This window comes from Pyrinomonas sp. (assembly GCF_040289685.1).
In the GTDB taxonomy this organism is placed as follows: Bacteria; Acidobacteriota; Blastocatellia; order Pyrinomonadales; family Pyrinomonadaceae; genus Pyrinomonas.
Window position 1 is genome coordinate 1 of the sequence record NZ_PSLQ01000019.1, and the last position, 47527, is coordinate 47527.

Annotated in this window: 47 protein-coding genes, 1 tRNA gene and 1 pseudogene; 20 read left to right on the top strand and 29 right to left on the bottom strand. The window is 60.1% G+C overall.

Annotation, left to right across the window (positions count from 1 at the left end; genetic code table 11):
- Positions 1–100: 100 nt before the first annotated feature.
- A pseudogene (locus C4334_RS06135) lies at positions 101–730 on the top strand (DUF5694 domain-containing protein); the annotation flags it as partial.
- Between the two features lie 165 nt (positions 731–895).
- Here C4334_RS06135 and C4334_RS06140 read toward each other — a convergent pair.
- Positions 896–1714 (bottom strand): MOSC domain-containing protein, encoded by an 819-nt coding sequence (locus C4334_RS06140; protein ID WP_352431203.1) that lies wholly within the window; start codon positions 1712–1714, stop codon positions 896–898.
- Positions 1715–1824: 110 nt separating this feature from the next.
- Between C4334_RS06140 and C4334_RS06145 the strand changes: the two genes are divergently transcribed.
- From C4334_RS06145 to leuD, 6 genes are all read left to right on the top strand, one after another.
- A complete protein-coding gene (locus tag C4334_RS06145; RefSeq protein WP_352431204.1) occupies positions 1825–2817 on the top strand; it encodes a methyltransferase in 993 nt (330 codons plus the stop codon).
- A gap of 106 nt (positions 2818–2923) precedes the next feature.
- A complete protein-coding gene (locus tag C4334_RS06150; RefSeq protein ID WP_352431205.1) occupies positions 2924–3811 on the top strand; it encodes a LysR family transcriptional regulator in 888 nt (295 codons plus the stop codon).
- A gap of 100 nt (positions 3812–3911) precedes the next feature.
- Positions 3912–5120: a 2-isopropylmalate synthase gene (locus C4334_RS06155; RefSeq protein ID WP_352431206.1), complete on the top strand. Its 1209-nt coding sequence runs from the start codon at positions 3912–3914 to the stop codon at positions 5118–5120.
- Positions 5121–5128: 8 nt separating this feature from the next.
- Positions 5129–6241 (top strand): 3-isopropylmalate dehydrogenase, encoded by a 1113-nt coding sequence (gene leuB / locus C4334_RS06160; protein ID WP_352431207.1) that lies wholly within the window; start codon positions 5129–5131, stop codon positions 6239–6241.
- Positions 6242–6245: 4 nt separating this feature from the next.
- On the top strand, positions 6246–7652 hold the full coding sequence (leuC, locus tag C4334_RS06165; RefSeq protein ID WP_352431208.1) for a 3-isopropylmalate dehydratase large subunit: 1407 nt from the start codon (positions 6246–6248) through the stop codon (positions 7650–7652).
- A gap of 154 nt (positions 7653–7806) precedes the next feature.
- Entirely contained in the window at positions 7807–8400 is a 594-nt protein-coding gene (gene leuD, locus C4334_RS06170) for a 3-isopropylmalate dehydratase small subunit (protein WP_352431209.1), read from the top strand.
- A 189-nt stretch (positions 8401–8589) separates the two neighbouring features.
- Here leuD and C4334_RS06175 read toward each other — a convergent pair whose 3' ends face one another.
- The 5 genes from C4334_RS06175 to ytxJ all read right to left on the bottom strand — a co-directional run bounded on the left by C4334_RS06175 (position 8590) and on the right by ytxJ (position 10989).
- Positions 8590–9177, bottom strand: a complete 588-nt coding sequence (locus C4334_RS06175; RefSeq protein ID WP_352431210.1) for a bactofilin family protein — start codon at positions 9175–9177, stop codon at positions 8590–8592.
- A 331-nt stretch (positions 9178–9508) separates the two neighbouring features.
- Complete coding sequence (locus C4334_RS06180; protein WP_352431211.1) at positions 9509–9775, bottom strand: hypothetical protein; 267 nt, start codon at positions 9773–9775, stop codon at positions 9509–9511.
- A 159-nt stretch (positions 9776–9934) separates the two neighbouring features.
- The gene (locus C4334_RS06185; RefSeq protein ID WP_352431212.1) at positions 9935–10330 is read right to left on the bottom strand and encodes a response regulator; all 396 of its coding nucleotides are present in this window, start codon (positions 10328–10330) and stop codon (positions 9935–9937) included.
- Positions 10311–10655 (bottom strand): DUF971 domain-containing protein, encoded by a 345-nt coding sequence (locus tag C4334_RS06190; protein WP_352431213.1) that lies wholly within the window; start codon positions 10653–10655, stop codon positions 10311–10313. The genes C4334_RS06185 and C4334_RS06190 overlap by 20 nt, the downstream gene beginning before the upstream one ends.
- Positions 10633–10989 (bottom strand): bacillithiol system redox-active protein YtxJ, encoded by a 357-nt coding sequence (ytxJ, locus tag C4334_RS06195; RefSeq protein WP_352431214.1) that lies wholly within the window; start codon positions 10987–10989, stop codon positions 10633–10635. Before ytxJ ends, C4334_RS06190 begins: the two co-directional genes overlap by 23 nt.
- 366 nt (positions 10990–11355) lie before the next feature.
- Here ytxJ and C4334_RS06200 point away from each other — a divergent pair, with 366 nt between their 5' ends.
- Positions 11356–11730 (top strand): PilZ domain-containing protein, encoded by a 375-nt coding sequence (locus tag C4334_RS06200; RefSeq protein ID WP_352431215.1) that lies wholly within the window; start codon positions 11356–11358, stop codon positions 11728–11730.
- An 18-nt stretch (positions 11731–11748) separates the two neighbouring features.
- Positions 11749–13047 (top strand): AI-2E family transporter, encoded by a 1299-nt coding sequence (locus tag C4334_RS06205; protein WP_352431216.1) that lies wholly within the window; start codon positions 11749–11751, stop codon positions 13045–13047.
- Here the strand turns inward: C4334_RS06205 and carA are convergent.
- From carA to lepB, 3 genes are read right to left on the bottom strand one after another with little or no spacing between them, the layout of a single operon-like run.
- Positions 13007–14113 carry a glutamine-hydrolyzing carbamoyl-phosphate synthase small subunit gene (gene carA, locus C4334_RS06210; protein WP_352431217.1) on the bottom strand — a complete coding sequence of 369 codons (1107 nt, stop codon included), beginning with the start codon at positions 14111–14113 and terminating at the stop codon, positions 13007–13009. The two genes, C4334_RS06205 and carA, sit on opposite strands and share 41 nt — an antisense overlap.
- 28 nt (positions 14114–14141) lie before the next feature.
- Entirely contained in the window at positions 14142–15428 is a 1287-nt protein-coding gene (locus C4334_RS06215) for a tetratricopeptide repeat protein (protein WP_352431218.1), read from the bottom strand.
- Between the two features lie 16 nt (positions 15429–15444).
- Positions 15445–16140: a signal peptidase I gene (gene lepB / locus C4334_RS06220; protein ID WP_352431219.1), complete on the bottom strand. Its 696-nt coding sequence runs from the start codon at positions 16138–16140 to the stop codon at positions 15445–15447.
- A gap of 309 nt (positions 16141–16449) precedes the next feature.
- Between lepB and C4334_RS06225 the strand changes: the two genes are divergently transcribed.
- Together C4334_RS06225 and C4334_RS06230 are read left to right on the top strand one after the other, a co-directional pair.
- Positions 16450–16752: an HU family DNA-binding protein gene (locus C4334_RS06225; RefSeq protein WP_352431220.1), complete on the top strand. Its 303-nt coding sequence runs from the start codon at positions 16450–16452 to the stop codon at positions 16750–16752.
- 36 nt (positions 16753–16788) lie between these two features.
- Positions 16789–17814 (top strand): site-2 protease family protein, encoded by a 1026-nt coding sequence (locus C4334_RS06230; protein WP_352431221.1) that lies wholly within the window; start codon positions 16789–16791, stop codon positions 17812–17814.
- A 126-nt stretch (positions 17815–17940) separates the two neighbouring features.
- Here the strand turns inward: C4334_RS06230 and C4334_RS06235 are convergent, their stop codons facing one another.
- Both C4334_RS06235 and C4334_RS06240 read right to left on the bottom strand, forming a co-directional pair.
- On the bottom strand, positions 17941–18891 hold the full coding sequence (locus C4334_RS06235; RefSeq protein ID WP_352431222.1) for a hypothetical protein: 951 nt from the start codon (positions 18889–18891) through the stop codon (positions 17941–17943).
- A gap of 21 nt (positions 18892–18912) precedes the next feature.
- Complete coding sequence (locus C4334_RS06240; RefSeq protein ID WP_352431223.1) at positions 18913–19833, bottom strand: GGDEF domain-containing response regulator; 921 nt, start codon at positions 19831–19833, stop codon at positions 18913–18915.
- 171 nt (positions 19834–20004) lie between these two features.
- On the opposite strand from C4334_RS06240, the gene C4334_RS06245 reads away from it, so the two are divergent.
- From C4334_RS06245 to C4334_RS06275, 7 genes are all read left to right on the top strand, one after another.
- Positions 20005–20724 (top strand): Crp/Fnr family transcriptional regulator, encoded by a 720-nt coding sequence (locus tag C4334_RS06245; RefSeq protein WP_352431224.1) that lies wholly within the window; start codon positions 20005–20007, stop codon positions 20722–20724.
- A 131-nt stretch (positions 20725–20855) separates the two neighbouring features.
- Complete coding sequence (locus tag C4334_RS06250; RefSeq protein ID WP_352431225.1) at positions 20856–21074, top strand: DNA gyrase inhibitor YacG; 219 nt, start codon at positions 20856–20858, stop codon at positions 21072–21074.
- 341 nt (positions 21075–21415) lie between these two features.
- A complete protein-coding gene (locus C4334_RS06255) occupies positions 21416–21973 on the top strand; it encodes a TlpA family protein disulfide reductase (RefSeq protein ID WP_352431226.1) in 558 nt (185 codons plus the stop codon).
- A gap of 46 nt (positions 21974–22019) precedes the next feature.
- Positions 22020–22619 (top strand): TlpA family protein disulfide reductase, encoded by a 600-nt coding sequence (locus C4334_RS06260; protein ID WP_352431227.1) that lies wholly within the window; start codon positions 22020–22022, stop codon positions 22617–22619.
- A gap of 36 nt (positions 22620–22655) precedes the next feature.
- Positions 22656–24704, top strand: a complete 2049-nt coding sequence (locus C4334_RS06265; RefSeq protein WP_352431228.1) for a glycoside hydrolase family 15 protein — start codon at positions 22656–22658, stop codon at positions 24702–24704.
- Positions 24701–26131 carry a pyruvate kinase gene (gene pyk / locus C4334_RS06270; protein WP_352431229.1) on the top strand — a complete coding sequence of 477 codons (1431 nt, stop codon included), beginning with the start codon at positions 24701–24703 and terminating at the stop codon, positions 26129–26131. The genes C4334_RS06265 and pyk overlap by 4 nt, the downstream gene beginning before the upstream one ends.
- A 118-nt stretch (positions 26132–26249) precedes the next feature.
- Positions 26250–26930: a hypothetical protein gene (locus C4334_RS06275; protein WP_352431230.1), complete on the top strand. Its 681-nt coding sequence runs from the start codon at positions 26250–26252 to the stop codon at positions 26928–26930.
- Positions 26931–27153: 223 nt separating this feature from the next.
- On the opposite strand, the gene C4334_RS06280 is transcribed toward C4334_RS06275, so the two are convergent.
- From C4334_RS06280 to C4334_RS06290, 3 genes are all read right to left on the bottom strand, one after another.
- Entirely contained in the window at positions 27154–28173 is a 1020-nt protein-coding gene (locus C4334_RS06280; RefSeq protein ID WP_352431231.1) for a VWA domain-containing protein, read from the bottom strand.
- A complete protein-coding gene (gene trmFO, locus C4334_RS06285; RefSeq protein WP_352431232.1) occupies positions 28173–29522 on the bottom strand; it encodes a methylenetetrahydrofolate--tRNA-(uracil(54)-C(5))-methyltransferase (FADH(2)-oxidizing) TrmFO in 1350 nt (449 codons plus the stop codon). The genes C4334_RS06280 and trmFO overlap by 1 nt, the downstream gene beginning before the upstream one ends.
- A gap of 71 nt (positions 29523–29593) precedes the next feature.
- Positions 29594–31057, bottom strand: a complete 1464-nt coding sequence (locus tag C4334_RS06290) for a LolA-like protein (RefSeq protein WP_352431233.1) — start codon at positions 31055–31057, stop codon at positions 29594–29596.
- A gap of 269 nt (positions 31058–31326) precedes the next feature.
- On the opposite strand from C4334_RS06290, the gene C4334_RS06295 reads away from it, so the two are divergent.
- Positions 31327–31402, top strand: a tRNA-Thr gene (locus tag C4334_RS06295).
- A 173-nt stretch (positions 31403–31575) separates the two neighbouring features.
- Here C4334_RS06295 and C4334_RS06300 read toward each other — a convergent pair.
- From C4334_RS06300 to C4334_RS06370, 15 genes are all read right to left on the bottom strand, one after another.
- Entirely contained in the window at positions 31576–32430 is an 855-nt protein-coding gene (locus C4334_RS06300) for a flagellar biosynthetic protein FliR (RefSeq protein ID WP_352431234.1), read from the bottom strand.
- 55 nt (positions 32431–32485) lie between these two features.
- Positions 32486–32755: a flagellar biosynthesis protein FliQ gene (fliQ, locus tag C4334_RS06305; RefSeq protein ID WP_352431235.1), complete on the bottom strand. Its 270-nt coding sequence runs from the start codon at positions 32753–32755 to the stop codon at positions 32486–32488.
- 27 nt (positions 32756–32782) lie between these two features.
- Entirely contained in the window at positions 32783–33559 is a 777-nt protein-coding gene (gene sctR, locus C4334_RS06310) for a type III secretion system export apparatus subunit SctR (protein ID WP_352431236.1), read from the bottom strand.
- A gap of 1 nt (position 33560) precedes the next feature.
- A complete protein-coding gene (fliO, locus tag C4334_RS06315; protein WP_352431237.1) occupies positions 33561–33920 on the bottom strand; it encodes a flagellar biosynthetic protein FliO in 360 nt (119 codons plus the stop codon).
- 11 nt (positions 33921–33931) lie between these two features.
- Positions 33932–35251, bottom strand: a complete 1320-nt coding sequence (locus C4334_RS06320; protein ID WP_352431238.1) for a FliM/FliN family flagellar motor switch protein — start codon at positions 35249–35251, stop codon at positions 33932–33934.
- Between the two features lie 68 nt (positions 35252–35319).
- Entirely contained in the window at positions 35320–36129 is an 810-nt protein-coding gene (locus C4334_RS06325) for a hypothetical protein (protein WP_352431239.1), read from the bottom strand.
- A gap of 13 nt (positions 36130–36142) precedes the next feature.
- The gene (locus C4334_RS06330; protein ID WP_352431240.1) at positions 36143–37573 is read right to left on the bottom strand and encodes a tetratricopeptide repeat protein; all 1431 of its coding nucleotides are present in this window, start codon (positions 37571–37573) and stop codon (positions 36143–36145) included.
- Between the two features lie 62 nt (positions 37574–37635).
- Entirely contained in the window at positions 37636–38943 is a 1308-nt protein-coding gene (locus C4334_RS06335; RefSeq protein ID WP_352431241.1) for a tetratricopeptide repeat protein, read from the bottom strand.
- A gap of 64 nt (positions 38944–39007) precedes the next feature.
- Positions 39008–39844 carry a formylglycine-generating enzyme family protein gene (locus C4334_RS06340; RefSeq protein WP_352431242.1) on the bottom strand — a complete coding sequence of 279 codons (837 nt, stop codon included), beginning with the start codon at positions 39842–39844 and terminating at the stop codon, positions 39008–39010.
- 533 nt (positions 39845–40377) lie between these two features.
- Positions 40378–40872: a flagellar export protein FliJ gene (locus C4334_RS06345; protein ID WP_352431243.1), complete on the bottom strand. Its 495-nt coding sequence runs from the start codon at positions 40870–40872 to the stop codon at positions 40378–40380.
- Between the two features lie 166 nt (positions 40873–41038).
- Positions 41039–42343 carry a type III secretion system ATPase SctN gene (sctN, locus tag C4334_RS06350; protein WP_352431244.1) on the bottom strand — a complete coding sequence of 435 codons (1305 nt, stop codon included), beginning with the start codon at positions 42341–42343 and terminating at the stop codon, positions 41039–41041.
- A 189-nt stretch (positions 42344–42532) separates the two neighbouring features.
- Positions 42533–43165, bottom strand: a complete 633-nt coding sequence (gene sctL / locus C4334_RS06355) for a type III secretion system stator protein SctL (RefSeq protein WP_352431245.1) — start codon at positions 43163–43165, stop codon at positions 42533–42535.
- Positions 43166–43260: 95 nt separating this feature from the next.
- A complete protein-coding gene (locus C4334_RS06360; RefSeq protein WP_352431246.1) occupies positions 43261–44259 on the bottom strand; it encodes a hypothetical protein in 999 nt (332 codons plus the stop codon).
- Between the two features lie 164 nt (positions 44260–44423).
- A complete protein-coding gene (locus C4334_RS06365; protein ID WP_352431247.1) occupies positions 44424–45257 on the bottom strand; it encodes a hypothetical protein in 834 nt (277 codons plus the stop codon).
- Positions 45258–45364: 107 nt separating this feature from the next.
- Entirely contained in the window at positions 45365–45496 is a 132-nt protein-coding gene (locus C4334_RS06370) for a hypothetical protein (RefSeq protein ID WP_352431248.1), read from the bottom strand.
- Between C4334_RS06370 and C4334_RS06375 the strand changes: the two genes are divergently transcribed.
- Positions 45491–46231 carry a sigma-70 family RNA polymerase sigma factor gene (locus C4334_RS06375; RefSeq protein WP_352431249.1) on the top strand — a complete coding sequence of 247 codons (741 nt, stop codon included), beginning with the start codon at positions 45491–45493 and terminating at the stop codon, positions 46229–46231. The two genes, C4334_RS06370 and C4334_RS06375, sit on opposite strands and share 6 nt — an antisense overlap.
- Positions 46232–47527 lie beyond the last annotated feature (1296 nt).

The window sequence follows — 47527 nt, forward strand, 5'->3', positions numbered from 1 at the left end:
CATGCGGGTTCCCGGCGCGGCGTGGCACCGGGAACGGCCGTCAACTGTCAAACCCAAGTCTGAGTCGAGACCGACCATAATGGTCTTGGGCGCATCGCACATGGCCAATCCCGGGCGCGACGTGTTCAACGCGCAGTGGGACGACGTGCTAAAACCAAAGCGGCAACGGGAGATACGCGAACTCGTCGATCTTTTGAAAAGGTTCCGACCGACTAAGATCGCCGCCGAAGAGCCGTTCGCAAGCCCGAAGCTTGCTGAAAGATACGCTTCGTATCTTCGCGGCGAGTATCAGTTGACGCGCAACGAAACGGATCAGATAGGCTTTCGCTTGGCGAAAGAGCTGCATCACGAGCGGATCTATGGCGTCGATGTCGCAGGAGATTTCGACATCGGGCGCGTGATTGAGTTCGCCGAGGCCAAAGATCAGCGGAAGATCATCGATGAAGCTTTTCGGATGGCGCAACGTCAGATCGAACGCCTTAACGAGTTGATAAGAACCAAAAGCGTTGCGGAGATCTTTTGTTTTCTCAACAGCCAACGTCAAATCGACGAGAGCCATCGTGCCTATTTGTTGCTCGTGCGCGTCGGAAAGGACCGAGCTTATCCCGGAGCCGAAGTGGTTGCTGGGTGGTACGCGCGCAACCTCAAAATCTTCTCGAACATCGTCCGCATCACGGAATCGAGCGCCGATCGCATTCTCATCATCATCGGTGCCGGTCACGTCAAGCTGCTTCAGCAATTCATCGCGGATGCGGGCAGATACAAGCTTGTGAAAGCGAGCGATTACCTCTGTGCTCGAGCTTTTCCTACTGGAGTCGGCTCTCGTCGGCGCACAGGCGCGCGTTTTTCGCTGAGAACTTCCGTCGAGAATCGCCGTGGATGTTCCGCTCTTCCCTTAGCGCGCAAACACGCGCACGATGTCGCCCACCTTGATCATCCCGCGCCCTTCGTGCAAGAGGTTCTGCCCAAAGAGCAGATCCTTTCCCCTACGTCGGTAGGTGGCCAGCGTGCGCAAAGGCTCCGCATCGGGGGCGCGCACGCCGGTCTTTTGATCCGTCGTAGTGATGACGCACCGCGCGCAGGGTTTAGCGACGCGAAATGTTATGCCCGCGATCTCGATGCGCGCCCATCCATCTTCGGCGAAAGGGCCGACGCCGCGCACCACGATGTTCGGACGAAAACGGTTCATCGGCACCGGTCGGGCCAACCGACCATTCAGATCCTCAAGCGACGCCTCGCTGACCAACAAAAACGGAAAAGCATCGGCAAAGCCAACCTTGGCGTGGGCTGATAGCTTGCGCCCTTGCTCCGGCGCAATGTAAACCAAACGACATCGCCGACCGAGAAAGTCGCTGGCCCATCGGTCCGCTGCGTCCCCTACTGGCGTCGCAATGAGATCGTCATCCCAGACGACGACGCGCACGCTTGGCGGCTGACCGCGCACGTCAAGCGCAAGGCGCAGAGGCTCCATTTGCGGAGCGGTCAAGACCAACGCTTCCTCGCGCAACATCGGAACGATCTGTGCCAAACGCGGCTCTTCCCGCTGTGAGATGAAGCGTCCGTTGCCGTCGGCGATCATCCAACGCCGATCATAACGCAAACCGAATTCATCGACCTCGGCTTGCGTAAGCGCAATGCCAGCCGCCGACTTAAGCGGATAAATGTAAAGCGCCGCAACCTCGACGACGCTTCCCTCTTCTCCGAAAGCGCCCATAGCCCAACGATCATACCATTCATCTTCCGTGTGTAACGAAAATTTGATTCATCGGTTAAACTTCTGTCTGGCCTTTGGCCTAGATCAACGTACAGAACAAGGGGTTCACCATGGGAATCACACGGCGTCCGCCGCTCGAACTGCTCGATCTGGCCACCGGATACCAGCGCGCCAAAACGCTCTTCGCTTTGATTGAATTGGAGATCCCGACCATGCTCGCCGCTGGTCCGTTGCTTTGCGAAGAGATCGCGCGCCGAACCAAACTCCATCCAATGGCTGCTGACCGCTTGCTCAATGCCAGCGTCGCGCTTGGACTGCTCGCGCGCCAAGGCGATCTGTTCGCTAACGCGCCTGCGTCGGCACGCTACTTAGTCAAAGGCACAGAGAACTACCTCGGCGACTACCTGCTCAAGCATGACCGGGACTCTTATCCGCGATGGATGACGTTGGTCGAACGTCTACGTCGCTGGACGCCAGGCGAAACCGTCGCAACAACGTCGGCAGACGATGCGCCCACAGCGCACCACAACCTCACACTGATTGTCGGCGCAGCGCTGGCCGAAAGCTACGACTTCTCCGCCCACGCGCTGCTGCTCGACATCGGCGGCGGCACGGGCGCGATGTCGATCAGCATCTGTCGCGCTCACCCGCGCTTGCGCGCCGTGGTGGTCGATCTTCCGCATGTGACGAAACACGCGCAACGATTCATCGCCGAAGCCGGTCTCGCTGATCGGATCGAAACCTACTCAGCCGATTTCAAATCAGATCCGCTGCCCACTGGATTCGACGTCGCGCTCCTCGCCAATCTCCTTTCCGTCGCCAGCGAAGAGGGCAACCGCCGTTTGTTCGACGCGCTCTACGAACGACTTCCAGATCACGGCGCGGTGATCATCAGCGGATGGATCCTAGATGATGCGCGCACGCATCCTTTGCTTCCCGTGCTCTTTTGTTTGGAGGATATCTGCTGGGATGCCCCCGATGTCGAACGCACGGCTTCGACCTACCGCCGCTGGCTGCAAGCCGCAGGCTTTCAGCAGATCGAGTGCGTCGAATACTTCCCGCCGACGAGCATGCTCGTCGGCTACCGCCTGCCTCGCGCGTGATCCCGTAGAGCGTCGTCTGGGCGCGCTCCTCGAACAAATACTCTTCACAAAAGCATTACTATAGTTTATTCTTGATGCGCAAAACAGAAGGGCCGATTATACGACTATGGAATTGACGCAACTCGAATTCTTTCTGAAGGTCGTCGAGGAGAAGAGCTTTTCCAAAGCGGCCGATCGCGTCTTTCGCACGCAACCGGCCGTCAGCATCGCCATCCGCCGCCTCGAAGAAGAGGTCGGCGCGCCGCTCTTCGACCGCTCACAGAAGACGCCGATGCTCACCGAAGCTGGGCGCGTCTTTTACGACTACGCGCGCCGCATCATCGCCATGCGCGACCAAGCGCGCGAAGCGGTCGCCGAGCTGCGCACATTGCAAAAAGGGCGCGTCCGCATCGGCGCCAACGAGAGCACCTCGCTCTACCTGCTGCCACAAGTCATCCTCGCTTACCGCAAACGCTACCCGAACGTCAAGGTCGAAGTCTACCGCGATGTCTCCGAACGGCTCCCGCGCGAAGTGCTCGAACGAAACTTTGACCTCGCGCTGATGGCCTTCGAGCCGACCGATCCTGAACTGGAGAGGTTCCCCGTGCTCAAGGACGAACTCGTCCTCATACTCTACCCAGATCACCCGCTCGCCCAACGCGAATACGTCACCGTCAGAGAGCTGGGCAACGAATCCTTCATCGCGCACAACGTGCGTTCGACTTCGCGCGCCAAAGTGATCGAAGCTTTCGCACGACATAATACGCCGCTCAACATCGCGCTCGAACTGGCGACGGTCGAGACCATCAAACGGTTCGTGCAGCTCAAGATCGGCATCGCTTTCGTCCCGCGCATGTGCGTCCGCGAGGAACTCGAACGCGGCGCGCTGCGCACCGTGCCCGTGCGCGGCCTCTCTTACCAACGCACGCTCTGGGCGGCCCACCGACGCAATGCCGCCTTGTCACATGCGGCGGCAGCCTTTATCGACCTTTTGCGCCACCACGCGCGTTCTTGAGCGAAGCCAAACGAGAGTTATTTTACTATAAAAATTATAATTTTGACTTAGTCTCTCCAAACGGCTAGCATTCAGCCTAGCCGCGAGGAGTTTTCAAGCTGTGAAGACGCGAATCGCCATTTTCGATACGACTTTGCGCGACGGCGAACAGGCTCCCGGTTGTTCCATGACCGTTGAGGAGAAGGTCCGCCTTGCCATGCAACTGGAGGAACTCGGCGTCGATGTCATCGAAGCTGGATTTCCGATCGCCTCCGAAGGCGACTGCGTCGCAGTGCGCGCCGTTGCCGAGCGCTGTCGGCGCGCCACTGTGGCCGCGCTCTGTCGCACTACGGAGCAAGACATCATCTGCGCTGCCGAGGCGCTCAGCCGCGCCGCGCGCCCACGCCTGCACATCTTTCTGGCAACCTCGGACATTCATCTCGAGTACAAGTTGCGCAAGAGCCGGGCGGAAGTCATCGAAATGGCCCAACGCGGCGTGCGCTTGGCGCGCGCCTTGGTCGAAGAAGTCGAATTCTCTGCCGAAGATGCCACGCGCAGCGAAGTCGATTTTTTGTGCGAAGTATTGGAAGCGGCCATTGCCGAAGGGGCATCCATCATCAATGTGCCCGACACGGTCGGGTACGCCCTGCCGACCGAATACGGCGCGCTGATCCGCACCGTGCGCGAGCGCATTGGGCGTCGCCACCCGCAGATCATCATCAGCGCTCACTGCCACAACGACCTCGGCTTGGCCGTGGCCAACAGCCTCGCCGCCATCGAGGCGGGCGCGCATCAAGTGGAGTGTACCGTCAACGGCATCGGCGAACGGGCCGGTAACGCTGCGCTCGAAGAGATCGTCATGGCCTGCGTTGTGCGCTCCGATCGGCTTCCCATCGAGACGGGGATTCGCACGCCTCTGCTCTACCCAACGAGTCAAATGCTCAGCGAAATCGTCGGCTTCCCGGTGCAGCCGAACAAGGCGATCGTCGGACGCAACGCTTTCGCGCACGAGGCGGGGATCCACCAGCACGGCGTCCTCAGCAACCCGCTCTGCTACGAGATCATGACGCCGGAATCGGTTGGCGCGCCCGCCGACCGCATCGTGCTAGGCAAACACTCGGGACGCCACGCCTTGGCCCAAAGGTACGCTGAACTGGGCCACCCGCTCGCGCCCGCGGAATTGGAAACGATCTACAAAAAGTTTATAAAACTAGCAGACCGCAAAAAGAGAATTTATGATCAGGATCTGCTGGCGCTCCTCCATGCGCGCGCCAGCGTCCCGCAAACCGAACGGACTGGACCAACTGTGCCGCGTTGGAGCGGCGCATGAAAGCTGAGATGAAGTTGCGAATCGCGCTTTTGCCGGGCGACGGCATCGGTCCCGAAGTGACGCACGAAGCGGTGCGCGTCCTACAAGCGGTGGCCGAGCTTTGCAACCACGAGTTCGAATTCCAAGAGCTGCCCATCGGTGGAGCGGCCATCAAGGAGCATGGCTCCCCGCTCCCGATCAGCGCGCTGGATGCTTGCTTGGCGAGCCGCGCGGTGTTGCTCGGTGCCGTCGGAGCGCCCGAGTACGATGATCTCCCGCCCGACCGGCGCCCCGAGGCCGGGTTGCTCACCTTGCGACAGGCGCTCGGCGGCTTCGCTAATCTGCGCCCCATCGTCTTTTACGAAGCGCTCGCGCCCGCTAGTCCGCTGCGTCCCGAAAGGATCGCGGGTGCCGATCTGTTGATCGTGCGCGAACTGCTCGGCGGGCTTTACTTCTCCGAACCGCGCGGGTTCACGACGGAAGGGAACACTCCCGTAGCTGCCTATAACACGCTGCGCTACGAGGCGCGTGAGATCGAGCGCGTCGCCCACATCGCTTTTCAGGCAGCGCGCCGTCGGCGCCGTAAAGTGACCTCGGTTGACAAGGCTAACGTCCTCGAAACCTCGCAACTGTGGCGACACACGGTTGCGCGCGTCGCGCGTTCTTACCCGGACGTCGCGCTGGAACACATCTATGTGGATGCTTGCGCGATGCGGTTGGTGAGCGAGCCGGCGCGCTTCGACGTCGTTTTGACCGAGAACCTCTTCGGCGACATCCTATCGGACGAGGCCGCCGTGATCAACGGTTCGCTCGGCACGCTCGCTTCAGCGACTATCGGCGGCGCAATCGACCTTTACGAACCGGTGCACGGCTCAGCGCCTGACATCGCTGGGCGCGGCATCGCCAATCCCATCGGTGCCATCGCTTCGGCGGCGCTCATGCTCCGCTACACGGCGCGACTCGAGCAAGAAGCATGCGACATCGAGATGGCCATCGAGCAAGTGCTCGATGCTGGCTACGCCACGCCCGACCTACACAGCGCAAGCACGCGCTGTGTGGTCGGCACCGCGGAGATGGGACAACTCATCACCGAAGCGTTGGCCGAGATCGTCGATCTGCGCCGCGCTTATCATGCTGTTTGACCGTATGGGACGCACACTGCTAGACAAAATCTGGGATGAGCACGTCGTCTATCAACCGGTCGATGCTCCGGCGCTGCTCTACATCGATCTTCACCTCGTGCACGAAGTCACCTCGCCGCAAGCTTTCGACGGTTTGCGGGCAACCGGGCGTCGCGTTCGCCGTCCGGATTTGACGGTTGCCACGGTGGACCACAACGTGCCGACCTCCGATCGCCATCTGCCCATCGCCGATCAGATCGCGGCGCAACAGATCGCCACCCTCCGACGCAATTGTCGCGAGTTCGGCATCAGGTTTTTCGACCTCGACTCTGAATACCAAGGCATCGTCCACGTCATCGGGCCGGAGCTCGGTTTGACACAGCCCGGCATGACCATCGTCTGTGGCGATAGCCACACTAGCACACATGGCGCCTTCGGCGCGCTCGCCTTCGGCATCGGCACGAGCGAGGTCGAGCATGTGCTCGCCACGCAGTGCCTGCCGCAGCGCAAACCGCGCGCCATGGCCATTCGCGTCCACGGTCAACTCCCACCGGGCGTTGCAGCCAAAGACCTCGCGCTCGGCATCATCCGCACCATCGGCACGGATGGCGCTACTGGTCACGTCATCGAGTACATGGGCCAGACCGTGCGCGCTCTCTCCATGGAAGGGCGCATGACGCTTTGCAACATGAGCATCGAAGCGGGCGCACGCGCTGGTATGGTCTCGCCCGACGAGAAGACTTTTGATTACTTGCGTGGACGGCCCCTTGCGCCGCAAGGAGCCGCGTGGGATGCAGCCGTGCGACGGTGGAGCGAGTTGGCCAGCGACGACGATGCGAGCTTCGATCGCGTTATCGACATCGAAGCTCGCACGCTCGCCCCGTTCGTCACGTGGGGAACGAGTCCGGGTCAAGTCGTTCCCGTCACCGAACGGGTGCCCGATCCGGCGCAAGCGCCCACTGAAGCGGAAAGACGCGCTGCCGAGCGCGCGCTTGCCTACATGGGCCTCAAACCGGGCGTGCCCATCGAAGAGATCTCAATCGATCGCGTCTTCATCGGTTCGTGCACCAATGCGCGGCTCGAAGACCTGCGCGCGGCCGCTGCCGTCGTGCGCGGTTACCGCATCCACCCGCGCGTGCGAGCCATGGTCGTCCCGGGTTCCCAACAGGTCAAGCGCGCCGCTGAAGCGGAACAACTGGACCAAGTCTTTCGTCGCGCGGGGTTCGAGTGGCGCGATCCTGGGTGTTCGATGTGCTTGGGGATGAACGCCGATACCTTGCAACCGGGAGAACGCTGCGCTTCGACGAGCAACCGCAATTTCGAAGGGCGACAAGGGCGCGGCGGCCGCACTCACTTGGTCAGCCCCATGATGGCTGCGGCAGCCGCCATCGCCGGCCACTTCATCGACGTGCGCCAGTGGAAATTCAAGTGACCGAAGGGCGAAAGCGCCTGCGGCTGGGACTGTGAGGTGTGAACTGCAGAAGGGGAGCAGAAAAAGTTAACCGCTTGACTGAAGAGTCGTTAAAGCGCCGCGTGAGTTGGAAGCCGAAGAGGAAAGGGTCAGAAAAGGGGGCGAGAAGCATAGGATGCAACCGTTTCGCGTACACACAGGTTTGGTCGCGCCGCTCTACCGACCGAATATCGATACGGATCAGATCGTCCCGAAACAGTTCCTCAAACGCATCGAGCGCACCGGATTCGGGCAGTTCCTCTTCTATGATTGGCGCTACACGCCCGATGGGCAGCCCGATCCCTCTTTCGTGCTCAACATGCCGCTTTACCGCGGAGCGAGCATCATGGTCGCCGGACGAAATTTCGGTTGCGGTTCATCGCGCGAGCACGCGCCTTGGGCGTTGGTCGATTACGGCTTTCGCGCTATCATCGCCCCTTCTTTCGCTGACATCTTCGCCAACAACGCCATCAAGAACGGATTGCTCCCGGTCGCGCTCGATGAGGAGCTCGTCCAGCTCATCGCCGCGCGCGCCGAAGAGAAGGCCTACATGCTGACGATTGATCTCGAACGGCGCGAAGTTCGCGATCAAGAGGCGTCGCTGGCTCGCTTTCAAATCGATGACTTCGCACGCCATTGCCTGCTCAACGGTCTAGATGAGATCGCGTTGACGCTGCAACACGAGGCGCTCATCACCGCTTACGAAGAGCGACGGCGGAAGAATGTTTAACCGCTCCTCCTTGAAGTCTCTGCTGCTGTGCCATTGAAAATGCCGCTCGAAGGACCGAGCGGCATCTTTTTGCTGTGGGAGTCGGCTTGCCGAACCGCAAAGGTCGCATGCACCATAAGCGATTCGACGAACTGACCTCGAACCGCAAACGAACACAACGGCGCGCGCCGCGACGGCGTCGTAGACGCGTCAGACGGCGTAGTCGGATAGTTCCGTCGCCGCTTCTTCTTCCTCGGCTCGCACCTCCTCTTCGGAAGCAGCAAGGCGTGCTTCCTCTTCGCGCCGTTTATCCTGCGCCTCCTTCAACTGCAACATGCGACAACTGCCTTCAAAGACGGCCCCATTCTCCACTACCAGCGCCGGAGTTTGAATATTGCCGGTGACTTTGGCGGCGCGCCCCATCTCAATCCGTTTCGAAGCGATGATGTCGCCGTTGACCGTGCCGTTGATGATCGCCACCGCTACCTCGATGTCCGCATCGACTTGTCCGCCGACGCTGACGATGAGCGTTCCGTCTGCTGATGTGATCCGTCCAGACAGGTGCCCATCGACGCGCAGCAACGCTTTGAACGTTGCTTCGCCCTTGAGTACCGTGCCCGCGCCGACGAAACCGCTCAGTTTGCCGTCCTTGATGTCGCGCGCCAACACTTCGCTCTCCGTGACGGCGCGCGGCGGTGGACTAGGAACCGATGCCGACGGGATGGTCGGGACAGTTGCGTTCGCCGAATTATCGTTCACCGCTTGCTCTTCTCTGGGATTTTTGCTCACTCTAAACATCGTCCATCCTCCACTGAAGAATGACCAATAAGGGTAGTCTCAGGCTAGAGAGCGGTGGCGAGCTCCACCGGGCTTTAAGTTCACAACGAGGTCGCAGTCCCTCGCGCTGAAGCGCTCCTGAGCGCGCCCCTTTTCATAGCGCGCCGAAGATCATAGGATGAGTCTTGTCGGGTTGTCTAGACTGTCGCGAGAAAAGAAGAAAAATTTAACGTCTTCATATCGCTGCTTCGACCAAGTTAACCCCAGCGGGCGAGCCGACCAAACGCTGCGCCAGAAGTTTATCAGAATGCGCCGGGCAGAGAAGCTTGCGCTGAGCGCGCCTTGCAACGAGCTAGACGAAGACCACTGATTGAAAGTTCGGGATGTCAAAGCGTTTGCGACATCGCCGACAGACGAGCACATCATCGACGCGCACCATGTAGTCGCGAGCGCGCGCAAAACGCTGGCGGTCCTGTTCGTTCGCGCTTGGCGGCAGCGTGCTCTTCTTGGTCCGCCGCAACCAGCGCACCTCGTATTCGGCGCGCGCACGACAGTGCGGACAGACGTATGTTACCCTCTTCGTCTCTTGCCGCTCGTTGAAGAAATCCCGTTCGTTCACTGCGCCCTCCCGAACAAATGGCGGACGAGCGATGTCCGCAAGGATCGTCTTGCTTGAGAACACGCTCAACTCGGCTACCTGCCGAGCAAACGGCAAGCGAGCGCCACACCACGAAACTTCGCGCTTTCGTCGGCGTTCGCTTGCCCAAGCCGCACGCCGTCATGCGCTTCGCTTTTCGAGCAGACGGCGCACAGTCGCAAGAAAACTCTGCGGGTCGATCGGCTTGGGTTCATAGGCGTCGGCACCTTGCGCCAGAGTAAACGTCGCGCTTCCTGTTCCATAGCCGGTGATAACGAGCACGGGCGTCTGCGCGATCTCCGCCGTGTCACGCACGCGCCGAATCAAATGGACGCCGTCGGCAGCCGGCATGCTCACGTCGGTCACGATCAGATCGGGACGCTGTTGCAAGGCCAGTTCGTAACCGCGCAGACCATCTTCGGCAACCAGCACATCATAACCGTGACGCTCCAGCGCGAGCCGGACGAGTTCGCGCGCCACGTCGTCATCTTCGACGACGAGGATTCTCCTCGCCTCTTCAGCCGTGCCCCCGATCATCGTCTCTCTTCCTCTCCGCTCGCTCGCACAGCTCGCGTAGATATTTGAAGCTATAGATCCCGGTTTGATGTCCATCGCTCCAGCGAAAACAGAGCGCATAGCGACCGATGAGTTCTAAATCTTGTATGGTCAGATCGTCACTGATGGTATCGGCGCACAGGATGCGTTCGCCGGTCCATTCGTTGACGCACTGCGCGCACGGGCAGAGCCGGCGCAAATCTGCAGCTCGGTAGCGGCAAATACGTCCATCGGACCAGGTGATGCGCAATGCAGCCGCGCCTTCTTGCGCGATCTCGCGTGGCTCAATCCGTCGATCGGCGGCCATTCGCTGCTCCTTTCAACTCTCGCAACGCAGTGCGCACGCGCTCGACCGTTACGTTCCAGTGCGAAGCCGACCAGACGGCGCGTCCGTCGCGCAAGATGATCACCTGCGGCGATTCGTGTCGGACGCCGGTGCGCTCTTCGATCGCGCGCGCCACGGATCGGGCGCGCTGCACGACAACCATCGCCACGTCTTCTTCTAACCGTTCCATCTCGCGGTAGGCGCCGGCGCTAATCGGGCAGGTCACGCTGTGTTTGAAGATGATGACGGGCGCGCGCTGCGAAGCGGCGACTAAGTCATCAAGTTGCCCTACATCTTCCAAGGCGATGAACCCCACAGGTCGTGCTCCCTCCTCTGACTTACTTTCAACGATATTAACGCAGCCGCAGGCGTCAGTGCTAGCCAACGGCTCGACCAAAATGAGCGCGGCAGCCCCTGCGGCGAAAGAGATGATCGACATGCTGATGCGGGAGAGACGTTGCGCGCTAATCGGAATTCGCTCCGCTTTCACAGCGGGTGTGCGTTCGGACGCAAAAGAGGCGTCGGACGCCAAGGCGGAACCGCTCGCGTGCAACCGATTTCGAGCGCTAAACGAAGCTCGGGAAAGGCACCCGATGCCAGCGAGAAGGAGCCGAATCTTTACCGCATGTTGTCGCGCGGCGCGCTTTATGGTACACACTCACTTCGAGCAAGGAGGTTGAAGATGGGCGGCTTGAAGAGCGAAGAACGAAGGATCGGGACAAGATACGCCGTGCATCTGCCGGTGCGCGTCGAGTGGGACGATGAATCGGTCGGCGGTCAAGTGCGCGTCGAAGGCGAAACGCAAAACGTTGGACCCAAAGGGGCGCTCGTTTATCTGCGTCGGTTGCCGCAGGTTGGCAGCCGCGTTCGTTTAGCTGTGCTGGAAGATGATGCGACGCGGTTTGAGGCGGTGGCCGAAGTCCTTCGCCTCGAGCGCGACCCAGCGCAGCCGTTGGCAGCCCTGCGCCTGCTCGATGCCGAACGCGAGTGGGGCGAGATGGTTTGGGAGTGGGCCGCGCAGTTGGAGCGGCAAGCCGAAGACGAGGAGACAGAATAACGGAACGAACGAGAAGGGTTGGCAAACAGGTCCATGATGAACGAAGAACGCGCCGACAAAGCGCTGCACAAGCAGATCAAAGAGGCCGAAGTGGGCGATGTCGCGCAAGCGGCGGCAGGCGCAATCGCGGCGGCCACGTGGCCGCAAACGCGCGCCGTGCTCCGCATCATCCTCATCGTCCTTGCCGTCGCCGCTGGGTTGTGGTTGTTGTACGAACTCGAAGGGATACTGCTGCTCATCATCCTCTCGGTCTTCTTCGCTTACCTGATCGCGCCGCTCGTCGAACTGGTCCGCCGTCCGTTCAAGCTCGCGGGGCGTGAAAGAATCATACCGCGCGCTGTCGCTATTGCCATCGTTTACGTGCTCATCTTCGGGTCGCTCGGCTTTGCGTTCTACCTCTTGCTGCCGCGCATCGGCGACCAAGCGACGCAATTTGCCCAACAGGCGCCAACCTACTTGATAACGGCGCGTGGCCGTGCCCAAAAGCTGAACGAGATGTACCGCCAGTATCAGTTGCCGCCGGCGGTGCGTGAAGCGGTCAACAACGCCGTCACGCAAGCCATCGAGCGCACGGGCGAGTACGTGCGCGAAGGCGTCGTCTCGCTGCTCGGGTGGATGGCTTATCTACCGTGGCTCATCCTGATTCCGATTCTGGCCTTCTTCTTGCTCAAGGATGCCGAATCTTTTCGCCGTTCGGCGCTGCAGATGATTCCGCAAGGGAGGCTGCGCTGGCGCGGCGACGAGTTCTTTCAAGACGTCAACCGCACGCTCGCCGCCTACATTCGCGCCCAACTGATCGCTTGCCTGCTGATCGGCACGATCTGTACCATCGGTTTTGCACTCATCGGCCTCCCTTATGCGCTCATGCTCGGCATCATTGCAGGCGTGTTGGAGTTCATCCCGTTGGTCGGACCGTTCACAGTGGCAGTGATCGTCGCCGTGATCGCGAGCTTCGTCTCATCGAATCAAGTGCTCGCCGTGCTGCTCTTTCTCGGCATACTGCGCATCGTTCACGACTACGTCACCTACCCGCGCTTGATTCGCCATGGCATTCACTTGCATCCGGTCGCAGTGATCCTAGCGGTGCTCGCCGGCCATGAATTAGCTGGCGTGGCCGGGATATTTCTCGCGATTCCGGTGGTCGCCGTCGTCACGGTCGCCTATCGCCACTGGAACGAGTATCGTGGAAGCGCCGGATTGATCGCTGGGGAGCTTCGCCCCGTTGAGCGAGCGGTGATCGAGTCGCCGCACGAAGGGGAGCGAGTAGCCAACCAGCTCACCGAACCTCCGCCCGCGCCCTCTCCATCAACTCGATGAAGCGGCGAAAATGATGCTCGGCGTCGTGCGGACCTGGAGCTGCCTCCGGATGGTACTGGACCGAGATCACTGGCAAAGCACGATGCCGCATCCCTTCAACGCACCCATCGTTCAGGTTGATGTGCGTCACCTCGACTTCGGGCGGAAGGCTCTCGGCGTCGACGGCGAATCCGTGATTGTGCGAGGTGATCTCGATGCTCCCCGTTTGCAGGTCCTTCACCGGTTGGTTGCCGCCGCGATGCCCGAACAGCAGTTTGTAGGTGCGGCCGCCGAAGGCGCGACCGAGCAATTGGTGACCGAAACAGATGCCGAAGGTCGGCACGCCCGTTTGAATCAACCGTCTGATCTCCTCGATGACGGCGGTCATGGAAGCCGGATCGCCTGGTCCGTTGGATAGGAAGATGCCGTCCGGAGCGAGCTGCAAGACTTCGCTCGCTGGCGTCGAGGCCGGCACCACCGTGAGCCGACAGCCGAGACGCGCCAAGGTTCGTAAGCTATTGCGCTTCACGCCGAAGTCGTAGCAGACGACGTGAAAACGCTCTTCGCTGTGGGCCGGTATTTCGTAACGCTCTTTGGTCGAAACGACGCTCGCTAGCTCTCTGTTCTCCATAGGCGGAGACTGACGCGCTCTTTCGAGCAAACGCTGCGCATCCGTGTCAATGGTGGAAAGGCAAGCGCGCATTGCTCCTTTGTCGCGTATGTGGCGCACCAGCGCGCGCGTGTCAACGTGTTCGATGGCTGGGATGCCCCACCGTTTGAGATAGGCATCGAGCGATCCTTCGGCCCGCCAGTTCGAGGCGATGCGACTCGCTTCGCGCACGACGAACCCCTCAACCCATGGGCGCGCCGACTCTTCATCGTCGCGGTTGACGCCGTAGTTGCCGATGAGCGGGTAGGTCATGCAAACGATCTGCCCGGCATAAGAGGGATCGGTCAACACCTCCTGATAACCGGACATAGAAGTGTTGAAGACTACCTCGCCGCACACCTCCGCCGCGGCCCCCCAAGCGTAGCCGCGAAAGGTGCGCCCATCTTCCAACACGAGCAAAGCTGGTTTGCGTGTCATCGTGAAGACCTCTGCGAAGCTCCCGCGTTCAAGATTGCGAACGCAAAAACTGTTTGGCTTCCGCCATCCAACGCCGCTCCGTCCGGTGCTTGTAGGCCGGCGCCGACTCAACGGCCCGAATGCAAGCGCGCATGCACTCGAACGCTTCTCTGCGACGTCCCAAACCGAACAGCGCCCGTCCCATCAAGTAAAGCCCTTCGGGATCGTTTTCGCGCCGCGCGAGAAAGCGGGCCAACATTTCGCGCGCATCGGCGAACTGCCCAGCGGCCAAATAGGTCGCACCGATCTCGCGCCAGACTTCGTGCTGCGCGTGTTCGGGGTCGCGCGCGACGACCTGTTCGAAGTGGCCGATCGCTTCGGGCAAACGGTTCTGCAAACGGGCGATGCGTCCGAGCTGATAGTGCGCATCGATCTCTTCCGGATCGATCGTCGTAGCTTGTTCAAACCGCCGCTGCGCCTCTTCGATCTCGCCTCGTTCGAGGTGGATCAATCCCAAGTTGTAGTGGGCCGAGGCGTCCGCCGGGTTGAGCGTTGCCGCTTCCAACGTTCGGCGAAAGCGCGCGCGATCGTTCTCGCGCCGGATTAACTCGCGACCCCAACTGATCAGCAAGAACAGGATTAATAAGAGCAGGAAAGGCGACGTGGCAACGAACGCCAAAGCCGGAAAGAGCGCTGGCCAGACGAGCAGGGCGATCAAGCCGCCGCCGACGAAAATGAACGCGGCCCGCACCCAGGAGACGCGAAACGAGGCGCGCACCGCTGCCAGCGACCACGCGCAGAACGGCAGAAAGAAGAGGATGCGCCCGAACCCCTGTGCGAACAAGCGCGCATCTTGGATCGCGGCGAGATCCGGATAAGCTCTTCGCCACTGTTCGATCGAAGCGGCCGTTTGCGCGATCACCAGCGCCTCGTACCCGGTCGTGCGCGCCACCACAGCGAGCGCAAGCGCGACGAAGTGCGCTGCCGCCCACGCATAGAACATGGCCGTGGCCACAACGGCATACTCTTGCCGCAACATGTCGCTGAAATTCCGGTGCCGGTCCAAAAGGTTGGCGACGAAGATCAGCGACGGAAACATGATCAAAGCGACGAACAGCAGACTGGCGACCGCCTCGGCGACGAAACTAAACCACGCTGCCGGGCGGCTGGCGCGCGCCGCCACATAGGGCCATTCAATGTAGAGCGCAAAGAGGAGTTGCGCAAGCAGTGCCCCCAGTGCGCTTTCAATCAGCGTCGCGCGCGCTTCCACAAGCTCACGCGTGGCGCGCACGGGCGCGCGCAAGAACCGGATGAAGTGCTGTGGCCAGTTGAACATCGTCAGCCCGTTCGCGTCATCTCGTTTGGCGCGACCAATCGGTCACGAACCGCGGCTCACGATCATCCTTGACGAAGGGAGGAGCGTCGCCGTGCGTGATCAACCCGACCGCGGTCGGCGGCCAGTAGCGAAGGATCGCTTTGCCGTAGATATATTTTTCGGGCACCAAGCCCCAGTAACGCGAATCGCTCGAGTGATCGCGATTATCCCCCATGACGAAGTAATAGTGCTGTTTGACGTAGATCGGCGGCAAGTTGGCTCGCCCCGTGTTCAATCGCGGATCGAGGTACGGCTCCTCCAATTCGCGCCCGTTGATCAAAATGCGCCCGTCGCGCATCTCAACCGTTTCGCCCGGCAACCCGATGATGCGCTTGATGTAACTTTTCGACGGATCGTCCGGAAACCAGAAGACGACGATATCGCCGCGTTCAAGCGGCGGCAATCCATAATAGACTAGTTTGTTGACAAAGATCCGCTCACCATCGTGCAAGCGCGGTAGCATAGAGGTGCCTTCAACCTTGACGGGTTGAACGAAGAAGACGATGATGAGCGCGACGAACATGGTCGCAAAGACCAAGTCGCGGATGAGCACGCGCATGTCTGCCCAAATCCCTTGTTCGCCTTCCTGTCGCGGTCTGATGGTGCAGATTCCTCGATCATCGTCGAGCGTCAGATCGCCGAATCGGTACTCGCCTTGCCTGCGCTTGAACATAAACTCGTCCAAAGTCCGCCTCGCGCTGATGATTCGCCACGACCTCTTGAAAGGCCAAGCGGATCGGTGCGCGAAACGGGCTAACTTTCGAGGTTAACCTTCCGCTATCGCCGTTGTCAACGCGCCTTACTCTCCACGCACGCTCTCGGCGTACGCCCGAACGGTTGAAGGCGCTCTCGTTCGGTCCCGTTTGTGAACGGGGTTTTGGTCCATGCGCGAGCGTCCGGTTAAAAGCGACTCCGCTTGACACCTTTCACGTTTCCTCCCTATCATCGCCCTACGAAACGGTCGGGAGAAAGATCAAAACCGATGATCAAACTGGACATCGTCAATCGCGTCGCTGAACGCACCGGCGTTCCCAAGATGAAAGCCGAACAAGCCGTTGACGCGCTCTTCAACTCGATGAAAGAGGCGCTCGCGCGCGGCGAACGGATCGAACTACGCGGCTTCGGCGTCTTCGTCGTCAAACCGCGCAAGCGCGGCATCGGGCGTAATCCGCGCACGGGCGAAGCGGTAGCCATCCCGTCCGGCAAGACGATTCGCTTCAAGCCGGGCAAAGAGCTTCAGGCTCACGGCTTCACCGAAGCCTCCGACGCAGCTTCCAAGCAGTGAAATCCGTCGTTTCGCACCCCGCTGAGATAACGAGCGTTGGACAAGCCTTTTCACAACGCCAACGGGTTCGGTTCGCACGGACCACGGATTGAAGATGCACCGTTGCACGCGGGCAGCTTCTGGCTTCATGCGTTGCTCTTCATCACGACGGCGGCGAGCATGACGCTTGCCGGAGCGACGCTCGCCATCGAGGAGTTGCCGGAACCGGCGCTGCCAGAACCGAGCTCACTGCTCGAAACCATACTCAAATTCCCTATCTATTACCTCGCCTCGTCGTGGCTGCTGATCAACTACGTCATCGCGCACCCCGTTCTTCTCGGACAGGGAGCGATGTTCGCTGGGTCTTTGCTCGCAATCCTGACGGCACACGAAGCCGGTCACTATTTCGCCTGTCGTCTCTACCGCGTTCAAGCATCGCTCCCTTATTTCATTCCAGCGCCCCCTCTGTTTCTTGCCGGTACGTTCGGCGCTTTCATTCGCATACGCTCGTCCATTCCATCGCGGCGCGCGCTTTTCGACATCGCCGTGGCCGGGCCGCTGGCCGGATTCGCCGTCGCCTTGCCGATCGCCGTGGCCGGCGTCGCCGTCGCACAACCGGCCCCGCTGCGCGATTTCGAGCCGGGCACCATGATCACGCTCAACGATCCGCTCTTGATGCGCGCGTTCGGTCACTGGCTTGGCGTGGACTTGGCCCACACGCAAGCTAATCCGCTCTATTTCGCGGCATGGATCGGGCTGTTGGTCACGAGTTTGAATCTTCTGCCAGTGGGACAATTAGACGGCGGTCACATCGTTTACGCTCTCTTTGGCCGTCGCACTCACGCGCTCTTCGGCAAAATGGCCTTTTTCGCCGTCTTGCTCCTCGCGCTGTTGGGTTGGGCGTGGCACGGGACACCGAGCGGACTCGTCTATGCGCTGCTGCTGCTCATCATCTTGCGCCTCCCGCATCCGCCCGTAACATACGAGGATGATTCACTGGGATCGACGCGCACGCTGCTTGCTTGGGTGACGCTCATCGTCTTCATCCTCTGCTTTCTTCCCTTTCCGATCACCATCCGGTGAAGCGGTGCGTTGAAGTCGCGACGAAAGCGAAGCCGCTGCGTCTTGAGAACCCTCGCCAGCTTATTGCGGGACGAACCCGATGTCGCGTGCGCCGATGAGCCTGGCATCTGAGTTCGCCTCGACGCGTTACTGCACATCGGATGCAGTGGCAGCGCGCCGCGTGAGCACACCGACGAGTTTTTCCATCTCTTGCGCAGGGAGCGCAATGGCGAAGAGTTCGATCCCCTGTTGGATGCAGACGACGCCGTTGCCAAACAACCAGATGGCATCGAGCACAGGATTACCGCCCAACAGCCAACTGATGGGCGCGCCCGTGATCCGACCGGGCTGAAAGATCTGCGCCCACATCGTCACTCCGGCAGCGCAACTGAAAGCGCCGAGCAGCGGCGCACCGACTAGACGCATCATCTGCCGCTCGAACTCGACGCGCCGGCGTTCCGCCTCGGTCAACTCGCCCGCCTTGATCAGTCGCTCCCGCTCACGCAAGTATTCGTCGAACTTCGTCCCGAGTTTGCGCAACGCATAAACGGGCAGCGCCGAATGGGTCAACCAGTGCGGATGCGCGCCGAGCAACACGCCATCGAGCGATGGGAAAGCGGCCCCTAATCGCATGCCCGTCGCCAAGGAAAGCGACACCGTAATGGCTTCTCGCGGGTGTTCGCGTATCCACCGGCGCAGACGAATCAGGTCGCTCGTGGTCGCTTTCGTCGTACGCGCAAAGCGCGTGCTCGCATCGACCACGCGCGAGGCGCGTTCGTAGTAGCGTCGCGCGTCGGTCCAAACCTCTTCGGCGCGATCGCTCGCTGCCTGTCCGACGTTTTTGAACTGTTCGCCCGCTTCGCGCGCCGTGCGCGCGGCTCGCTCGGCAACGCGGCGCGCGCGTTCGCGCACCTCGTACTCGTCACTCAGCCGTTCGGCTTCAGCCTGTAACCGTTCGGCGCTGCGCCGCGCGGCCTGTTGGGCTGCGCGCGCGCCGTCCTCGACGCGCTCTTTGATGCGGTACTTTTCGTCTAATTCGCGCGCCTTGCGTCGCGCAAGCTCGCGCCATTGCTCGATTCGATCTTTGTACTCTGCCATCTTCAGTTCCTCGTCTAACTTTCAACTGGTGCCGGGCGCGCTCAATGCCAGAAGGTCCGCTCCTTCGACCCGATCTCGACCGAGGTTCTTCGCCCGGTAAAGCGCCGCGTCGGCAGCACGGAAAAGCTCTTCAGCCTCGCGCGCGCAGGCTGGAAACTCAGCGACGCCGAAGCTTGCCGTCACCTGCCCGACCGCGTCTGGCATCTTCGCTCTTTTGAGCGAACGGCGCAACCTATCGGCGACATCTAGGCCTGCGCTGAAACCGGTCTCCGGCAGAATGAGGGCGAACTCTTCGCCACCGATGCGCGCCGCTGTGTCGATGCCGCGCGTTTCGGCTTGAAGCACGTGTGCAACGCGCCGGATCACCTCATCGCCTGTTGCGTGACCGCAAGAGTCGTTGATTCGCTTGAACTCATCAAGGTCGATGAGCAATAAACAGAAAGGATGAGCGTAGCGGTTCGTGCGCTCCACTTCGCGGTGAAGCTGGCGCTCGAACCGACGACGGTTGGCTAGACCTGTCAAGTGATCTGTGAACGCCGCCTCCTCGCAATTATCCAAATAGCGCTTGAATTCGAGCAGAGTACGCACGCGGGCCAGCAGCAAACCGAGATCGGTTGGATCGGTCAGGTACCCGAGCGCCCCTACCTCAGCGCCGCGCCGTATGTCCTGCGCGGCGCTGCGCGCTGCCGTCTGAATGATGATCGGGATGAACCTCGTCTGCGGATTCTCGCGCAGGCGACGCGCTAGTTCATAACCGTCCAGCTTAGGCATGATCACATCGGTAACGACGAGATCCGGTTGCCATTTCTCGATAGCATGCAGCGCCTGCTCGCCATCAGCCACGGCCCACACTTCGTAACCCTCTTTTTCGAGCGCGATGGTGAGGAGTTGACGTTTATCCCGATCATCATCGGCGACCAAAACCTTCTGTCTCCCAATCATACCCCTTAGTTCTCTCCCACATCATCTTGCGCCTGTGCGCATCCTCGTGTTAGAGTTCCGTTGGACGCCGTAGGTTGCGCGGATCACAGACGCACCTTAGCTTCGCCACCAAATCTTCGCGCCCCGCGATGGCTGCAGAGCGAACCCGAAGTCGTGCAAGTTGAAGCGCTCATGACACGCCGAAAAGCCCAAAGTCTATCGGTCTCCGATCGCGCCGAAATCATCCGCCGCTGTGAATTCGGCCTCAACATCGCCGACGATGCGGTGCAATCTTTAGCTGCCGCTGCCGAAGTCAACGATTACCGGCGGCGACGTTTCATCTACCGCACGGGGGATCCCGCTGATGCGCTCTATGCGATCGCGCGCGGGCGCGTCAAGCTCTCTTTGATCGAAGAGGGGACAGGGCGCGAAGCGGTCATCGACATCATCGGAGCGGGCGCGCTCTTCGGTGAATCGGCGCTCTATACCACAGGGGAGCGCGAAAAGTGCGCCGTCGCATACGAGAACGTACGCCTGCTGCGTTTTCCCATCGACGCCTTTCGCCAAGCGATGGGAGCTTCCAAAGAACTTTATGATTACACCTTTCGCCTCATCGGTCAACGTTTGATGCAAGCCGAACGGCGTATGGCCGATTTCGCTCTGGACGCCGTGCAAGAGCGGCTCGAAAAGCTGCTCCATGAGCTCTCCAAGCGGTATGGACGTCAAGCCGAAGAGGGCATCCTGATCGATATAACCCTGCCGCACCGCGAACTCGCTTCCATCGTCGGCTCGACGCGCGAAAGCGTCACGGTGCGCTTGAACGCCATGCGACGCGCCGGCATCATTGACATCGTCGATCGCAAGATCGTCTTGAAACAACCGCTCGTCAACTCCTCTCGGCTCATGAGCTGACTAAAACCGAACGCAGCCGCACGTGAGACGATCGCTTGAAAAAAGCCTGCGTCCCGTTGCAAGCTTGTCCGTTGGGCGAGCGCGCGAAACGTTCACGCACGCTCGCTCGTTTGCCGACGAAAGGGCATGTAATGAACAGCGCGCGTAAGCAGATTCGGTGTCCCATCTGCGGACGCCCGACTACGTGGGAGAACAACCCTTTCCGCCCCTTCTGTTCGGAACGGTGCAAGCTGATCGATTTCGGCCACTGGGTGGACGAAGACTATGCTGTTCCAGCCGAAGAAGAGCCGCTGTCTACTGAACCGACAGAGGTCCATGCGCCGCCCAGCGGTGACGCCAGCGAGTGTTGAATGCGGTTCAGACCGAGCGCGCAGCGGTTTGCGTACACGCGCCTTTTGCCAAAACTTAGACGCTGAAACCGCTTCGAGCAAAGAATGTTGCGCGCCCCTGACCCGCTCGGCCCCCGCTCGGCCCGGCGTTACATTCCGTTTTCGCGTGCTCACATTGGCTACGCGCTCGACGCGCTGGCCTCGAACGAGTCGTGAGATGAAGCGGTGGGAATGGTCTTTCTGCGCGCCAGACGCCCCGCGATCGCACCTTTCCACAATGTGCCCTCGCGCGAAAGCGGTGCCCGTGCCGCTCTCGCTCAAGGCGTTGAAGTTGTTGTATATTGCTCTTGCCGATGAGTCGCTTGAAAGTATCACTGTTTGCAGCGCTCGTCGCCGCGGCGACCATCGCTTGCGCTGCCGAACGCACCGTTGATCGGACGCCTTCCGGTCCAACGCTTCCGCCCACGAGTCTGCCCATGCCACCCGTCGTGGCGGAGAGCGGCGGACGTGGGTGGATGCTTCTCGACGGCAACCGCGAGACGCTGGCCGAACAAGCAGGTCGTGTTCTCGTCCTTGACTTCTACGCGACGTGGTGCGGCCCGTGTCGCGAGAGCACGCCCCATCTGGTCCAGTTGCAACGTCGTTATGGGCCGCAAGGGCTACGCGTCGTCGGTTTGAACGTCGGCGGCCCTGATGACCGCTTCAAGGTGGCCGATTTCGTCCGCGAATTCGCCGTTCAGTATGATTTAGGCTACCCGGATCAAGCGCTGACCGATCTCCTCTTTGCGTCCGACACGCGCATCCCGCAAACCTTCATCTTTGATCGCCGCGGCCAGTTGATTCAGCGCTTCGTCGGGTTTGACTCCGACGTCGCCGCAAAGCTCGAGCGCGCCATCGCCCAAGCGCTCGCCGATCGCTAGCGAAGGGTTTAGGGAGAAGACAAAGATTCGCATGCTTAGACGACCGATGATGCCTAGAATCTACTTGCCATCCCGAAAGATGACCGAGCTTCGCACGCTGATTTTCACTGCGCTCTTGCTGATGCTGCCTGCGGCGTTCACAGCACAAGCGAGTGGTGAACAAGCGAACCAGTTGCCTCGCGCCGAAGACCCATCGGGCGGCGAAACAGGCGTTCCCGACTACGAGCTCGAAACGCTCGCCGGGACGACTTTGCGTCTTTCCAGCTTGCGCGGGCGCGTCGTATTGCTCGACTTTTTCAGCGCGACCTGCCCGCACTGTCAACGCCATGCCCCGTTTGTTGCTGAACTGGCGAAACGCTATCGCGCGCGCGGGTTGGTCGTCGTCAACATGTGCGCCAACAACCCTTATGTCGATCGCGCCGACGTCGAAAAGTACGTGCGCGATGCCGGGATCGAAAACGACGTCGTCTGGACGCCATCGGAGCTGCTGAAGCTTTACATGACGCCGCTACCTAACGGGCTATATGGCGTGCCGCAAGCCGTGCTCTTCGATGCGGCTGGACGCGTCGTCGCGCGTTTCATGAGTTGGGAGGAGAAAGATAAACCGCAGATCGAACAAGCGATCGTCAAACAGTTGACGAAATAGCCGCTCGGTTCAGTGCGGAACGCTTGAAAGGATTCAATGCCACGCGACATCCCCGTCGGCAATGGAACGCTGCTCGTCGCTTTCGATGAACGATATCGCATCCGCGATATTTACTTCCCTTTTGTCGGCAAGGAGAACCACTCCGAAGGCCATCCCTTCCGCTTCGGCGTGTGGGTCGATGGTCTGTTCTCTTGGGTGAGCGACGACGGTTGGAGTCGCGATCTGCGTTATCAGACGGAAACGCTCGTCACCGAAGTCCGCTTGATATCGGACGCGCTCGCGCTCGAACTGGTCTGTCACGACACGGTGGACCAACGCGAGAACATCTTTCTGCGGCGCATTGAGGTGCACAACCGCGCCGCAACGGCGCGTGCTGTGCGCCTCTTCTTTCATCAAGACTTTTACATCTCGGAAACGGAAGTCGGCGACACAGCCTATTTCGATCCCGATACGCTGGCGATCATTCACTATAAAGGTCAACGCTACTTTCTCATCTCGACCGACGCGCCCGAAGGAGTGGAAAGCTTTGCGACCGGGCGCAAAGCCTTTCAAGGGGCCGAAGGGACTTGGCGCGATGCCGAAGATGGTCTTCTTTCCCAGTCGGCGATTACCGAAGGTTCGGTCGATTCCACCATCGGGCGCACGATTCAGCTCGCCCCGCATTCCACAGCAGTGATCCACTATTGGATCGCCGCCGGAACCTCCTATCACGAGGTCGCGCGGCTGAACGCTTTGGTCCGCACGCGCACGCCGCAAGCGTTGCTCGAACGCACGCGCAACTACTGGCGCGCGTGGGTCAACAAGAACGAACTCGATTTCGGCGATCTGCCGAGCGAGATCGTCGAGCTGTTCAAACGCTCGCTGCTCATCATTCGCACGCAGATCGACAACGGCGGTGCGATTCTGGCAGCCAACGATTCCGACGTCGTCATTCGCGCAACGGACCATTACAGCTACATGTGGCCGCGCGATGGCGCGCTGGTCGCGCACGCGCTCGACCTAGCCGGTTACTCCAACCTGACCCGCTCCTTTTTCGATTTTTGCGGGCGCATCATCACCGAGCAAGGATACTTCCTGCAGAAGTACGCGCCGGATGGCTCGCTCGCTTCGAGCTGGCATGCGTGGTGGGACCCACACAGGCGCGAACGTCTCGCGCCGATTCAAGAGGACGAAACGGCACTGGTGCTCTGGGCGCTGTGGCAACACTACGACCAGTTCCGCGATATCGAGTTCATTCGCGCGCTCTACGAGAAGCTGATCATCCGCGCTGCCGATTTCCTCGACGACTTCCGCGACCCTGCGACAGGGTTGCCGCGTCCGTCGTGGAACCTCTGGGAAGATCGGCGCGGCATTCACACCTTCACCTGCGCTACGGTGTTTGGCGCGCTCCACGCCGCAGCGCGCTTCGCCGAGCTTTTCGGCGAGATCGAGCGCGCGACGCGCTACCGAGAAGCAGCCGTGCAGGTGCGCGACGGGATGCGTCGCCATCTTTTCCGCGCCGAAGCGGGGCGGTTTGCGCGCGCCCTCATGTATCGCGCGGATGGCGCGTGGGAACCGGACATGACGGTTGATGCTTCTCTTTTCGGCCTCTTTCGTTTCGGCGTCTTCGCGCCTGCTTCGGCAGAAGTTCGCGCGACCATGCGCGCCGTGGAAGAGGCGTTGTGGGTTCAGACGGAAGTGGGCGGCGTCGCGCGCTACCAAGGCGATGGCTACATGCGCGTCGCTGATGGCCTGCCGGGCAATCCGTGGTTCATCTGCACGCTCTGGCTCGCCGATTACAAGATCGCACTGGCGCAAACTGCGGATGAACTACGCGCCGCGCTCGACTTGTTGATGTGGGTCGTCCGTCGCGCGCTGCCTTCGGGCGTGCTGGCCGAACAGGTTCACCCGCTCACCGGAGCGCCGCTTTCGGTTTCGCCGCTGACGTGGTCGCACGCGACATTCGTCTCAACTGTGATAAGTTATCTGCGGCGTCTCGAAAACATGAAAAGATGCGCGACGTGTGGGCGCCCCGCCTTTCAATTCGATCGGCGCGCGCGTCGCTCATCGCGTTGGATCGAGATCAAGACCGAGGTGGAAACGTGAGGAAAGCCAAGATACTCGTTACGCTCGGACCAGCATCGCGCGAACCAGCCGTGCTCGAAGCGATGCTCGCTGCCGGAGCCAATGCCGTTCGCATCAACATGTCGCACGGCACGCAAGAAGAGCACGCGGAGAACATCCGCCGCGCGCGCGCCGCCGCCGAGAGGATGAAACGACCGCTCGCCGTGCTCGTTGATCTTTCCGGCCCCAAAATCAGAACCGGCGTTCTCAAAGGCGGTCAACCCGTCACGCTGCAGACTAACTCGATCTTCATCATCACGACGCGCCCGGTGATCGGCGACGAGCGCGAGGTCTCGACCAACTACGCCGGCATGCCGCGCGACGTGCGACCGGGAACTCGCATCCTGCTCGATGATGGCGCGATCGAACTCTACGTCGAGCGGACGACCGAAACGGACGTGGTCTGCCGCGTCGTCAATGGCGGCGTCCTCGGCGAACGCAAAGGCATCAATCTGCCTGGCGTATCGCTTCCGATCCCATCGCTCACCGACAAAGACCGACGCGATCTCCAGTGGGCCATCGAGCAGAAGGCGGACTACATCGCCCTTTCCTTCGTCCGCCGCGCCGAAGATTGCCGCGAAGCGCAAGCGTTGATTCGCGCGGCGGGCGGACGCGCCCCGTTGGTCGCTAAGATCGAGAAAGCCGAGGCGATCGACCACCTAGACGAAATCATCGAGGCGGCGGACGGCGTGATGGTCGCGCGCGGCGATCTCGGCGTCGAGACCAGCGTCGAACTCGTTCCCGTTTATCAAAAACAGATCATCGAGAAGGCCAACATCGCCGGCAAGTTCGTCATCACGGCGACGCAGATGCTCCAGTCGATGATCTCCAACCCGCGCCCGACGCGCGCCGAAGCGTCGGACGTCGCCAACGCTGTGTGGGATGGCACCGACGCTCTCATGCTCTCCAACGAGACCGCCTCCGGGCAATATCCCGTGCCCGCCGTCGCCACCATGGCGCGCATCATCGAGGCGGCGGAGATGGGGCGTAAAGGCGCTTCGCACGCGCGTGAAGTTTGGGTCGGCAAAGGCACGCAGCGTGTCAGTCGCGCTTTGTGCGAAGCGACCATCTTCGCTGCCGAAGAGATGCGCGCGCGCACGGTTGCCGTCTTCACCGAGTCGGGATTGATGGCGCGCCGTCTCTCTTCGCTCAGACCACAACAGCGCATCATCGCTTTGACCCCATCCAAAGAGGTGCAGAACGAACTGGCCCTGATCTGGGGCGTCGAGCCGGTGCTTCACGTCCCATGCGATACGACGGAACAACTCGTGCGCGCCGGCGAACGCGCACTGCTTGAAAACGGCATCGTGCAAGCGGGCGAACTGATCGTGCTTATGGCTGGCAGGCTCTCTGGCCTCGGCCTCTCCAGCTCCGTCAAGCTTCACACGGTCGGTGAAAGCTCGCGTTGACGCAAAGCGGTCGAACATCTCAGCGGACGGCTTTTGCGCATCTCGTTGAAACGCGCGAGAAAGGTTTGACCTGCGATCGCTTTCAAAACGGGTTGCCGTTCCACTTGCGCCACCGAAAATGATCTCGGCCTACGAGCTTTCCGAAACCTTTCACCCGATGGCCTTCTTTCTGTCGGCCTTCGTCTCAGCATTCGCGCTCGCTGATCTACAGCGGATACGCGCGCCGAAGCTTATGTTGTTGCTCGTGCCGATCGTCGTCTTCTGGGTACCGACGGTGGCCTTGCCGCTCTACTCGATCTTCAGGTTGTACGGCAAACCGACCTTCGCCCAAACCAAGGCGTTTCATCGCGGTTGGTGGCGCGCGCTTCCCCTGCTCTACGCGATGGCTCTTTCGATTGCAGGGATCATGCTGCAGCGCATGGACGCGCGCGCTTTCGACGCGCATCTTGCCCGCGCTTCGGCAGCGCGGCTGCACAACGATCACCGACGAGCCCTCGAATCATACCGTGCAGCGCTCGCGCTGCGCGAAGATGCCCATACGCGCAAGCTTTTAGCCGACGAACTTCTGACGCTGGGCCAGATCGAAGAAGCGGTGGTTGAATTCCGGCTCGCCCGCGACGGCGGCGAACCCGATGACTCGATCGCATTTCGACTCGCTTCGGCGCTCGAAGCTCTGGGACGCAAAGAGGAAGCTCTCGCTGAATACCGACGCTTTGCGCAGAGCGCGCGCTGCCGCGCCGACGAAGAAGACCCCGTGTGTCTCGCGGCACGCCACAAAGCAACCGACTCGAAGAATTGACCGCCGCATACGACCCGTTCGCTGCGACTTCCAAGCGCTCGCTTTCGCCGGTTCGTGATCGAGCGAGATCGGTTGCACAACCGATCCTTTCCCAAAGGCTCGCTCTCGCCGATTCGCGATCGAACGAAATCAATTCTCCGGCTCTCCGTAATCGAAAGGGATCGATTCTCCAGCTCGCGGGTGGGCATGTTTCCGCCTTCCTGTGCCAAATGTTCGAGGAAGATCAACTTCTGGGAGCGTAGTAGCCGCGCCGCGTGCGAACGCGCGCTGCCGGATGGGAGCGAACGGTGAGCGTGATGCGCCGAAAACGTCCGTCGCTCGGATCGTCGGTCGCATAGTAACTCAAAAGGTACTGTTGTGCGAGATCGGCAGCGATCTCGGCGAAGGCCAAGTCGAGTTCACCTTGGTTGCGCGGCGCATAGACAGCGCCGCCGGTTTGCACCGCTAGTTCTTGCAAGCGTCTTTCAGCTACCAGATCACGCAAGTTCGGATTGTCGCTCCATCCCGTCTGCACGGCATAGACTTGACAATCAGACACGACGACTTGATTGAGGACGCTTTCGAAACTCGTGTCGCTGATCGTATCGGCGCCATCGGAGATGATGACGATGACGTGTCTGCCTACGTGCGGACGAAGATATGCTGCCGCTTGCGCGATGCCGTCGAGCAACGCTGTCGCGCCGGTCGGCTTGCCGAAGCTTTCGATGGCTCGAACCAGTCTTTCCACATCGTTTGTTAAAGGTTGCATCAGCTCCGTTGTCGTTGCAACCGAAAAGAGCGCTGCCTGATCGATGGGGCGAACGATGCGCCGCAAGAAAGCGATGGCCGCGCGTTTTTCGAATTCGCGCGCCGCTGTGATGCTCGCGCTGTTATCGAAGAGCAAGGCCATGCGCACGGGCGACTCCGCATGCGCAAGCTCGGCGATGGGTTTGACTTCGCCATCGACGCGCAGCTCGAAATCCCTTATTTGGAGTCCGACGAGCGGACGCCCCGCTTCATCCGTCACGGAGGCCGGAATGGGGACGAGCCTTGAGACGATGCGCACCACCTCATCATCTTCCCCGGAAGAGGCGCGATCGGCTTTCGCTTCGCTTCGCGTCGGCTCGGCCCGTGAATCGACGCCCACTGCTCGTGCGGCATTCGATCGCCGATCGGAATCCTTCTTGTTGGCGACGCGCCGTCCCGACTGAGCCAGCCCACTCGTGACCAGCCAGAGCGCGCAGAGAGCGCACAAGACCGACATCAAGCGACGGGAGCAGCGTCCCTTTCCGTCTTTTCGAGCGTGTCGAGCCATTCTTCCCATGCGCGGAGAGCGAGTTCGACTTGACGCATGTGCCGTTCGCGTTTGGTCTTCAACCCGCGGCGCTCTTCTCGCGAAAGCGGTTCGAGCAACGCGAACGTGATGTTGATGGGCTGATAGTTGCTCGCATCAGCGCTCGACACGTAACGCGCCAATGCGCCAATGGCCGTGCGTGCCGGGGCCGTCACCGGCTCTAAGCCGCGACTTATGCGCGCAGCGTTGACGCCGGCCAACCAGCCCATCGCCACCGATTCGACGTAACCTTCTACGCCGGTGATCTGCCCGGCGAAAAGCAGGTGCGGGCGAACGCGCACCTGCAGGGTCGGCGCAAGCACGCGCGGCGCGCAGATGTATGTGTTGCGATGGATCTGACCGAACTGCAGGAACTCGGCTCGTTCCAACCCGGGGATCAACCGAAGCACGCGCGCCTGTTCGCCGTAACGCAAGTGATTCTGGAAACCGACGATGTTATAGGCATCAGCCAATACGCTCTCCTGCCGCAGTTGCACAGCAGCATAAGGTTCGCGCCCAGTTCGCGGATCGATCAAGCCGACGGGCTTCATCGGCCCGAAACGAAGCGTGTCGCGCCCGCGCCGCGCCAGCTCTTCGATCGGCAAACACGCCTCGAACCAGCGCGTCTCCTCGAACCGCTGCAACGGCACGCTCTTGGCCGCGATCAACGCTTGGTAGAAACGCTCATACTCTTCTTCGTTCAACGGGCAATTCAAATAGTCATCGCCGCCTTTGCCGTAGCGCGCGGCGCGAAAGGCGATCGACATGTCGATGGAATCGGCGGCCACAATCGGCGCGATCGCATCGTAGAAGTAGAGGTGATCTTGACCGGTCAAACGCGCGATCTCCGCCGCCAGCGCATCTGAGCAGAGCGGACCAGCGGCGATGATCGTGATCTCGCGCTCGGGGATGCGCGTCGCCTCTTCGCGTACAAGCGTGATGCGCGGATGCGCGCTGATCTTCCGCGTGATGTAATCGGCGAAGGCGTGACGGTCGACGGCCAACGCCGCACCAGCCGGGACGCGCGTCGCCGCAGCGGCTTCCATGACGAGCGAGCGGGCGCGTCGCAACTCTTCCTTGAGCAGAAACGGAGCCGTGCCGGGTTCGTCCGACTTGAGCGAGTTGGAACAGACGATCTCGGCCAGTTTGTCGGTTTTATGGGCCGGAGTTTGCCGCACGGGACGCATCTCATAAAGACGCACACTCGCTCCGCGCTCGGCTGCTTGCCAAGCCGCTTCCGCTCCGGCCAATCCGCCGCCGATGACGATGATTTCGTTCATGATCAAATTCCGGTTCTCGGTTAAAGCTCAACCCTTGTGATGGTGCGATCTCCGCATGCTGTTGCTCGACCTCAGGGGCGCGGGCCTTCGATTTTGATTCCCTCCACAGTGGCGCCGAAACGCTTGTAGTCGCTGTATTCGAGCGTGCTGCTCATTTCGATCTTGGCGAAGAAGAGGATCTTGGCCGAAAGGTTGAATTCGGCTAAACGCGGCAACCACACGCCGTCGGGCAAGCGCGTCTGCTCAAAGACGATGGAAGCACCTGGGCGCACTGATGCCAACAGTCCACCGGCAACCTTGAAGTCGCGCAGCAACCGGGCTTCGAGCCGCGCGACCTGTCGATCCGCGAGATCCACCCAGACCGTGCCGCCGAGCCGCGCGATCACCGATTCGATACGGTTGCGCGGACGATAACCAGCGCGAGGACGGAAATCGAAAACCAAAGTTCGCCTTCCGCGAAACTCTTCATAGCGCGGCGAAACCATCTCGCAGATGCGGAAGAAGTCGGTGACTTTGAAATCTTCCTCTTCGTCCTTCTTCTCCTTCCCCTTCTCCCGCTCGGCGCGCGCGATTTCGTCAGCCACACGTCGTTCCTCCTTGGCCGCTCTTTCGGGCGAAAGCGGAACGCCGTTTTCGCTGATCAGCTTGCGCACGGAGATCTTTTTCGGGCCGAGCAGCGGATAGACCTCGTAAACGCGCACCGTCTCTTTCTTCACCTCGCCGCGCTCGTTCAATTCGCGCTCGGTCTCTTTAAGACTGAAGGTGTATTCGCTTACGCGCCTTTCCAGCTCCGCCTGATTGCGCTCGACCTCTTCCAAGAACTTCTGCACATCGAACTTTTCAGCCCCGGGCGGATCGAAGAGTGATGTCTCGATCCCGAGGTTCCGGCGAATCTCTCGCAGCACGAAACGGTCTGGCGTTTGACCCACGCGCCGGACTTCCAGCCGATGCGGCTCCAGCAAGCCGTGCTGCCATCTGTAATCGCCGAAGACGTAAATCAAACGATCGCCCTCAACGGCCATTTTCAACAGCAATCTGCTTCGCGCGCCGAACCAGCAGCGCACGCTCGCGCCATCCCTCGATGTGAACTTAACGATGTAAGCCTGCTCCTCACCTTCCGGCTCTTGGTCGACGGTCTGAGCGCGAACTCCGATCTTCTTGTAATCGGCGAAGCGTTGCGCGATGAGCGCCGCTTGCAACCGGGCCTGTTTGGCTTCCGCATCGGTCAACGTCTGCGGATCGCCTTTGCCATCGGCAATCCATCCCGAACGCTCGTTGGCCGCGACGATCAGAGTTTTGCCGTCGCGTTCGAGTTCGAAGCGAATGCCCGCAGGCCGCCTGACCTTCACGCGAGCGATGCCTTCGCCCTCCGCGGCCCACTCATAGAGGGCATCGGACACTGCCGAGGCGCGTTTTTTGCCGCCGATGGCTTTGAGGTATTCGCCGATGATCTTGTCCGCCGCAGGGAGCCTCGGCGTGCGCGTTTGCGCCGACGTCAACGAAACGGCAACACACGCAGCGATGAAACAAAGCATGAGATGATTTACACGCCGGAAGAACTCGCGAAAACCTCTCGGCGCAGGGCCGCGATGCCCTTTTTTGCCCGAACCGCTGAAAAACGCTCTCGAAGCCATCGTGATTTGAGCCGATCTATTTGACCGATATTCTAGGTCATCAAGCAACGAAATCATAATTCGCGCGGCTCAACTTCTTGGAAGAGAGAAAAATCCAGCATCGTCTTTCGCTTGACTTTCGACACGCGACTCGCTAAAAGTACTTCAGGTATTTCGGAAGGGCGTTTCAAGCCGGCTTAGCTCAGTTGGTAGAGCGTCTGATTCGTAATCAGAAGGTCGTGGGTTCAAGTCCCACAGCCGGCTCCAGCAAGATTGAAGAGACCAGGCGAGCCATTCGGCTCGCCATTTTGCGCCTCCTTTGAGGCGTGATGCCTGCTCAGAACCTACACGCCCGCGAGACTCACGCGCACTTTGACTCTCCCCGAATTTCACAACGGCAGCAACCGGTCCGGCAGCCCGTCCCATTCGGCAATTCCGCCCTACATCGCCGTGCCAAGCAAGCGCAACAACTGCTCGAAGGCTTTGTAAGACTCTTTGAAGTAGAAGATGAATTGCTCTTTGAGCAACACGAGCGCTAGTGAAATGATGAAGATGCCGACTAGCATCTTGACCGGCAAACTCAAGAAGAAGACGTTGATCTGCGGCGCGACGCGATTGACGATGCCGAAGAAGAGGTCCGTCAAGAGCAGCGCGATGATCACCGGCGCAGCGAGCTGAACGCCGATGGCGAGTACGCCGCCCGTCAATTCCGTGATGTAGGCCAATGCGGGGGTCCATCCCGGTTCGATGCGCGGGAACTTCGCCGCCGGGATCAACTCGAAACTGCGCAGAAGCGCTGCGATAAAGAGGCGATGTGCGCCGACGACGAGAAAAAGCGCGATGGCTAGTTGGAGCTTGAACTGACCCAGCTCCGAAACCCGTGTCTGCAACTGCGGCGCGAACAGCTCATCCATGGTCGCTCCGCGCTGTAGATCGCCGATGCGACCAGCGACCTGAATCGCCTCGAAGATCAACGAGGCGACGAAACCGAGCGTGAAACCGACGAAAGTCTCTTTGGCCAGTAACGCCATGAAACCAATGGGTCCGAACGGCAACGGCGTCGTATCCTGCCCCAGTTCGGCGGCAACTGAAGGATAGAGCACGACGACGAAAGCAACAGCCGTCGCCACCTTGACGCGCGCGGGGACGGCGGCACCGCCGAAAAACGGGACGACCGAGACGAAAGAGACCATGCGGGCGAAAGCCAGGCCGACGATCACCAAAAAGGCTTGTGGCTTCTGCCCGACCTCAAAGTAACGCAGGATGGCTTCCAAAAGCGCAAGGAACTCTTCCATCTTTTAACCATCCCTTTTCGCGAAGGTTTTTCTACCACTCGACCGACTTGGCGTCTCAAGTCGCCGCGCCGACTTTGAGGATCATATCGAAGACGCGCTCGGTGAATTCGCGCAACGAGACGAGCATCCAACCGGCAGTGATGATCAAGGCGAGCATGGTGACGACGATCTTCGGAACGAAAGTCAACGTTTGCTCCTGCACTTGCGTCATCGCTTGCAACAGACTGATCACAAGTCCGACGATCAAGCTCGCCAGCAACGGCGGCAAAGAGATCAGCAAGATGAGCCACAAAGCCTCGGCGGCGATGGAAACGTAAGGGTTCATCTTCTCCGCGCTCCTTTTCCGACATCATCATGTGTATCCGACGACCAGATTTCGGATCAATATCTCCCAGCCGTTGACGATGACGAACAGGAGGAGTTTGAAAGGCAGCGAGATCATCGTCGGCGACAACATGAACATACCCATTGCCTGCAGGATGTTCGCCACCACCATGTCAATGACCAAGAATGGGAGAAAGAGCAGGAAACCTATTTGGAAAGCTTCCGTCAGCTCGCTCGTCACGAAGGCTGGGACGAGGACGCGAAAGTCCTTCGGGTTGATCTCGTTCGGGTCGTTGCCGTTTCTGATCGCCATGCGACGCGCCAAGTCATAGAACATCTTGATATCGCTTTCGTGCGCGTGTCGTTCGAGGAACTGGCGCAAAGGCTCGCGCCCACGTTTAGCCGCCTCGAAAATGGTTCGCACCGAGAGCTCGGAGAAGATCGCGTCCGTGTTCTCGATCTGTCCCGCTTCGGCGTACATCTTCTCGACGACTGGTGCCATGATGAAGATCGTCAAGATGAGCGAAATCCCGGTGATCACCTGATTGGGCGGCACTTGCTGCGTTCCGAGAGCGTTCCTCAAGATGGAGAGCACGACCGAGATCTTGACGAACGACGTCATCATGATGAGCGCGAATGGCGCGAGCGCGAGAGCACCGAGCACGATGACTAAAACGACCGGATTGGCTGTTCCCGTGCTCATCGGCGCTGCTTGTTGGCTGTAAGCTAGCGTCGCGCCCGCTGTCCACACCATCGGCAACGCGACGAGACGAAGGGCCGCATGCAGCGACGTGTTTCCGGTCATCCTACACCTCTCTTCTATTCGTCAATTGCGCGAGCTTCTCTTGAAAAGATGATCGCCCTGGGTTCGCACCGGGCGGCTCGATCGCCGCGCGCGCCGCAGCGGCTGCCGCATCCGCCTCCAACTCGCTCACCAAGTGGACGCCTGCATCCGACACCCCGATGAGAAACCAGCGTCCGGCAACCTCGATCACGTAGAGACTGCGCCGCGCGTCGAGCGGCATGTGATCCACGACACGCACCATGCGCCGCCCGGCGTTCAACATCAACAGGCGCGGCACCACCCAACGGAAGAGAGCATAAGCCAATCCGCAGACCAACGCGAGCGCGATCAACGTCTGCAACAGCATCAGGAAGAAGTTCATTGCCGTTCGCTTCAGCTTGAAAGTTGCAGGATGCGGACGCCCAAGCGCCCCTCTACATCGACCAGCTCGCCCGTAGCGATCCGCTTGCCATCGACGATGAGCGCCACAGGATCGGTCGCACTGCAACCGAGATCGAGGATCTGGCCGATGCGCAAGCGCGCCAGCTCATCCAAAGTCAACCGACGCGCGGTCATCTCCACCCGCACAGTCAACATCAAACCATCGAGCAACCGGACCGCCTCTTCGTTCGCCTCCAATTTTTTCGTCTCTTCTTCCGCCATCTTCAATCGCTCCGTTTCCCGGTCTCGTTCGACCGCAAACCGCTCGATCTCCAATTTCAATCGTCCCCCTTGCGTTGTCAGATGCCCGATGATGCCGCAACTCGCCGTCTCTCCGATCCCGATGCGCGCTTTGCCAACTAGCTCTTTGCCAAACCAATGAAGCGCACTGCCCTCCAAAAGCACGATGTCGCCTCGTTCCAACCCTTCGATGTTGGCCCCATCCACTTGCGCTTCGCCGATCGTAATGGAGAGCTGAATGTCGGCGATGATTCTTCGGTAACGCTCAAGCTTGTCGGGCAAACTCTCTTCGTCGCGCCACAAATTCCGATTCGAAGCGAGCGCAGCGAGCGCTTTCGCTCCGATTAGGAGCTTGACCAGTCCGCGCACTTCTCCGAAGCGAACGTCGAAGTTCAATTCAAAGCCGCGCTCTTCTTCCACGCCCCGCCCGAAGCGAATCTCACTCAAACGGAAGAGCGTTCCGTCGGCGATGGCGTTCAGTTCGCTCAGCAGTCGGAGAATCAAGAACTCGAAGACGGTCTGTTCGATGCGCGAGGGCGGACGTTGAACGTGACGCTGTGGATCCTCACCAAGCGCCTGCGCGACCAACGCCAGAACAAAATGCGCATCCATTTCGACTGCGAAGTGCGCTTTAGTCGGTTCGAGCACCACCGACGTCGTCACCACATTTGCGTCATCAGCGACCTCGGCGAACGACCTCTCTTGAAGACCAACGAAATCGAGTTCCGCAGCGCCGCCGTAATTTGAGATCACGTCACGGATCCTCTCCACGACTTGGGCGGAGAAACGCGGCGGGAGGCGATCGAGCACGAATGAAAGTTGCGCTTCGCGGCGCGCGATCTTCGGCAAGGCATCTTGCCAACGACGCGCGACCGCGCCCACCGCAGCCGACTCTTCCGTTGATGCGGGAGCGGAGACCGCCGTCTCGCTCCCCGTTGAAGAAGAGAGAAAGATGTCGGAAGCGAACGGATCGGTGTCAACCGGCGTCGCTTGATTGTGCGGTTCGGCCCGTTCAAAAGATTCGTTTCTCATGGCGAGGGGAGCCTTTCATCCCGACCGACGTGCAAACCGAGCGCGGCGGCCTACAACGCCGATTTCCATCAAGCGCGGTAGCTCGTTTCCGATTCACCGGGGGCGACTTCAGTCGGCTCGCTGGGAGCCGGGCACGTTTCCTTTGAAGCCTCGAGTTTGTGGGCGACGTTTTCGCCCCGCCCGTTTCGATCGAAGCCTTCGTTTGCGGTCTCGGCGCCGACGCTGGTCCGGAGCGAAGCGAGATTGATGCCGCGCGAGCGCATGATCGCCATCAGTTCGTTCGCGCGCGCCTCGATCTGCGCCCGCGCCCTTTCACTGGCAGCGATGAACTCGGCCATGATGCGTCCCATCTCATCGGCGCTTAACTTGACCCGCAACCCTTCGAGCACCGAACGTTGCAATTGGATGATCACCTCGCGACGGTTGCCGAGAACCTGCAGACGAATGGCCGAAACGATTCTCTCCAAATCGGCGATGTGTAAAATGGCGCGAGCGTTGGGCGCTTCGGTCGCATTGGTTTCAGTGTCGGCATTGAAGCTTCCGCTCCAGCCGCCGAATCCGCTTTCGGCATCGCTGCGACTGCGCTTCTCCTCGCGTCGGTGCGCCTCCGGCTCCCTTTCTGCCTGTCCGGTTCGCTCTTTGTCGTCGCACCGGTCCTCGGACTGATCCGCTTCGGACCTTTCCCGGCGCTGCGCCGAACGCGTGACCTCCTCGAAGACGTCGGCAAAAAGACTGCGCGCTTCGGTTTGACCCGTCTCATCGAAAGTTTCAGGCGCCGTCCGTTGATCCAACGGTTCTTTCTCCGAAGCTTGGCGCGTCTTCGTGCGCTTAGCATCTGGGATGGGATTGGGTCGGTTGAACGTCGGCGTGACCTTCATGCTCTAGCTCCTTTCAACGGCCCAACTTCTGGGCCGCTCTGTTGGCGATCTCGCGTGCCTTCCGGCGATCAATGGAAGCGCCGGTCAGATCCAACGCGAGCGCGCGTTCCATCGCTTCAGAGGCGGCGGCATACTCGCGCATTTCGTACATCAGCTCGCCGTATTTGTAGTGCGCCAAGGCGAACTTCGGATCCAATTCCATTGCGCGGCGATAGGCGTTCATCGCGCTGATGACCTGTTTCATGCCGCGATAGCAATCGCCGATCTCCAAATAGAGCTCGGCAGACGGCTCCTTTTCAGCGATGCTCTGAAATTCTCGCAGCGCTTGTGCCCATTTCTTCTGTCGTTTCAGATTGCGCGCCGCGTTCAAAGCTGGGTTGGGCGTCGTCGGTGTCGCGCCGACAGGGGCGCTTGCCTCGCCCGCTGCGCTCATGCCCAAGGCAGCCGCTTTGCGGTAATACTGGTCAGCCTCTTTCTCCTTGCCTTGTTTGCGCATGACGTCGCCCATGCCGCGGTAAGCGAGCGCCATTTTGGGGTTGATGCGCGACGCCTGCTGATAAGCTTTGAACGCTTCCTCCGGCTGATTGGTCGCCAAGTACACGTTGCCACGCAAAAGATGCGCGATGGCAAGCTGTGGGTCTTCGAACACGACCTTATTGAAGGCGACGAGCGCATCGGGGTAGTTGCCTCTCAAATACGCAACCTGCCCTTGCGCCAGCAGATCGTAGAGGCGCAAGCGTTTCTGATTCGGCTCTCGGTCGAGCGCCGTGCGGATGTCGGCTTCAAGTCGGCGCCAGTCGTCGAGCGTCGGAGCGGCGTCCGGCTTGGCTTCGAGCGTGCGTTGGAAAAGCGCTTCGGCATCTGCGATGACCTTCTCCGCGGTCAACGGCGGCGGAGCAGCCTCCATCGGCTTCGGTTCTTCCTTGGGTTTCACCGGTTCCTTTGCGGCGTCGGCGCTGCTACCGCCCTTGCTCGATTCAATGGCAGGCGGGGCAGCAGACTTCAGATCGAAACTGAAGCTTTGGCTTCCGGGTCGCACTTCGATCAACTGACGCTCGATGCGGTATCCGGTGCGCGTCGCCAAGACGCTGTATCTGCCGCGCGGCAACCGTGTGACCAACTTCCCTTGCGCATCGGTTTTACCAAGCGGACGCATTCCTTCGCCCGATCCGATGTAGATTTCGGCTTCGGGCACATTGGTCGTGAAAACGACTTCGAGCGATTTTCGCGTCTGCCCCTTTATCCCCCTTTGCTCAATCCTTCTAATCGAACTGGACGTTTGAACTTCATCCGCAATGCGCGGTTTATCGACGAAGGAGGCGCTCGTTTCGCGAGCGATGGCCTGTGCAAAGACGCTGAAGCAGTCGTAGACCGAAACAGGCGCCAACATTATGATGGCGGCGCCATAGACCGCTTGTCTGAAACGTCGGGAGAGAGTCATCATATTCGCCTCCAGAACCCTTTGCGAGGTTGAAAGACCTTCCGTTTGTCATCTTCAACCGAAGCTCAACGCTCGCGCCGCGCCATTTCAGCCGCCCTATTGGCTAGCTGGCGCGCGCGGGCGAGGTTGATGGATCGCCCTTGTTGATCGAGCACGAGAGCGCGCTCCAGAGCTTGCAGCGCGTCGTTGTACTCGCGCATTTCGAAGGAGAGTTCGCCGTACTTGTAGTAGGCGAGAGCCGACTTCGGGTCTAGTTCCATCGCCCGTTTGTAAGCCGGCGCAGCGCTCATTGGCTTCCCCAACCCGACGTACGCGTCGCCGACGGCGATGAAGACCTCCGCCGAAGGTCGCGTGCGCGCGACCTCTTCAAGCAACGGGAGCGCATCGGCCCAACGTTGTTGCCGCAAGAAAGCCTGTGCCATTCGCCACATCACATCCGGCGACCGATAGCCGAGATCCATCGCGCGTTTGTAGAGATCGATCGCCTCTTTGGTCTTGCCTTGCTTCAAAGCGACGTCGCCGAGCCCCTTGTATGACAGCGCTGATTTAGCGTCCAATTCGATGGCGCGTTGATAAGCGCGTTCGGCTTCGCGCAGCCGATTGGTCGCCAGATACGCGCTGCCTAGTCCCCAGTAAGCGAGAGCTGAGTCTTTCAACCGCAATGCGGCGCTATTGAAAGCAACGATCGCATCGCTGTAGTTGCCAGTGAGCAAATCGATCTGGCCTTGAACGAAGTCCGCGCGGGCTCTGAGCTGCGGATCGATTGGATTGCTCACCAGCTCCTCGCCGATCTGCGTAAGCGCCGCGCGCCAATCGCTGAGCGTTACGCTGTCAGCTCGCTGCGGATCGGCGAAACGTTCGATAACCTCTGTTGGCGTCGCCGATGGAACGTCTGCGACCTTGGCGATGTTTGTGTAGTCGAAGACGAACGTGTTTGCGCTAGCCGTGACGGTGATCTGCCGCCGCTGCGAAGCGTAACCGGGCCGACTGGCGATGATGTCATAAGTTCCTGGCAGAAGACGCGACTTGGCGCGACCATCGCTGCCTGTACGTCCCAAGAACCTCGTCATCCCGCGGTCCATCCAGTAAATCGCCACTTCGGGAACGCCCGTGATGAATGTCACCTCGACGAAAGATGATGTCGTCGGGCGACTCTTCCCGCCGTGGGACGAACGCGGCGGACGAGTTGGGCGCGGCCTTCTGCTCTTCTCTTCTGTTGTCGGCTTTTCACTGGAGCGGGCACTCCCTTCGACCTCTCTGCCGATGTTCGGGACGTTACGTTGCGCGATGAGCGACGTCGCCGTCCCGAAAATGAACAGCCCACACCAAAAGATCGCGCCGATGCAAGACCCTTTTATGATCGCAGACTTCATAACCTTCACCTGCCTCGAACGACGGATCGAGTTCAACGCTCGTCCGCAAGCGCGATGGAGTTCCTCATGGCTTGGATTCAGACTTCTGCACGGGCGGACGCCGTTCGATCACGTAGCGAAAGCCGAGGCTTGTCGCCCCTTTGTCTTCAGGAACGAAATAGCGCGCGCTGTTTGAGATAAAGGCGCGCGGCTCGGTTGCGGCGCCGCCCTTGATAACGCGCAGCGTCATGCCATTTTGAGTCATCACGTTGCCTTGTTCATCGCGCGCTTCGTCCGCCACCCACTCCCAGACGTTGCCCGCCATGTCGTAAGCGCCAAACGGCGATCTGTTCTCGGGGAAGCTTTTGACAGCACGGACACGTCCTCTGTTCTCTTCGCAGTCGGCCGCGCGATCGCGCCACTCGTTGCCCCACGGGTAACGGAAATTCTCCTTGCCTTTGGCTGCCCGCTCCCACTCCGCTTCCGTTGGCAGGCGAACTCGCACGCCGAGTTTCTGAGACAGCCAGTCACAGTAAGCGACCGCGTCGCGCCATGTGATGCGCGTCACGGGTTCGTTAGCAGCGCCAGCGGGGAAGTCGTTGTTGATCCAACCAGCAGGAGCGCTGTGTCCCGTTTCGCGAACGAAGTCGCGGTACTGTTCGTTTGTCACCTCGGTTTCAGCGATGTAGAAAGGCTGCACGAAATCGCGGCGAAAAGGCAGTTGTTCGCCGTCACCAAGGACCACCTCGCCACCTTCGACGAAGACTTCGCCTGCTGGAGCGGGGATCACGGGCGATTCCGGCGTCGGTGTCGGAACCGGCGTCGGCGTCGTTTGTACGACGACCACCGTCTGTCCCCCTGAGTTGACGCTCCTGTGTCCGCCGAACAAATACCATGCGCCGTAGCCCAGAATGGTCGCCACGACGAAACAGATCACACCGGCGATGCAAAGAGGAACCAAGCGTGAGCGGCCAGCACCGTCGGCGGGCTGCTTTGTAGGGCTTTTCCGCATACCGCTGGCAAAGACGCGCCGGAGACGCTCCGCCGCGCAACTTCAATGCCCGAACGAGATGCCGCACGCGAAGAAGATCATCCTTCTCGTCGGGTTCTTATCAGTTGAAACAGTTTGAGGAGCAGACGCGTTGCTCCCCGGAAAACCACGGTGTCAAAGTCGGGGCTGTTGCAGCGTTCATTTTAGCACCCCGCCAACCCTTGGGCAAACGAGATCGTCGCGTGCTCGACTTGGCCCCATCATCTTTCAGCAGCAATCAAAACTGGACGAACGATTACCGCCATGAAGTTACGCCTCGGTTAAGAGAATATTCAAGTGACCAAGGTCTTCACGCAAAAAGTGGAATGCAAGCAAACGCGGATGGTCACCACGGTATCCAGCGATCAACTTGTCAGCGTCGGGACCGCTGGAGGCAGCGACATCGCGGATGACCATCGACGCGTTCATTCGTCCCACGAACGACGTTCGTGCATGATGCCAGCCATCTCATCGCTCGCTTTTTGCGCTTTCTTCTCCTCAGCGCGACGTTGGGCTTCCTGCCACTTCTCCTTGTGTTTCTCGATGACGCGATGCTCTTTGGTCGCTTCGGCAAGCGCGACGAGAGCCTTGTCGAGTTCATCTTGGCAGCGCCGCACCACGGCGCGCTGTTGCTCGACGGCGGCAATCAACTCCTCTTCTTGACGTTTGAGATCGGCCAGATGCACGCGATGTTGGACCAGTTTGGCCGCTTCCAATCCGGTCTCGGCAGAGCGGAACATGCGCTCCTTTGCCTCCCGTTGACGCACGCGACACTCTTCCACGGCGAGTTGGCGCTTGTTCAACTCCTGTTCGGCGGCAGCAAGCTGCGCGCGCTTGGCAGCGACCAATTCGGCTTGCTGTTTCTTTGCGCGCTCGCGCAACTCCATCAAACGCTGTAGGTGATAACGGTTCTTTTTCATCGCTCAATCGTTGCAAACCGCCGCCGCTTCTTTTCGCTTTTCGCTTGCCGATTCCCGACCCGTGAACCGATAGCACAAGCTCATCTTTCTGCCTCGCAAACCGTCCTCGAGGCGCGCCCTTCATCCGCCCGATGCAAGCGCACCATCGAACGCCATTCGTCGGGCCTCAAAAAAGGCGCTGCAACTGGTTGATGGCCGCATCGGCGGGCGCTTTCTCGGCTGTCCCTTGACGTAAAAAGGCGTTGACGGCATCGAGCTTGGAGAGCGCGTAATCGGTTCGCGGGTCGCTCCCCTTTTTGTAAGCGCCGATCAAAATCAAGTCCTTTTGCGCTTCGTAGGTCGCTAGCACTTCGCGCAAACGCCGCGCTGCCTCCGCATGTTGCGGCGTGACGATGGCGCTCATCACGCGCGACACCGACTGGCTGATGTCAATGGCTGGGTAGTGTCCGGCGGCAGCGAGGGCGCGCGACAAGATGATGTGGCCGTCGAGAATCGAGCGCGTCTCATCGGCGATCGGTTCCGTCATGTCGTCGCCTTCGACGAGCACCGTGTAAAAAGCCGTGATCGAACCGCGATCGCTGTTGCCCGTCCGTTCAAGCAGGCGCGGCAATTCGCTGAAGACCGAAGGCGGAAAGCCGGCGCGCGTTGGTGGTTCGCCCGCTGCCAACCCGACTTCGCGCAGTGCGCGGGCAAAGCGCGTCACAGAGTCCATCATCAAGATGACGCGCTTGCCTTGATCGCGAAAGTACTCTGCAATGGCGGTGGCGACGTAGGCCGCCTTCAAACGCACCAACGCTGGTTCATTTGAAGTGGCGACGACGACCACCGAACGGCGCAGCCCTTCGGGGCCAAGGTCGTGTTCGAGGAAATCGCGCACTTCGCGCCCGCGTTCGCCGATCAATGCGATGACGTTGATTTCGGCTTCGGTGTTGCGCGCGATCATGCCGAGCAGCGTCGATTTGCCAACGCCAGCGGCGGCGAAGATGCCGACGCGCTGCCCTTCGCCGACCGTCAAACACCCATCAATGGCACGCACCCCTGTGGCCAAAGGTTGAGTCACGCGCTGACGCCGCAAAGGGTCAGGCGGACGCGCGTCAACCGCTCGCTCCTGAAAATCTTCAAGCGGCCCCTTGCCATCCATCGGGTCGCCGAGGCCGTCGAGGACGCGTCCGAGCAATCCGTCTCCGACGCGCACTCGGAGCGAAGTCCCGGTGGAGATGACTTCTGCCCCCATGCCGATGTCGTGAATATCGCCAAGCGGCATCAAGATCGCTTCGCCGCCGCGAAAGCCAACTACCTCGGCGCGCAATTCGCGCGCACGATGCGGCGAGTGGATCAAACAAAGCTCGCCGACGCGCGTCCCAGGAACGCGCGCTCTGATGAGCAGGCCGACCACTTCGGTGACGCGTCCGCGAATCTCAACCGGCGACAACCAATCGATGGCTTCAATGTACGAAGCTAGGTTCAACACGCCGAACCCTCCGCTCGATCCTTTTCTTTCACCCTGAATCAAGAGCCGACCCTTTTCTTTGAGCTAGCGCGACCGCTCATCGAAGGGCGCAACTGAACCGCAGCTTCAAGCTCGCGTCGCTCCTCGGCTCTTTCAGCCCTCTAGCTTGTAGCCATAGCGGGGCACAGATTGCACCCCACAGCGCAAATGTTAACGCTCCTCGCCGACAGCCTGTGCAAGCAGCGCGCGCTCCAGTGCCCGCAGTTGCGTTTCGAGTCGCGCATCGATGGTGCCCGATTCGGTCTCGATCACGCATCCGCCGGAAGCGATGCGTGGATCGGCAACGACGTCGAGGAAACGCGCGCGTCCCATCGGATCAATTCGCTCGCGTTCTCGTTGAACGAGCGCTGCATCAGCCGGGTTAACGCGCACGGTAAGCATCTCTTGCTGTCGCGCGTGGCGCAGCGCAGTCGCGACGATGTCGGCGATGGCCGCTGGGTCAGTCCTCAATTCGCGCCCGATGATCTTTTCGGCGATCCTGACAGCTAACCGAAGCAGATCACGCTCGGCTTGCACAATGGCTGCTTCGCGCCGTTCACGGGCGTTGATCAATAGCTCGTGGAGTTCGGCTAGCGCTCCTTCCTGTGCCTCGCGGCGCGCCGTCTCGCGTATACGTTCGGCTTCGGCCAGCGCTTCTTCGCGTATGAGTTCGGCTTCGCGCGTCGCTTCTTCGACTATGCGCCGCGCTTCGGCGCGCGCTTCGACGATGACGCGCTTGATGACCGGACGGCCCTCACCGTCGGACCAGTTCACATCCCGTTTGATGACCTTCACGGCATTCATCCTTTTCGCCTCTTCGCGAAAACGCTGCTTCGGGGCGGCCCTCGCTCGGACGGCGCTTCTACGCGCGGATCTTTGGTGGCTTCGCCGACGGTCTTTCAGGCCGTCACGTCAGCGCTCTCTGCGTGCGCGCCTCGACTGCGCGCGGCGTGCAGAATGCCGCTGGCGAGCGAGTCGACTTCAGCGACGATCGCTTGCTTAAGATCGCCAGCGATCTCTTCAGCACGGACTCCATCCACCGCCTGATGCAGCCACCTGGCCGCTTCGACCGGCAACTTTTGCGCAGCATACTGCGCGTGCTCGTCGCTCAGCTCAGCAAGCGCAATGGCCAACGTCCGCAACCCTACTCGGTAGAGCATAGCGCTCGGTTCCGACTCAGCAAGCAAAGATTCTCTGACGGTCTTTTCCGCCAAAATCACGCGCTGCGGTTCGACGTTGACGAGCTTCGTCAGATGAGCAGTGATCACGCGCGCGTCCTCGGCAGCGAAGCGTCGCAGAAAAGCCGCCACCGTCTCCATCTCGGGGACGCTACGGCACGCCAAGGCCGTCTCTCGCGTGCCCAACAGGTGAATCAAACGCGCTAACTCGACGCCGTTCAGCCGATCCACCGGCGCTTGATGCGCAAGATCGAAATGCGAAACGAAACTCCGAAGAAAAGCGGACCAGATGACGGCCACCAAATCAGGCGACACGTTGCTTTCACAACCCCGATCCTCGACGACCCTGCCGAGCGCGGCGTGAACTGCGTGGCGCGTGGCTTCCGGCAAACGAGCGAACAAGAGGCGTTGCACGTACTCAGGTTCTTCGCGCAAGCGTTCGGCTATGTGCGATGGGTGAATCGTCTCGTCCAGTTCCCAACGCGATTGCGTGATGAGGCGCAATTTGTGATCCACCCATTCTCTTCTTTTCACGGGCGGCAGTCGTTCATACCGCGAAACGCACCGCTCCAAAGCTGCGCGCTCCGACGCCTCCAATGCCGTGAGCGAAGCCAAAGCGCGTGCCGTTTCGTTCGAGTCAGCATCCGTTTCATCTCGCGCGAAAAAGAGCGCGAGCGCAAACAATACGTCGATGCGTGTCAGTTGCGCGACAAGTTGCATAATCCCCCTGAACAGCCTTTTGCCGTTGAAACCCGCTGCTATGAACAGTTCGTGCGTCTGTCATCAACAGGCATCACCAGCTCATCGCTCTGCGGACGACCAACGGTCAAAGTCGCTAGTTTCATGGGCCGCTTGCGCCGCCGCGGACGAGCGCGGACCTCGCGCTATCTTCCGGCAGCGAGGTTCTTCGCTGGGCGATCGCTTTCGGACGACTTTTCGCTTTCAGCCTCTCCTTCGACTTCGCCCTGCATCTGGCGGAGCGCGGCCAGTTCGGCGCGTTGGCGTCGGCTTTGGAGAAAGAGCACCAACAAAACGCACCCCAAGATGATGACCAAAGCGAAAGCTGCCGCGAACAAAAGGTTGCTGTTGCGCCGTGCGCGAAGTTCGTCGTGGGGGATCGGACGCGGCGGTTGCTGCGACATCGTGATGCTGACGTTCTCCGGTTTCAAACGCGGCACTGCCTTAGCCACCATGTTTTGCACCTGTCGTTCGTTGAAAGCCGGCTGTTGATCCTTGTGCACGATCAACACTGACGCGCTCGGTTCGGTCTTCTCGATCTCCAAGGTCTGGTCGCCCGGAACAACCAGATTGACGATGACGCGCGTCACTCCCGGCAAAGCACGCAATTGACGTTCGATGTCGGCCCGCAAACGACGCTGTTCTTCGGCGCGTCGCGCCTCCTCGCTGCCAGGAAACAGCGACGATTCTTTGTTCGGCGTCTCTTCGGGTCGCGGCAAGCCGTGATCGCGCAGGACTTGCACCGCTAGCTGAAACGTCCCGCCGTCGAACATCCCCTCTTTGACGACGATGCTCCACCGCTTCGCTTCGCCCTCTGCAGTTTCGACCTTCTCCGCCTCGATGCCGTTCTCCCTGAGCACATCGATGATCTCAATGGCATCGACCTCGTTCGATACTGTGGCGACCGTCTTCTCTCCACAAGCGCTCAGCAAACAGACGCTCAGTAAAAGCCCAACTATCCTCCACGCTCGCCCGCTCATCTTCCGCCTTCTGCACATAAAGCTACCTTCGCTCAGCGCCGTTGTGCTTCGCCGTCGAACCAATTATAACCGCCTCCTCGAAAATGGTCACCGTTCTTTTCGCTCGGTCATATTTGTTCCAACAAATTTTTGCCGCCGATGGCAGCGCGAATTTTCTCGTCGCAGATGAAGCGCGCTGCGTTATAATCGGCCAAGTATTCGGGGCAAGCCTGAATCGAAATGAAGGTGGCAGCATGCAAGATCAGTCCTCCTCGCTGGCCGTAGATCGCGATGCGCTGATCAAGAAGTATCAGCAGTATGCGCGTTCGCTGGCCTCCAAGATCATTCAGACGCTTCCGCCGCAAATAGAAGTGGACATAGAGGAGATCTATAGCTACAGCGACCTCGGTCTGGTAGAAGCGGCATCGCGTTACGATCCGCGACGTGGAGTTTCGTTCACCACGTTTGCGTATTATCGCATCAAGGGGGCCATCTACGACGGGTTACGCCAACTCGGCGTCACCGTGCGCCTCAGAGATCATGACCGCGTCTGGGCCGACAATTTGAACGATCTGCTGCAAGCTGCTGCTGATGACGAACAGATGACGACCGAGCGGGCGGCGGCTTCCATCGAAGATGAAATAAACGAAGTGCGATCGCTCATTGAGGATTTGATTCCGGCTTACCTGCTATCAGTCTACTCGCCTAAGGTGGCGGCAATGGTGCAAAGCCCGACCTCGCCAGCGGAAGAGGCGGAACAGAGAGAATTGATCGAGATCATCGTTGGAGCCATTGCCGAGCTTCCGGCCAAAGAACGACAAGTGATTGAATCGGTTTACTTGAAATCCGAACCGATGATGCGCGTGGCCGAACGAATGGGCGTCAACAAGTCTTGGGTCACGCGAATTCACGCAAGAGCGATCCGCCGCCTACGCGACGCGCTGCAACAAAGAGGAGTGCTCGGCGAAGAGCCGGAAGAGGACAGCTCCTCCTAGTCTCCACAAGAAGCACGAACAGTCCTTGCTCGCTGTTCTTCGCGCTTCGCATCAATCCGGTAGCATCGATTTTTAGACTGCCGCTTTCACCAAACCACACAAATTTCACTTTATAACTACGGCGCAGAATTTAGGCTCAGGGAGCTTACCTCCGTTCTGCAATTCATGAACACGCTCTCCACTTCTCGCTTCCTGCTACCAGACGGCACCGGCCTTGCGGCCTGTAGTCTTCGATGTCCACCGCTCGTCGCTTCCCGTCGCACCTAGCAGCGCGCTATTGCGAGGGGCGCTGCTTTCCGCTTTGCTTTTTGGTCCATTTGCCTGGGTTTCATCCAAGTAGGTTGACATCCTCCCCACGGCTAAAGCCGGGGGTCTCCGCGCCGCCGCAATCTGATGACCGATCTGTATGGTTGCCTCAGCTTCCTCGCGAGCAACTCTCAACCCGACGCCAAGCGGTCTTGTACGAGATTCCGTTCCTTTCTTGCCAATCACTGGGTTTCCAAAAAGAAGATGTTAAATGTGCAGGATCATTCGTGATTCAATGAACGCCCCTCGTTTCCGCGGTCTATTGCTTCGCTTGTGAAATTTGAACTCGGCTTTAAACCACCTCTTCAACCGTCTGATCGCACGTCAGATCAGTTCTTCTCTTCGACGCAAGGCTGACGTGTGGTCTCGCCGCAGAGCGGAGCGCTGCAGCCTGCGCCCCATGCCCCGAGGAAGCACCGGCTGCACTGCAGCGCGCTGGTCGCGTGCCCCGCACGATTCGCGCGCTGACGCGCCCGCTCTGCTCCGCAAAGCCCGCGACTGTTTTCGACGCGGACTTCGAGCTGAAACCGCCTTCGCCTCAGATGAAGCTTCTCATGCCCGCCCGGCGTGAAGTTTAATTGACTCTCGATCAACCTTCACTTCGCATCGAACTCTTCGCAGTGGCGCCCACTTTCTCCGCTTCTATAGAGTTGCGAAGAAGTCAACTGCGCCGTCACATCCTGGCCCGTTGAAAATCACGCGCCTCTTTTGCCCAATTCGGAAGCCGTCACTTTTACGTTCTTGTTTGCGACGCAAGCTATTCTGCTCCGCGCAGCGCCCGAAGAAGCGTACGCGCGCGTATGGATCGGCGTAGAAGAAGCCGTCGCTAGCCAAACGGTCCAAGGCAAAAGCGCGCTCGGTGGGGTCGGCCGACGCGTCGCGTAACAGCTCCAGGTCTTCTAGCTCCGGCCAAACCGGCTTGCGCCTCTCGGTCGCCGACTCGTTCTTCTCTGATTCGTGGCTCTTTGTCATCTCCTCACTCCTACCTGC

Coding starts and splice junctions, on each gene's coding strand:
- C4334_RS06140 (WP_352431203.1), bottom strand. CDS start 1,714: ATGGGCGCTTTCGGAGAAGAGGGAAGCGTCGTCGAGGTTGCGGCGCTT.
- C4334_RS06145 (WP_352431204.1), top strand. CDS start 1,825: ATGGGAATCACACGGCGTCCGCCGCTCGAACTGCTCGATCTGGCCACC.
- C4334_RS06150 (WP_352431205.1), top strand. CDS start 2,924: ATGGAATTGACGCAACTCGAATTCTTTCTGAAGGTCGTCGAGGAGAAG.
- leuB (WP_352431207.1), top strand. CDS start 5,129: ATGAAGTTGCGAATCGCGCTTTTGCCGGGCGACGGCATCGGTCCCGAA.
- leuC (WP_352431208.1), top strand. CDS start 6,246: ATGGGACGCACACTGCTAGACAAAATCTGGGATGAGCACGTCGTCTAT.
- leuD (WP_352431209.1), top strand. CDS start 7,807: ATGCAACCGTTTCGCGTACACACAGGTTTGGTCGCGCCGCTCTACCGA.
- C4334_RS06175 (WP_352431210.1), bottom strand. CDS start 9,177: ATGTTTAGAGTGAGCAAAAATCCCAGAGAAGAGCAAGCGGTGAACGAT.
- C4334_RS06185 (WP_352431212.1), bottom strand. CDS start 10,330: ATGATCGGGGGCACGGCTGAAGAGGCGAGGAGAATCCTCGTCGTCGAA.
- C4334_RS06190 (WP_352431213.1), bottom strand. CDS start 10,655: ATGGCCGCCGATCGACGGATTGAGCCACGCGAGATCGCGCAAGAAGGC.
- C4334_RS06200 (WP_352431215.1), top strand. CDS start 11,356: ATGGGCGGCTTGAAGAGCGAAGAACGAAGGATCGGGACAAGATACGCC.
- carA (WP_352431217.1), bottom strand. CDS start 14,113: ATGACACGCAAACCAGCTTTGCTCGTGTTGGAAGATGGGCGCACCTTT.
- C4334_RS06215 (WP_352431218.1), bottom strand. CDS start 15,428: ATGTTCAACTGGCCACAGCACTTCATCCGGTTCTTGCGCGCGCCCGTG.
- lepB (WP_352431219.1), bottom strand. CDS start 16,140: ATGTTCAAGCGCAGGCAAGGCGAGTACCGATTCGGCGATCTGACGCTC.
- C4334_RS06225 (WP_352431220.1), top strand. CDS start 16,450: ATGATCAAACTGGACATCGTCAATCGCGTCGCTGAACGCACCGGCGTT.
- C4334_RS06235 (WP_352431222.1), bottom strand. CDS start 18,891: ATGGCAGAGTACAAAGATCGAATCGAGCAATGGCGCGAGCTTGCGCGA.
- C4334_RS06240 (WP_352431223.1), bottom strand. CDS start 19,833: ATGATTGGGAGACAGAAGGTTTTGGTCGCCGATGATGATCGGGATAAA.
- C4334_RS06245 (WP_352431224.1), top strand. CDS start 20,005: ATGACACGCCGAAAAGCCCAAAGTCTATCGGTCTCCGATCGCGCCGAA.
- C4334_RS06250 (WP_352431225.1), top strand. CDS start 20,856: ATGAACAGCGCGCGTAAGCAGATTCGGTGTCCCATCTGCGGACGCCCG.
- C4334_RS06260 (WP_352431227.1), top strand. CDS start 22,020: ATGATGCCTAGAATCTACTTGCCATCCCGAAAGATGACCGAGCTTCGC.
- C4334_RS06265 (WP_352431228.1), top strand. CDS start 22,656: ATGCCACGCGACATCCCCGTCGGCAATGGAACGCTGCTCGTCGCTTTC.
- C4334_RS06275 (WP_352431230.1), top strand. CDS start 26,250: ATGATCTCGGCCTACGAGCTTTCCGAAACCTTTCACCCGATGGCCTTC.
- C4334_RS06280 (WP_352431231.1), bottom strand. CDS start 28,173: ATGTCGGTCTTGTGCGCTCTCTGCGCGCTCTGGCTGGTCACGAGTGGG.
- trmFO (WP_352431232.1), bottom strand. CDS start 29,522: ATGAACGAAATCATCGTCATCGGCGGCGGATTGGCCGGAGCGGAAGCG.
- C4334_RS06290 (WP_352431233.1), bottom strand. CDS start 31,057: ATGCTTTGTTTCATCGCTGCGTGTGTTGCCGTTTCGTTGACGTCGGCG.
- C4334_RS06300 (WP_352431234.1), bottom strand. CDS start 32,430: ATGGAAGAGTTCCTTGCGCTTTTGGAAGCCATCCTGCGTTACTTTGAG.
- fliQ (WP_352431235.1), bottom strand. CDS start 32,755: ATGAACCCTTACGTTTCCATCGCCGCCGAGGCTTTGTGGCTCATCTTG.
- sctR (WP_352431236.1), bottom strand. CDS start 33,559: ATGACCGGAAACACGTCGCTGCATGCGGCCCTTCGTCTCGTCGCGTTG.
- fliO (WP_352431237.1), bottom strand. CDS start 33,920: ATGAACTTCTTCCTGATGCTGTTGCAGACGTTGATCGCGCTCGCGTTG.
- C4334_RS06320 (WP_352431238.1), bottom strand. CDS start 35,251: ATGAGAAACGAATCTTTTGAACGGGCCGAACCGCACAATCAAGCGACG.
- C4334_RS06325 (WP_352431239.1), bottom strand. CDS start 36,129: ATGAAGGTCACGCCGACGTTCAACCGACCCAATCCCATCCCAGATGCT.
- C4334_RS06330 (WP_352431240.1), bottom strand. CDS start 37,573: ATGATGACTCTCTCCCGACGTTTCAGACAAGCGGTCTATGGCGCCGCC.
- C4334_RS06335 (WP_352431241.1), bottom strand. CDS start 38,943: ATGAAGTCTGCGATCATAAAAGGGTCTTGCATCGGCGCGATCTTTTGG.
- C4334_RS06345 (WP_352431243.1), bottom strand. CDS start 40,872: ATGAAAAAGAACCGTTATCACCTACAGCGTTTGATGGAGTTGCGCGAG.
- sctL (WP_352431245.1), bottom strand. CDS start 43,165: ATGAATGCCGTGAAGGTCATCAAACGGGATGTGAACTGGTCCGACGGT.
- C4334_RS06360 (WP_352431246.1), bottom strand. CDS start 44,259: ATGCAACTTGTCGCGCAACTGACACGCATCGACGTATTGTTTGCGCTC.
- C4334_RS06365 (WP_352431247.1), bottom strand. CDS start 45,257: ATGAGCGGGCGAGCGTGGAGGATAGTTGGGCTTTTACTGAGCGTCTGT.
- C4334_RS06375 (WP_352431249.1), top strand. CDS start 45,491: ATGCAAGATCAGTCCTCCTCGCTGGCCGTAGATCGCGATGCGCTGATC.